The organism is Brachybacterium sp. J153 (assembly GCF_036311905.1).
Lineage (GTDB): Bacteria > Actinomycetota > Actinomycetes > Actinomycetales > Dermabacteraceae > Brachybacterium.
Genome location: NZ_JAZDCH010000015.1, coordinates 1 through 55,582, shown reverse-complemented (window position 1 = coordinate 55,582; position 55,582 = coordinate 1). Strand labels below are relative to the sequence as shown.

The window sequence follows — 55,582 nt, the reverse complement described above, 5'->3', positions numbered from 1 at the left end:
GTGTCGGCCTTGGCGACGGTGGTGTCGTTGCCGAGGCGGCGCTTGCGGGTGGAGGACTTGTGCTCGAGGAGGTGGCGCGCGTTGGCCTTCTCCCGCATGAGCTTGCCCGAGCCGGTCACGCGGATGCGCTTCTTGGTCCCCGAGTGGGTCTTGTTCTTCGGCATCTGCCTGTTCTCCTTTTACGTTCTCAGGACTGTGCGCCGGTGTCGTCCGGGGTCGCGGTCTCGGACTGCTCGTCCTTGCCGCGCGCCTCGGCCTTCTCGGCGTCGGTCTTGCGCTTGCGGGCCTCGGCCATGGCCTGGGCCTTCTTCTTGTGCGGCCCGAAGACCATCACCATGTTGCGGCCGTCCTGTCGCGGGTGCGACTCGACGAAGCCGAACTCGGCGACGTCCTCCGCCATGCGGTTCAGCAGACGCACGCCCATCTCGGGGCGGGACTGCTCGCGGCCGCGGAAGCGGATGATGACCTTGACCTTGTCGCCACCGGACAGGAACTTCTCGACGTTGCGGCGCTTGGTGTCGTAGTCGTGCGTGTCGATCTTCAGACCCATCCGGATTTCCTTCTGGACCGTGTTGGCCTGGTTCTTCCGGGCCTCACGAGCCTTCAGGTTGGCTTCGTACTTGTACTTGCCGTAATCCATGAGCCGCGCGACCGGCGGGTTCGCGCCGGGCGCGACCTCGACCAGGTCGAGCTCGGCTTCCTCCGCGAGACGCAGGGCGTCCTCGACCCGGACCTCGCCGACCTGCTCGCCGGCGGGGCCGACCAGGAGGACCTTGGGGACCCTGATCTGACCGTTGATGCGCTGTTCGCTGATGGTGGCTCCTCACCTTGATGTCGCTCGAGACGACGAAGGGCCCCCGCTGAATCATGCGGAGGCCCCGAGGTGCGCGGCGCGGACGCCGATCGGGCATTGCTGCCCGAGAGCCGGGCGCTCGGCCCGACTTGCGATACTGACCCGGTGACCGTGGGCGGGGCCGAGGCTCCTGCCGGTCGTCACGAGGTGGGATGGGACTCCACTTGGGGAACGTGGCGAGGGTTTCGTCGTGTTCCGATCGATTATCCTACCAGGGAGAGCGGCCACGTCCAGGTGATGTGCGTCGCGCCGCAGGTGCACGGCGACGAGGAGTACTGGGTGGATCCGGACCGCGAGGCAGAGGCCCCGTCGACCCCCTCGACCCCACAGCCGTCTCCGACGTCTCCGGCCCCGCCGGCTGCGACGCCCCCGGCTGCGTCGTCCGCCGGGAGCCCGTCGGCCGCGAGCCCGTCGGCCGAGCAGCCGCCCCGCATCGAGACCCCGCCCACCGGGATCCGCACCGGCACCGCACCGCGCGCCCTCCTCCGGCCCGTCCCCGAGGGGTTCCCCACCCCGCCCCCGCGCCCCGCGATCCCCAATCGCCGGCCGGCGCGGAAGGTGGAGCCCGAGGCTCCGACGCGCCGCCGCGGCCCGATCATCGCCTCGCTCGTCGTGGTCGCCGTGCTCGTGCTGGTGGTCGCGATCGGCGGCTCCGTCCTCGTGGTGCGCGCCCTGACCGAGCCGGACGCCGGGTCCGCAGCGCCCGCGCAGCCGTCCGCGGCACCGACCGACGGATCGGATGGATCCGACAGCTCGGCCGGCGCCACCGCGATCGGCGGGGTCGAGGTCGAGGTGCTCTCGACCGAGCGCGGCGTCGAGGCGGTGGGCGAGGGCAGCACCCGTCTCGCCGCCGAGGGTGAGTTCGTGATCGTCACCCTCGACGTCAGCAACGGCACCGAAGCGCCGGTGAGCCTCCGCGAGGCCGCGGACCTGGTCACCGAGGACGGCGAGGTGCATCCGCCGAGCCCCGAGGCGGGCCGGGTCCACCTCGCCGACAGCGAGCCCTGGGCGCTGCTGCCCGAGGGCGAGAGCGTCCAGGTCCACTACGTGTTCGACGTGCCGCAGGGCTCTGTCCCGGTCTCGCTCGAGCTCGACCTCCGCGACAACCCCGACGCGGGCACCGGCACGGTGCCCCTCGCGCCCTGATTCCCCGCACGCCCCACCCCGAGAAGGACCCATGACCGAGAACCAGACCCCCACCCCCGCCGAGCCCGACGAGAGCGCCGAGGCGCTGCGGGACATCTCGGAGGTCTCCGCGGTCGAGATCATCACCGCCGCCTGCGTGCACCTGATGAGCGCCTCCGCCGTGAAGGTGGGCCTCGCCGAGGACGAGGAGACCGCCCATCACCGGGACCTCTCCGAGGCCCGCAAGCTGATCACCGCCCTCGCGGGCCTGGTCACCGCGGCCGCCCCCGAGATCGGCAACGAGCACGCCCGCTCCCTGCGCGACGGGCTGCGTACCCTCCAGCTGGCCTTCGCCGAGGCGCTGCCCTTCCCCGACGAGCCGGGCGAGGCGCCCGGGGAGAAGTACACCGGCCGCGTCTCCTGACCTCGGCCGGGCCACCGACCGGTCTCAGCTGCCGAGCACGAGCTTCAGGGAGCTGATCCGCTCGGCGACGAGCTGCTCGGCGCCGAGCCGGGCCGAGAGGTCCGCCACCACGGCCCGCACCTGCTCCGCGGCGAGTCCCGGAAGCAGCCGCACGTGCAGGTCGACCTCGGCCCGCTTCCCCGCCTCGGCCCGCAGCCCCTCGACGGCGACGGTCTCGGCCGCGACCCGGTCCAGCACCGCCGCGAGCTCGGCATCGAGGTGCGGCGGCACCCAGGTGCGTCCCTGGGCGAGGGCCCAGAGGATCGACCGCGGCAGGAGCACCGGGCCGCCCTCCTCGGGCGTCGCCGCGGGATCGACGACCAGGGCTGTGCAGCCCTCCTGGACGGCGGCCTGCGCCGCCTGCGGTCCGACGACCGGGACCGGGCGGGCGTCCGTGCGCCAGGCCGACAGCGCCGCCACCGACGTGAAGAGGGGCAGCACGCGGGTGCCGTCGGGCGCGGTGATCGAGACCATCGCCATATCGGCTCCGTTGTCGCCGGTCAGGCCGTGGGCGGTGGTGCCCTCCTCGGTGGCGACGGCCATGATCGGCACCAGCACGCGGGTCCCGGCGAGCGCCGCGGCGAGGCGGGCCCGGTGCGGGTCCTCCCCCGCGGCGTGCGCGGCGAGGGCCTCCGCGACGCGGGGGTCGCGGGACCCGTCGTCGCCGGGGAAGGGGCTCACGCTGTAGTCGCGGCCCTTCCAGGGCACCCCCGCGGTGTCGGTCAGCGGGGACTTCTCCACGAAGTGCGCGGGCAGCTCGCGCTGCGGCCCGGAGCCCTCCGCGGCGCCGTTCGTCACGGCCGGCCCGCGACGTCCAGCGCCTCGGGCATGGTGAAGGCGCCCGCGTACAGGGCCTTGCCGACGATCGCCCCTTCGACGCCCTGGGACACCAGCTCGCGCAGGGCGCGCAGGTCCGCGAGCGAGGAGATGCCGCCGGAGGCGACGACCTTCGCGTCGGTGCGGGAGCAGACCTCCGCGAGCAGCTCGATGTTCGGTCCGCGCAGGGTGCCGTCCTTGGTCACGTCGGTGACGACGTAGCGCTGGCAGCCGGCGTCGTCGAGTCGCTCGAGGGTCTCCCACAGGTCGCCGCCGTCACGGGTCCAGCCGCGGGCGGCGAGGGTCGTGCCGCGCACGTCGAGGCCGACGGCGATGCGGTCGCCGTGCTCGGCGAGGATCTCCGCGGTCCACTCGGGGTTCTCCAGGGCGGCGGTGCCGAGGTTCACGCGTCGGCAGCCGGTCGCGAGGGCGGCGGCGAGCGACTCGTCGTTCCGGATCCCGCCGGAGAGCTCGACGTCCATGTCCACGGCGGCGACGACGTCCGCGAGCAGCGCGGCGTTGCTGCCGCGCCCGAAGGCGGCATCGAGATCCACGAGATGCAGCCAGCGGGCGCCGCCCTCCTGGAAGGTGAGCGCGGCCTCGAGCGGGGCGCCGTAGGCGGTCTCGGAGCCGGCCTCGCCCTGCACCAGGCGCACGGCCTGGCCGCCCTGGACGTCGACGGCGGGCAGGAGCTCGAGCACGGGAGCGGTCATGGGGGTCCTCCTGGGACGGGTGGGGGCGGCGCGGGCGCCGGGATGGTGCGGGGTGCCGCAGGGCGGCGAGGAAAGGGCGGCTCAGCCGGCCTGGATGCGCCACCACGAGATGGCGAGGCAGACGACGCCGAGGACGGCCATCGCGACGATCTGCCACCACGGCCGCTTACTGCGATAGAACGACCAGGCGCCGCCGAGGATCATGCCCCCGGCGAAGAGCATGACGAAGGCGAGGATCATGCCGCGTGCCCGTCGGTGCGGCGCGGCAGGGTCGCGAGCCAGTTGCGCAGCAGGCGCGCCCCGGCCTCCCCGGACTTCTCGGGGTGGAACTGGGTGGCGGACAGCGCCCCGTTCTCGACGGCTGCGACGAAGCGGTCGCCGCCGTGCTCCGCCCAGGTCACCTGCGGCGGAACCATCGGGCCGACGGGATCGAAGTCCCAGGTCCGGGCGGCATAGGAGTGGACGAAGTAGAAGCGCTCGGCCTCGACCCCGGCGAAGAGCCGGCTGCCCGCGGGGGGCTCGATGGTGTTCCACCCCATGTGGGGGACGATCTCGGCCTCGAGCCGGGTCACCTCGCCGGGCCACTGCGACAGACCGGTGGAGCGCTCTCCGTGCTCGGTGCCGGAGTCGAACATGATCTGCAGGCCGACGCAGATGCCGAGCACCGGCAGCCCGCCCGCGAGGCGCCGTTCGACGATCCGGTCGCCGCCGACCGCGCGGACCTGCGCGATGGTCTCGGCATAGGCGCCGACGCCGGGGACGACCAGTCCGTCGGCTCCGAGGGCGGCGGGGCGGTCGGCGGTCAGTTCTACGTCGGCGCCGGCGGCCTCGAGGGCCCGCACCACGGAGCGGACGTTGCCGGAGCCGTGGTCGAGGACGACGACGCGGGGCGCTCGGTCCGGTGCGGCGGAGGAGGTGTCGGCGCTCATCGGCGTCGCCCTCGGCCGCGGCGGCCCTCGCCGCCCTGTTCGCCGCCGGAGATGGCCTCGAGGGCCTCGGCGCGGCTCATCGCGACCGGGTCCGCGCCCTCGCCGAGGTCGGAGAGCTCGAGCGCGCCGAGCAGCAGCTGCTCGACGAGGTCGTCGACCGCGCCGAGCACGATCGCGGGCGAGACGTCCTCGCCGCGCTCCCCGTTGCGGTAGCGGGTCGCGGTCATGCGGTCACCGCGGCGCCAGAACAGGACGATGCCGTTGCGCTGCAGGGCGCTCGAGGTGATCGCCGCGAGGTCGTGCGCGGCGGTCTCCTGCAGGGGGCCGACGGCGACGGCGCCGGTGGAGGCGTCGTGGGTCCGGGTGCCGGCAGGGATGTCGATGCCGTCGGTGCGGGCCTCGCGGCCCAGGCGGATCACGCCGGCGAGCGCGCGGGCGTCGGCGACGGTGGTCGCGACGACGGCGACCGCCGGGATCTGCTCCTCCTCGGCGGCGGGCTCGGCGGCGGGAGCGGCGCCCTCCGGGGCTGCGCCGAGGAGGTCCTCGACGGTCAGCTCGCCGTCCCCGAGGTCGAGACCCTGGGTGAGCCGGGCGAACTCGGCGTCGACGTCCTCGGGATCGGGTCCGGGCCGGTCGGCGGTGCTCACAGGGCCCCCTTGGTCGAGGGCACGTCGAGCACCCGGTCGTCGTATGCGCAGGCGGCGCGCAGCGCGCGGGCGAGCGCCTTGAACTGGGCCTCGACGATGTGGTGCGGGTCCCGGCCGGCGAGCACCCGCATGTGCAGGCAGATCGCCGCATGGTGGGCGATCGACTCGAGCACGTGGCGGGTAAGAGAGCCGGTGAAGTGGCCGCCGATGAGGTGCAGGGCCTGCGCCTCGCTCTCCCCCTCGTGCACGCAGTAGGGGCGGCCGGACAGGTCCACGACCGCCTGGGCGAGCGCCTCGTCGAGCGGGACCATCGCGTCGCCGAAGCGGGCGATGCCCTTCTTGTCGCCGAGGGCCTCGCGCAGGGCCTGGCCGAGCACGATCGCGGTGTCCTCGACGGTGTGGTGGGCGTCGATGTGGGTGTCGCCGGTCGCCTTCACCGTCAGGTCGAAGCGGGCGTGGGTGCCGAGCGCCGTGAGCATGTGGTCGAAGAAGGGCACCGTGGTGGAGATGTCCACCTGGCCGGTGCCGTCGACATCCAGGGTCACCTCGACGCTGGACTCGCGGGTGGCGCGGGTGATCGTCGCGGTGCGGCGGCGGGGGGTCTCGGTCATCGGGGGTCGGCCTCCTCGAGGGCGGTGCGGAAGGCGGCGTCGTCCTCCGGGGTGCCGATCGACACCCGCAGCCAGGGCTGGGGGCCGACCTCCCGGATGAGCACGCCGCGGTCGAGCAGGGACTGCCACACGGCGCGGCGGTCCGGGGCGCCGCGCAGCAGCGGCTGGAAGTACAGGAAGTTCGCGTCCGACGGGGCGACGACGTGGCCGCGCTCGCGCAGGTGCGTCTCGAGGGCGTCGCGGGTCGCGCGCAGGGCGGCGACCTGGGCGAGCAGCTCGCCCCGGTGGGCGAGGGCGGTGCGGGCGACGGCCTGGGTGACGGCGGAGAGGTGGTAGGGCAGGCGCACGATCCGCAGGGAGTCGACGATCTCCGGGTCGGCGACCAGGTAGCCGAGGCGGCCGCCGGCGAGCGCGAAGGCCTTCGACATGGTGCGCGTGACCACGAGGTGACCGAACTCGGGCAGCAGCTCGAGGGCGCTGGGCACGCCGTCGCGGCGGAACTCGCCGTAGGCCTCGTCGACGACGAGCAGTCCCCCGGTCTCCGCGAGCGCCGTGGCGGCGGCGCGGATCACGGCGGGCTCGAGGGCCGTGCCGGTGGGGTTGTTGGGGCTCGTGAGCACCAGCACGTCGGGGCGGTGCGCGGCGATCGCGGCGGTGACGGCCTCGACGGTCAGCGCGAAGTCGGGGGCCTCGCCGCGGGGCACGGCGACCCAGCGGGTGAAGGTGTCGCGCGCGTACTCCGGGTACATGGAGTAGTGCGGGGAGAAGCCGAGCGCGGTGCGGCCCGGGCCGCCGAAGGCCAGCAGCAGCTGGTGCATGACCTCGTTGGAGCCGTTCGCGGCCCAGACCGCCTCGACCGGCGGCGCCGGGATCCCGGCCTCCTCCGCGAGATAGGCGGCGAGGTCGGCGCGCAGCGCGGTGAACTCGCGGTCCGGGTAGCGGTGCAGCGTCGAGGCGGTCTCCGCGACGGCGCGGCCGATCGCCGCGGCAAGCGCCGGGGAGGGCCCGTAGGGGTTCTCGTTGACGTTGAGCAGATGGGGCACGTCGATCTGGGGGGCGCCGTAAGGCTCCTCGTCGCGGAGGTCGTCGCGGCGGGCGGGGATCCGACGCGTCGCGGCGGGCGACGCGGAGGTCGTCTCGGAGGTCTCGGAGGTCTCGACGGGCATGGGGTCCATCGTAGAGGCCGCCCCGCGGCCGGGGCCCGGGCGTCCACCTCGTCCAGGGCGCGATGCGGTGCGGGCCACAGCGGGGCCCGCACCACGGGAACCTCACGGGGCGCGCCGTTACGCTGGAACGATGTTCCGCTCCTTCGGCGCCCTCGTCGGCGATCTCCTGGCCGTGCTGCTGTTCGTCGCGATCGGGCTGATCCAGCACGGCACCTCCCTCACGACGGAGAGCATCGCCCTCGTCGGCTGGCCCTTCGCCCTCGGCGCCCTGCTCGGACACCTGGCGATCCGCTCCTGGCGAGCCCCGTTCCGGCTCTGGCCGCACGGCGTGTTCATCTGGGCGATCACGATCGCCGCGGCGATGGCCGTGCGCACCCTCTTCCAGGCGGGCACCGAGGTGTCCTTCGTGATCGTTACGGCCGTGACCCTGGGCGTGCTCATGCTCGGCTGGCGCGGCCTCGCCCTGTTCCTCACGCGCGGTGAGCGTATCGCGGGCGCGTCGGCGGCACCGGCCGTGCGGGCGGCGCATGCCGGGCCCGCTTCCCCGGCCTCCCCCGCCCCGGCCGACGAGCCGGAGGCCGAGGCGGGTCCGTCGGCCGAGGACGGGACCGCGGACGACGACCATTCCGACGAGGCCTCGCGCGCCGGCACCGACGCGCCGGCGACCGCGGCCGAGGAGCGCTGAGGCTCCCCGGCCGCTGCCGGGTCACTCGCCGGCGGCGAAGCGCTCCTGCCCGATGACCGGGCGCAGCGACTGCTCGACCTCGCTGGTCGCGAACCAGCGGTGCAGCGCCCCGTCGAGGAGGACGTTGCCGAGGGCGCCCATGATCATCGACTGGTCGAGGGACAGGTGCCTTTCGGCGCGCACGCCCGTGCCGGTGGCGACGGCGTCGTGGAAGCCGCCAGGGCCGTAGGCGCCGAGCTCCGACTCGATGCGGGACAGGTTCTCGATCGCGGCCTCGCGCTCGTACTGCATCGCGAGGAAGGCGGCGTGCGGGGTGACGACCCCGTCGAGGCCCTGCGGGTACTCCTGCCCCGCGACCCAGTCGGTGACCGCGGCGTCGGAGAAGTACCCGGTGGGGTTCAGGCCCAGCGCGTCGACGCCGTACTCGCGGTACCCGGCGTGCGGGTCCGAGCTCGGCGAGAAGCCCCAGTACCCGTAGCCCGCCTCGTCGAGGCCGTGCTCGCGCTGGGCGCGCACGTGCAGCGGATGGTTCACACCCCAGCTGTCCGGGGCCCACTCCGCCTCGGGGACGAACAGGTCCGGCATCAGCTCCTCGAACATCGAGCCGCCCCAGCCGGGCACGACCCGGAACCCGCGGTACTCGTGGGCGCCCTCGAAGACATCCACGCCCTCGTAGGTCGCCCACTCCCCCACGGGCGCCATCTCGGGCCAGTCCCAGTCCGGCGGGAAGGTGCGGAAGGTGGTGAAGTACGCGCCGGCCGGGAACTGCCCGGTCATGATCCCGAGATAGGTGACCATGCGCGCCTCGGACACGGCGGTGTCGTAGTGGTGGGTCGCGTGGTACCAGACCTCCGGTCCGCCCACGCCGTTCCACGGCACGGCCCGGACCACGCCCTCGCGGGAGGGGTCCTCGAGCCAGAAACCGCCGACGACCTGGCCGGGCTGGGCGGCGACCTCCCGGTCCCAGAACACGTCCCAGCGCATCGCGTCGAAGAGAGCGCGGGCGATGCGGGCGTTGGAGGGGTCCGCCTGGGCGACGAGGTGGAGGGCCGCGCCGAGCCAGCCCATGTCCACGCTCGAGACGAAGGGGACGACCACGTCGCCCGAGCCGGGCCAGCTGCGCAGGATGCTGCCGTCGGCCTCGTCGTACCAGTTGACGTACATGCCGGAGGGCTCGTGGCGCTTCATGCGCTGCAGGGTCTTGAGGGTGCGGGCGATCCGCCGACGGGACTCGCCGGGCGTGATCAGGTCCAGCTCGCGGGCCACCAGCGTGGACCACAGCAATCCGCCGATGTTCGTCGGCGAGGTGTACCCGGAACGGGTCTGGAGGTCCGCGCCGATGTTGTCCGCGGCGAGGCCGGTGTCGGGGTGGGTCATCGCGTCGAGCGAGCGCCAGGTGTCCGCCGCCCAGCGGCGCAGCAGCGCCTCGGGACCCTCGGATCCGGGAGCGCCGCCGCCCCGTCCGGCCGGTGCGGGAGCGGCGGCGTCGGCGTGGGCGGTGCCGCCGACGGTGGCGGCCGCGGCGCCCGCGACCCCCGCCCCGAGCAGCGACGCCAGTCCGAGGACGCCGCGGCGGGAGTGCCGCCGCGCCGCGGTGAAGTCCTGCCGCTCGAGGGCGACGGCGCGGGGCGGCGTGCGGTGGAGGCGGGCGGGGGTGTGGGATCGAGCGTGCATGGGGACTCCTTCGTCGTGCGCGCTGGGGCTGCGGATCAGGGGGTCACTTGATGCCGGTGGTCGCGATGCCCTGGATGAAGTGTCGCTGGAAGATCACGAAGACCACGAGGATCGGCAGCACGATGAGCGAGGCTCCCGCGAGCAGCAGTCCGTAGTCGGTCTCGTTCTGGCCGGTCGAGATCAGAGCGAGGGCCACCGGGAGTGTGTAGGTGCTCTCCGAGGAGGAGACCACCAGGGGCCACAGGAAGTTGTTCCAGGACCCCAGGAACGTGAGGATGCCGAGGGTCGCGAAGGCGGGCCCCGCGAGCGGCATGTAGATGCGGAAGAAGATCGCGACCTCGCCGACGCCGTCCAGACGGCCGGCCTCGAGGAGCTCGCGGGGGATGCCCAGGAAGAACTGGCGCATGAGGAACACGCTGAAGGGCTGCACCAGGAAGGGCAGGATCAGCGCGGGGATCGTGTTGGCGAGCCCCATGTTCACCACCAGCACGTACTGGGGGATGAAGGTGACCAGCCCGGGGATCATCAGGCAGGCGAGCACCACTCCGAAGAGGATCCGCTTGCCCGGGAAGCGCAGGTGCGCCAGGGCGTAGCCGAACATCGAGCTGAGCACCAGGTTGCCGACGGTGACGACCACCGCCACCACCGCAGAGTTCGAGAAGTAGCGGCCGAAGGGCCGTTCGAACAGGCGGCGGAAGTTGTCGAGGGTGGGCTGCTCGGGCAGCCAGGTGGGCGGCACCCGGAGCAGCTCCCCCTGGGTTTTCAGGCTGCCCAGCACCATCCACAGGAAGGGGGTGATGACCAGCAGCAGGAAGACGGTGAGGACGATGTAGGTCAGGACGGGACGGCGGCGCTCGAGCATCACTTCTCCCTCATCAGACGGAACTGCACGAGGGTGACCACGCCGATGACCAGGAAGGTCAGGTAGGCCATGGCGCCGGCGACCCCGTAGTTGCCGAAGCCGAACTGCTCGTAGGTGTACATGGAGGCGGAGACCGTGGAGTTCAGCGGGCCGCCGCCGGTCATCACGAAGGGCTCCTCGAAGAACTGCAGGTAGCCGATCGAGGTGGTCACCAGGACGAAGAGCATCGTCGGCCGGATCGAGGGGAGGGTGATGTTCAGGAAGCGCTGCCAGGCGCCCGCGCCGTCCAGCGCGGCCGCCTCGTGGAGCTGGCGGTCCACCGCCTGCAGGCCCGCGAGGAAGATGACCATCGAGGTGCCGAAGTTGCGCCACACGGCCATCACCACGAGGGAGAGCAGGGCGGTGCGCTGATCGCCGAGCCAGTGCGGCCCGTCGATGCCGACCCAGCCGAGCACCGTGTTCACCAGACCCGTGTCCGGCTGGAGCAGGAAGCGCCAGACCACGGCGACCGCGACGATCGAGGTGATGACGGGGGTGTAGAAGCCGACGCGGAAGACCGCGCGCAGCTTCCCCACCCCGCGGTCCAGGGCGATCGCCGCGGCGAGGCCCGCGATGATCGTCAGCGGCACACCGAGGAGCACGAACACCGCCGTGTTCGCCGCAGCCCGTCGGAAGACGGGGTCGGCGAAGGCCGTCGCGTAGTTCTCCAGCCCCACGAACTCGACCGCGAAGGGCGAGCGGATGTCGGTGATCCGCATGTCGGTGAACGACATGATCATCGACTGCAGCACCGGCCAGGCGGTGAAGGTGGAGAAGAGGCCAGCGAAGAAAGGGGCAAGGAGGAGGCCCTCTTAGTCCCCGGCCCCGCCGCGACGGGAGCGGCGGGACCGGCGCGGGGCGTCCGTCCGGCCGACGGCGGTGCTCGTGCTCATCTCAGGCCCCTGTGCCGATGCCCTGGGCGTCGGACTGGGTGGTGGCCAGCGCCTCCGCCGGGGCGAGGTCGTTCTTGCAGACCTCCTCGACCTGCGCGTCGAACTTCGCGGCGACCTGCTCCCAGGTGGCGATGACCGGCGGGGCGAGGGCGGTGTCGAGCTGGGTGCGGAAGGCCTCGAACTTCTCGTTCGAGGAGACCGAGTCGTCCTCCCAGGCGGTCTTCTGCGCGGGCAGGTCGGTGGAGATCGAGAACCACTGCACCTGCACTTCGGGCCTGGAGAGGTACTCCACGAGCTTCCAGGCCGCGTCGCGGTTCTCCGTGCCCTGGAAGACACCGAGGTTGGCGCCGCCGAGGAAGGAGGAGCTGGTCTCCTTGGTGGGCATCACGAAGACGCCGTACTTGTCGGCGAAGCCCTCGCCGCCCACCGCCTCGACCGCGCTCATCATCCACGGGCCGGAGATGAACATCGGCACCGCGCCGGAGACGAAGTCCTGCTCGGTGACGCCGTCGGCGGGGGCGGGGTTGGCGAGCCCGTCGGTGAAGTAGGACTGGTAGTACGCCAGAGCCTCCTCGTTCGGGGCGGACTCGAAGGTGAACTCGCCGCCGGCCTCGTCGACGACGCCGCCGCCGTTGGACCACATCAGCGGCAGCACGGTCTGCCAGGACCCCTGGCCGCCGGGCTGGAGGGAGATGCCCCAGGTGGCGTCGGCCTTCTCCTGGAAGGCCGCGGCGAGGGCGACGAGCCCGTCCCAGTCGGTGGGCGGCTCGGTGATCCCGGCCTGCTCGGCGAGGTCCTTGCGGTAGTAGACGAGGCGGGTCTCGACGTACCACGGCACGCCGTAGACGGTGTCGTCGACGGTCACGGAGCCGAGGGCGCCCTCGAAGTAGTCCTCGGTGGCGATCGACTCCGGGGTGGGCTCGAGCGCCGAGAGGCCGACGAACTCGGCCATCCAGGTGGAGCCGACCTGGGCGACGTCGGGGGCGGTGCCCGCGGCGATCGCGGAGGTGAACTTGTCATGGGCGCTGTCCCAGGGGACCGGGGTCACCTCGACGGTGACGTCGGGGTTCTCCTCCTGGAAGCCGGTGAGCAGCTCGGGTAGCTTCTCGCCCTCGGCGCCCATGGCCCAGACGGTGAGGCTGCCGGTGGCGGGGCCTTCGGCGATCGGCTCGGCGGGCTCGGCCGCGGAGCCGCCGCCCTCGTCGGGGCGGCCGCAGCTCGCGGCGAGGGTCGCGGTGGCGGCGAGGCCGAGGCCGGTGAAGGCCCGGCGGGTGAGGCGGTGCATGGAGACTCCTTCGTCCGGTTCGTCCGGAGACGCGCCCGGAACAGGTCCGGGCGGTGAGGGCGCCTCGTGATGGAAGCGCTTACATCGAGCCATGACGGTAGCGCAGGCGCGCAGGGAGCACAACTCCCGGTCGGTCACCAGAGGTGTTCCCGGCGGGTCACCGGGGCGGCAACATGCCGCAGGGCGGGCCGTCGGGTCAGCGGGGGTCGGGGCGCTGCGCCGTGGTCCACTCCTGCAACCGCGGGGACTGCAGCAGGGCGACGGTCAGCGCGACCCCGGTGGCCCACAGCGCCGGACCGGTCCAGCGCACCACCTCGGGGTCCTCCCCGGCGGCCCACAGCGTCACGATCATGGCCCCGATGACGCAGCAGACCAGCAGCACGGTCAGCGCCAGGGCCTGACCCTCGCCGACCGTGTCCCCGCCCAGGATCCGCAGCAGCGACACCAGGGCCCAGAGTGTCGTGACCGTGAGGATGCCGAAGGCGATCACGAACAGGATGCTGAGCTCGCCCTCCGCCGTCGGATCGGCGAGGATCTGGATCGCGAACAGACCCAGGCGCGCGGTCATCATCCGCGTGTCGCCGTCCTCGTCGGTGCTCTCCGAGAGGAGCCAGGGCATCACCGCGCCGATCACGAGCCCGGCGAGAGCGGCCCACGCGAGGACGGTCACCACCCCGCGCTCGAGTTGGGTGACGCGCAGCTCGGTCCGCGCGACCCGCCGACGCAGCTTCATCATCTCCTCGGCGCGGGCCCGGGAGTCCGGGCTCACCTCACCGCTGCCGGACCGCTCGTCCATGAGTCCCTCCCCCGGGCGGCCGCGCCGCCCTCAGCGCTCGAAGCGGATGTCGATCGCGCGGCCGTGGGCGGGCAGGCCCTCCGCGGCGGCGAGCGTCGTGGCGGCCTGTCGAGCACTCTGCAGCGCCGCCTCGTCGTAGTGGACCACATGGATGCCGCGCAGGAAGGTCTGCACGCCGAGTCCGCCGGTGAAGCGCGCGGTGCCGCCGGTGGGCAGCACGTGGTTGGAGCCGGCCGCATAGTCGCCGAGGCTCACGGGGCTGTGCGCGCCGACGAAGACGGCCCCCGCGTTGGTGACCCGCGCGGCGACCGCAGCGGCGTCCGTCGTGTGGATCTCGAGGTGCTCGGCCCCGTAGGCGTCGACGACCGCGAGGCCCTGCTCGAGATCGGCGACCAGCACCGCCCCGCTCTGCGGTCCGGACAGCGACTCCTCGATCCGCTCGCGGTGCAGCGCCTCGGGCACCTGCCGCGCGAGCTCCCTCTCGACGGCCGCGACGAGCTCGGGCGAGTCGGTGACCAGGACGCTCGCCGCGAGCGGGTCGTGCTCCGCCTGGGAGACGAGGTCCGCTGCGACATAGCGCGGATCCGCGCTGGCATCGGCCAGGATCGCGATCTCGGTGGGGCCGGCCTCCGCATCGATCCCGACCCGGCCGCGCACGAGGCGCTTCGCGGCGGCGACGTACACGTTGCCGGGGCCGGTCACGAGGTCCACGGGCTCGAGACCCGCCCCGTCGCCGAGATCGTCCGCCCCGTGGGCGAGCAGGGCGATCGCCTGGGCGCCGCCCGCGGCGATCACCTCGGTGACCCCGAGCAGCGCGCAGGCGGCGAGGATCGTCGGGTGCGGCAGCCCACCGAATTCGTTCTGCGGCGGCGAGGAGAGGACGATCTCGCCCACCCCGGCGACCTGCGCGGGGACCACGTTCATGACCACGGAGCTGGGCAGCACGGCGCGCCCGCCGGGGACGTAGAGGCCGACGCGGCGCACGGGCACCCAGCGCTGGGTGACGGTTCCGCCGGGGACCACCTCGACACGCTCCTCGGGGCGCACCTGGGCGCCGTCCACCGCGCGCACCCGCGCGATGGACTGCTCGAGGGCGGCGCGGATCGCCGGGTCGAGCTCGGCGAGCGCCCGGGAGATCTCCTCGGCGGGCACCCGCAGGTGCTCGGGACGGATCCCGTCGAAGCGCTCCGAGGCGTCGAGCACCGCCGCGGCACCGCGGGCGGCGACGTCCTCGACGACCGGTCGCACGGCCGCGGTCGCCGCCTCGACGTCGAGCTCAGCGCGCGGCAGGGCGGCGATCAGCTCGGCCGGGCCCAGAGGATGCGCCCGCAGGTCGGTGACGGCGAGGCGGGTCTGGCGATTACGGGGGGCGCTGCTCTCGGACATGACGAGGAGTCTAGGCGGCGACGACCCACGAGGTCCGGCGGGTCCGGCGCGGCTCCTCCGTATCGCGGCACGACCCGACTACGGTCCTCTTCGTGCTCACCGCCTTCCTCCTCACCCTCGTCGCGGGCGGTGCCACCGGCATCGGCGCAGCCCTCGGCGTCCTCGGCCGCGGGACCAGCCCGAAGGCCCTGGCAGGAGGCCTGGGGCTCTCCGCGGGCGTCATGCTCTACGTCTCCTTCGTCGAGCTCCTGCCGCAGGGCGCCCAGGTGCTCTCGGGCGGAGACGCGATCACCGCGCGCGGCACCCTCATCGCGACCGTCTCCTTCTTCGTCGGCATCGCGCTGATCGCGGTCCTCGACCGCCTGGTCCCCGAGGCCGTGAGCCCCCATGAGTTCTCCGGCCGGATGGCAGGCTCCCACGGGCATACCGAGGTGCGGGCCCCGGACGAGCGCGCTGCCGACCTCGCCCTGCGCGCCCGCCTGCTGCGCACCGGGACGGTGACAGCGCTGGCCCTCGCGCTCCACAACGTGCCCGAGGGGTTCGCGACCTTCGTCGCCGCCCTGCAGGCGCCCGAGATCGCGATCCCCGTGGTCGCCGCGATCGCCCTGCACAACATCCCCGAGGGCCTCGCGGTCGCCGTGCCCGTCCGCCGGGCGACGGGATCACGCGCGAAGGCGTTCTGGCTCGCGACCCTCTCGGGGCTCGCGGAGCCCGTCGGAGCCCTCGTCGGCTTCCTGCTGCTCGCCCCGTTCCTGAGCGGCGGAGCGATGGGCGCGATCCTCGCCGGGGTGGCCGGGGTGATGGTCTTCGTGTCGCTCGACGAGCTGCTTCCCGCCGCGGAGGAGACCGGGGAGCACCACACCGTGATCTACTCGTTGATCGTCGGCATGGCCGTGATGGCGGCGACGCTGCTGGTGCTGTGAACGGGGTGGGCCCCGGACGGGACGGGTGGGTCCGGGGTGGGACCCGATCGAGGGGATGAGGGGGATCATGGACGGGATGGACAGCGAGACGATGCCGCGGCGGGCCGTTCGGGGTGCCCGGTCCCTGTGCGCCGCCCTGGGCGCGCTCGCCCTCGTCCTCGCCCTCGGGGCCTGCGATCTGCTCGGCGACTCCCGCTCGCCCGAGGAGTCGGAGACCACCGCCGCCGCGTCCCCGATGGACCCTGCCGAGGTCGCCGAGTCCGCCGGCACCGCGGCGGATCCGGCCTGGTTGTGCGATCCGGGCGGCGGCCACGACGCCCCCTCGGTCCCGGACGATGACGACTCGGACCCGGGCACCGCGAGGGTCGGGGCCCTGACCCCGCAGTCCGTCACGGCCGAGGGCTCCGAGGCGACGATCTCCGGGCCGTTCTCCCTCCCGGACGGGACGGAGTACACGGGCTTCGCGCCCGAGGCGGTCATCGTCCCCGCAGATCCGCTGCAGCGGGGAGCCCCCGCGGCCGGCTGGGCGGAGGTCCTCGCGGGACGGCCCGCGGCGGACTCCCCCGCCCCGCCGATCGTCGTGCGCGAGCGGGTCGAGGTCCCCGCCGACGGGCCCGCCCCGTCGGCGGCGACCGCCCATCTGACCCTCGGCACCTGCGACGACTCCCCGCTCCCCGACGGCGCCTATGTGCTCCGCCTGCTCGCCGCGGACGGCACCTGGGCGGCCGACGGCGACGTGCTGCTGGACGTGGTCGGGGGCACGGCCCGCGCCGTGCCGGGCGCGGTCACCGCTCCCGACGGGGAGGTCCCGGTGGACCTCTCCGGGCTCACCTGCCGCGCCGCTCCGGCCACCGTGGGCGACGGCGACGGGCTGACGCTCGCGGTCGCCGATCCCGTGACGACCCTCCCGGCCCAGCCCGGCGAGGACGGCACGGCCCGCGGAGTGAGCGCCGCCGTCACGGTCACCGCGGCGGAGCCCGGGAGCCGCACCCTGCTGCAGGGGATCGTGCTCCTCGAGCCGTCCACGGGCACGATCGTGGCCGGGGCCCGCAACGCGGACCGCCTCCCGCTGCAGTGGATCGGCCCCGAGGGCGTCACCCGCACGGAGACCGCGTGGACCACCACGGAGACCTGCACGCGCGGCACCCTCGAGGTCGGCGAGCTCCACGCCCGGGCCTTCGCGGTGACCGTCGACGCGGACGGCGCAACCCACGTGCTGCTCTCCGATCCCTGGACCGTGACGATCACCGAGGGCGACGGCTCCTGACCCGCGGCCGCACGCGGGCCCGTTCCCCGCGCGGAGGGCGTCCCGTACCGTGGAGGCGTCCGGATCGACCCGCGAGCTCCACCGCCCGGGACGATGAGTCTTGACGTCAAGATAGTCTGGACCGCACGACACATGCCGCACCGACCGAGGGAGCCCCGCGACACCATGGCGCGCATCATCTACACCCACACCGACGAGGCGCCGATGCTGGCCACCGCCTCGTTCCTGCCGATCCTCGAGGCGTTCTCCACGACCGCCGGGATCGACGTGACCACCCGGGACATCTCCCTGGCCGGCCGCATCGTCGCGGCCTTCTCCGACCTCCTGCCCGAGGATCAGCGGGAGGCGGACGCCCTCGCCGAGCTGGGCGAGCTGGCGAAGACCCCCGAGGCCAACATCATCAAGCTCCCCAACATCTCCGCCTCGGTGCCGCAGCTGCAGGCCGCGATCGCCGAGCTGCAGGGCCAGGGCATCGCGCTGCCGGACTACCCCGAGAACCCCGAGACCGACGCGGAGAAGGACGCCCGCGCCCGCTACGACTCGGTCAAGGGCTCGGCCGTGAACCCCGTCCTGCGCGAGGGCAACTCCGATCGCCGCGCCCCCGAGGCGGTCAAGAGCTTCGCCCGGAAGCACCCGCACCGCATGGGCGCCTGGAGCAGCGACTCGAAGACCTCCGTCGCGACCATGGGGGCCGATGACTTCCGCTCCAACGAACAGTCCGTCGTGATGGACGCCGCGGACACCCTCTCCATCGTGCACGTCGCCGCCGACGGCGCCGAGACCGTGCTGAAGTCCTCGATCCCCGTCCTCGGGGGCGAGGTCGTCGACTCCACCGTGATGCGCGTGGCCGCCCTCGAGACCTTCCTGCGCGCGCAGATCGCCGCCGCCAAGGAGCAGGGCGTCCTCTTCTCCCTGCACCTCAAGGCCACGATGATGAAGGTCTCCGACCCGATCCTCTTCGGCCACGCGGTCCGGGCCTTCTTCCCGACCCTCTTCACCCAGTACGGCGACGCGCTCGCCGCGGCCGGCCTGTCCCCCAACAACGGGCTCGGCGGCCTCCTCGCCGGGATCGACGAGCTCGAGGAGTCCGTGCGCGAGGGCGCCCGCGCCGCCATCGAGCAGGACCTCGCCGACGGCCCCGACCTCGCCATGGTCAACTCCGCCAAGGGCATCACGAACCTCCACGTCCCCTCCGACGTCATCATCGACGCCTCCATGCCGGCGATGATCCGCACCTCGGGCCACATGTGGAACGCGGACGACGCCGAGCAGGACACGCTCGCGGTCATCCCCGACTCCTCCTACGCCGGCGTCTACGCCGCGACCATCGAGGACTGCCAGCAGAACGGCGCCTTCGACCCCACCACCATGGGCACCGTCCCGAACGTGGGCCTGATGGCGCAAAAGGCCGAGGAGTACGGCTCGCACGACAAGACCTTCGAGATCGCAGCCGACGGCCGCGTCGAGGTGCGCGACGGCTCCGGCGCCGCACTCATGACCCACGAGGTCTCCGCCGGGGACGTCTTCCGCGCCTGCCAGGCCAAGGACGCCCCGATCCGCGACTGGGTGCAGCTGGCCGTGCGCCGCTCCCGCATCTCCGGGATGCCCGCCGTGTTCTGGCTCGACGAGTCCCGCGCCCACGACCGCAACCTCATCGCGAAGGTCGAGCAGTACCTCGCCGAGGGCGTGGACGGCGAGAGCACCGAGGGCCTGGACCTGCGGATCCTCTCCCCGATCGAGGCGACCAAGCACACCCTCGCCCGCGTCCGCGCCGGCGAGGACACCATCTCGGTGACCGGCAACGTGCTGCGCGACTACCTCACCGACCTCTTCCCGATCATGGAGCTCGGCACGAGCGCCAAGATGCTCTCCGTGGTCCCGCTGATGAACGGCGGCGGCCTCTTCGAGACCGGCGCCGGCGGCTCCGCGCCCAAGCACGTCCAGCAGCTCGTCGAGGAGGACTACCTGCGCTGGGACTCCCTCGGCGAGTTCCTCGCGCTCGCCGAGTCCCTGCGCCACCTCTCGCGCACCGCGGACAACCCCCGCGCCGCCGTGCTGGCGGACGCCCTGGACCGCGCGACCGCGACCCTGCTCGACGAGGGCAAGTCGCCGCAGCGCAAGCTCGGCTCGATCGACAACCGCGGCAGCCACTTCTACCTCGCCCTCTACTGGGCTCAGGAGCTGGCGAAGCAGACCGAGGACGCGGAGCTGGCCACCGCCTTCGGGCCGATCGCTGCCCAGCTCACCGAGGGCGAGTCGACCATCGCCGCGGAGCTGCTCGCGGTGCAGGGCAAGCCCGCGGACATCGGCGGATACTACCGCCCGGACCCGGCGAAGACGGCGGCGGTCATGCGCCCGTCGGCGACCTTCAACCGCATCCTCGAGGAGATCGCCGCGGCGCTGTGACGCCAGGTCCCTCCTCCTGAGGACCCGCGTCCGGCAGCCCCGGACGCGGGTCCTCCTGCTCCCGGGCGGAGATCCGCCCCCGACCCCTGCCGAGGTGTCCCCCATGCCCGTCATCCCCTCCCCCGTCGACGGCATCGACCTGCGCTACGACGTCTCCGGCGACGGCCCCGCGCTCGTGCTCCTGCACGGCTCGGTCCTCTCCCGCGCGATCTGGCGCGGCCTCGGCTATCTCGCGCCGCTCGCCGCCGAGCACACCGTCATCCGCGTGGACCTGCGCGGTCACGGCGGCTCGGGCACCCCGCACGAGCCCTCGGCGTACACCCAGGCGGCCTTCGTCGCCGATCTCCTCGCGGTGCTCGACGCCGAGGGCCACACCCGTGCGGCACTGCTCGGCTACTCCCTCGGAGCGCGCGTGGCGCTCAGCTGCGCCCTCGAGCATCCGGGCCGCATCACCCGCCTGGTGAGCCTCGGCGGCTCGGCCTCCGCCCAGCAGGGCGCGGTGGACGCCGTCTTCTTCCCCGGCGTCATCGACGCGGTCCGCGAGGACGGCATGGAGGCCTTCTGCGCGGGGCAGGGTCTCGGACCGGACGTCTCCTCGCGCCGGGCCCGCGCGACCCGCACCGCCTTCCTCGCGGCCGATCCCCGGGCGGTCGCAGCCCTCCTCGCCGCCACCGACGCCACCGACGGCGTGCCCGACGAGGCCCTCGCCGCCTGCACCGTGCCCGCGCTGTGGATGGCCGGGAGCGAGGATCATCCGCGGCTGGAGCAGTCCCGCCGGGCCGCCGCGCTGATGCCGGATGCGGAATTCGTGGAGCTCCCGGGCCGGGACCACGGCGGCACGCTGTTCCCGCCGGAGCCCGTGCTCGAGCAGGTGCTGCCCTTCCTGCGCTAGAGCACCTGGCGGATCAGGGCGACGAGCGCGACCACGACGATGACCCCGCGCAGCACCCCCTCGGGCAGACGCTTGGCCAGGTGCGCCCCGAAGTAGCCGCCCAGCAGCGCGCCGACGGCGATCGCGGCCGTGGCGATCCAGACGATCTCGACCCCGAGCACCACGTGCGCGACGACGTAGACGAGGGCCGCGGCGGCGTTGACCACCAGGCTCGCGAGGTTCTTGACGTGGTTGACCTGCCCCATCGGCTTGCCGGTGAGGGCGCCGAGCACGCCGAGGTAGAGGATCCCCTGGGCGGCGGTGAAGTAGCCGCCGTAGATCGAGGCGCCGCCCATCGCGGCGAGCAGCGCCGGGGAGCGGTACGGCCTCGCCGCGGAGGAGGGGGCGCCGTTCGCCGTCGGGCCGCCCGCCGCTGTGCGCCGTTCGCGCCGCGCGGAGATCGCCCGGGTTATGCGCTTCTGGAAGACCACCAGCAGCAGGGCGACGACGATCAGGATCGGCACCACCACGTCGAGCGCGTCGGACGGCGAGAGCAGCAGCAGCACCGCACCCGCCGAGGCCAGCACAGCGGTGGTGCCGATGAGGGGCAGCAGGTCGCGGCCCTCGGCGGCGATCTCCCGCCGGTAGCCGGTGACGGAGCCGATCGTGGAGAAGAGGATGCCGATCGTGTTGGTCCGCACCGCCGTGCCCGGCGGGACGCCGAGGGCGAGCAGCACCGGCAGGGTCAGCAGCGACCCCGAGCCGACGGCCGCGTTGATGGCCCCGGCGAGGGTGCCCAGGACCAGCAGGACGGCGAGGGAGAGGGGATCCACCCGGTGCACCCTAGTGCGCACGCGGCCGGGGGCGGGACGCGGTCCGCGCCTCCCGGCCGCCGCGCGGACTCAGACCAGGGAGATCTCGCGCCCCTCCTCGGCGGAGCGGTAGATCGCCTCGAGCAGGCGCACGACCTCCACGCCGTGCCAGGCGGGGGCGACGGACTCGGCGCGGCCCTGGCAGGTCTGCACGAAGTTCGCGATCTCGGCGGCGAAGCCGGGGCCCATCTCGAAGGTGCCTGAGGAGATCTGCGGGGTGATGTTGACGACCGATCCGTGCATCTCCGAGGCGATCTGGAGGCTCGGCTCGAGGTCCGCGCCGCCCTTGTCACCGTGGATCGAGACGGCGATCGAGTCGCGGGTCGCGTGCAGCGAGTAGGAGCAGTCGAGCATGAGCACGGCTCCGTTCTCGAAGCGGATCATCGCCCCGGCCATGTCCTCGACCGAGTTCTTCGCCGGGTCGTAGTCGGCGACCTGGTAGCGGGGCATAGTGGTGATGTGGGCGCGGTTGCCGAGGCGGTGGGCGGTGGTGCCGCTGACGGCCACGGCCTTCGGGCTGCCCATGAGGTACCAGGCGAGGTCCAGCACGTGCACGCCGATGTCGAGCAGCGGGCCGCCGCCGGCGATCTCCTTGTCCGCGAACCAGCCGCCGGGGTTGCCGTTGCGGCGGATGCAGCTGGCCTTGGCGTAGTAGATCTCGCCCAGCTCGCCCTCGTCGACGAAGGTCTTCAGGACCTGGCAGTTGGGGGCGTGACGGCGCACGAAGCCGACCTGGACGACGACGTCGTGGGCCTCGGCGACCCGCTGGATCTCGAGCGCCTCGGCGAGGGTGCGGGCGATCGGCTTCTCGACGAGGACGTGCTTGCCGGCCTCGATCGCGGCGATCGCCCACGTGGCGTGGCTGTCGTTCCAGGTGCAGACGCTCACCGCGTCGATGTCGGAATCGGCGAGCAGCTGCTGCGGGTCGCCGTAGGCGTCGGGGGCGCCGAACTCGTCGGCGACGGCGCGGGCGCGCTCGGCGTTCATGTCGGCGACGGCGACGAGCTGGGAGTCGGGGTCGTCGCGATAGGCGGCGAGGTGGATGCGGGCGATGCTGCCGGCGCCGATGACGCCGATGCGGACGGGCTGGGACGGGGCGGGGGTGCTCATGGGGTGGTCCTCCGGTCGGGGCTGGGGTGGTCAGGCGATCTCGAGCAGGCGCCGGCCGTTCGCGAGGCCGCGGGAGCAGCCCTGCAGGCTGTGCTCCCAGCCCTCGAACTCGAGGGAGACGTGGCCGCGGAAGTCGGACGCGCGGATCGCGCGGGCGATGCCGGGGAGGTCGAGGTCCCCGTTGCCGAGCACGGCGCCGCGCAGGTGCTTCCCGCCCCGGCTGCGGAACCAGCCCTCGCCCATCTCCCGCTCGGCGGGGCGGATGTAGAAATCCTTGAGGTGGATCACCGAGGCGTAGGGCAGGTTCTGGGTGACCGCGGCGACGGGGTCCTCGTCGACGCACACGAAGTTGCCGACGTCGAGGGTGGTGCGGAAGTTCGGCTCGTCGACGGCGTGGAGGATGCGGCGCACGCGATCGGAGGACTGCACGAAGAAGCCGTGGTTCTCGAGGCTGGTGGTGATGCCGGCCGCCGCGGCGTGCCGGGCGATCTCCCGGGAGGACTCGACGATCCGCGGCAGGACCTCCTCGAACAGCGGCGTGTCATCGCCCGCCACCGCGGCGTGGGCGACCACGTCGTGGCGCATCCGGGTGATGCCGAGGGCGGCGGCGAGGTCGACGTAGCGGCGCACGCGGTCCACCTGGGCGGCGCGCTCGGCGGGGTCGGCCGCGGAGAGATCCGCGCCGACCGCGAGGTTGGAGAGCTCTATCCCGGCCGCGTCGGCCGCGGCCCGCACCTCGCGGATCCGGGCGGGGTCGGAGTCGATCGTCGGCAGCGGACCGTCGGCGTCGTCGCCGAGGATCGCGAGCTCGAGGTGCTCGGCGCCCTGGGCGGCGACCCAGTCGATCGCCTCGAGCAGGCTCATCTCGCCCGAGGAGAGCAGGGGCCAGAGGCTGTAGGAGCTGAGGCCGAGGCGGTAGAGAGAGGTCATCGTCGTCCTTCGGGGTCGGTGCTGGTCCGGGGATCGGGGGTCAGCGGGTCGGAGGGGAGGGTGCGGCGGATCCGCTCCCAGGGGGCGGGAACGTCGGGGACGCCGACGATCCGCGCGGAGCCGTGCTCGAAGCCGCGGCCGAGGGCACCGACGAGGGAGCCGTCGGCGGGCAGGGCAGCGGGGACCAGGCGCGGCCGGCCGGGGCCCGTCAGCTGGGACCCCAGGGCCGCGCGCAGCGGACCGAGCAGGGCCTCCCCCGCCCGGGAGAGACCGCCGCCGACGACCACCATCTCCGGGTCCACGGCGAGCAGCAGCCCCGCGAGACGCGGCGCGATCTCCTCGCAGAAGGCACGGACCTCCTGCTGGGCGTCGGCGTCACCGGTCGCGGCGCGCTCGAGCAGGGGCCGGGCCTCGTCGCCCGTGGACCACACCAGCCGGCCGCGCCGGGAGCCGGCGGTCCAGCGCATGCCCCGCTGGGTGCCGAGCTCGCCCGCGAGGCGGTGCGCTCCCTGCAGGATCTGGCCGTGCACCATGATCGCGACCGAGATGCGGTGCCCGATCCGCAGAAGCACCAGGCCGTCGGCGGCGGGACCGTCGGCCTCCGCTCCGAGGCGGTGCTCGGCGAGCGCGGCGAGCTTCACGTCGTTCTCGAGGACCACCGGGGCCTCGAGCACCTCCGCGAGCTCGCGGGCGAGGTCGCGCCCGGCGAGCGCGGGGAGGGCGAGGCTGCTGCCGACGGAGCCGTCGGCCGCGAGCAGGCCGGGGACGGAGAGGCCGACGGCCCCCAGTGGGGCGGCGTCGGGGCCGGCGTCGACCTCCTCGAGAGCGTGGCGCAGCGAGCCGAGCAGGTCTTCGGGGTCGAGGCCCACGGTGCTGCGGGCGAGGACGGTCCCGGTGAGATCGGCGAGCACGGCGCGCACGGATCGCGCTCCGAGGTCGAGACCCGCGACGTGGGCGGCGTCCGGGTCGAGGCGCAGCCGGCGGGCGGGGCGGCCGGGCCCGGGTTCCTCGGCGGGGGCGGCCGGGACCACGAGGCCGCGGGCGGTGAGGTCGTCGAGAACGCTCAACACGGTGGGGCGGGAGAGGCCGGTCGCGGCGACCAGCTCGGCGATGCTCAGCGGCTGCTCGGCCTCGCGCAGGGCGAGATGGGCGCGACGGGTGGAGGCCTGGCGGATCTCGGCGGTCGAGCGGTCCTCGCCCATGTCCTCGCCCCCGCCCGGTTCCGCATCGACCCCTGCGTCGACGTCTGCGCTTCTCCGCACCGGCGATTATGAAACCACCTTGCAGAATTATCCCGAGCGTATGCCCCACGGATCCCAAGGGTCAAGCGTCGCGCTGCTCGGCGAGCGCCTCGGAGGCCCGGCTCGGTGATCGTGCTCAGCGGGCGTGCTCGGCGAGCTCCTCCTGGAGGGCGTCGCGGAGCACGAGGGCGTGGTTCTGCTCGGCATCGCGTGCGGAGTAGAGCAGGGTGATCCTCCGGGCGCCGGCCGCACGGGCCGCACCGAGCAGATCGTGGGCGGCGCCGCCGGCGGCGAGCTCGGCCCGATAGCGCTCGGCGAACTCCGCGAAGGAGAGCTCGCCGTGGTGGAAGGCCGTGCGCAGATCGCTGCTCGGGGCGACCTCCTTCCCCCAGAGGTCGTAGCTGAGTCGTTCCTTGGCGATCCCGCGCGGCCACAGCCGATCCACGAGCACGCGGAACGTGCCGGGGACGGCGCCGCCGTCGTCCAGCACGTCCCGCACGCGCTCGAGGTCGATCTCCATGGGATCAGGCGAGCGCCGCGGCGGCCGCCTCGTAGTCGGGCTCCTCGCCGATCTCGGCGACCTGCTGGGTGTAGAGCACGGTGCCGTCCGCGTCGGCGATGACCACCGCGCGGGAGAGGAGGCCGGCGAGCGGGCCGTCGGCCATGGTCACGCCCAGGTCCTCGCCGAAGGACGAGCGGAAGGCGGAACCGGTGACGACGTTCTCGAGGCCCTCGGCGCCGCAGAAGCGGGCCTGCGCGAACGGCAGGTCCTTCGACACGCACACGACGACGGTGTTCTCGAAGCTGGAGGCGAGCTCGTTGAACTTCCGGACGGACATCGCGCAGGTGTCGGTGTCGACGGACGGGAAGATGTTCAGCACGATGCGCTTACCGGTGAGGTCGGCGCTGGAGACGGCGCCGAGGTCCTGGCCGACGAGCTCGAAGCCGGGGAGGGTCGAGCCGATCGCGGGCAGCTCGCCGACGGTGGTGACGGGGTTCTGGTGCAGGGTGATGGAAGCCATGGGTCCATCCTGGCCCCGCAACCTGTGCGGCACAAACCCCCGTCCGCGCGGTGCGGCGACGTCGGTCGGCGACACCCTGGCGCGTTGGCGGATGCCGTCAGCCCTGCGTCTCGCGCAGGCGCCGGATCTCCTCGTCGACGTCGAAGTCGGCAGCGGGCCACTGCGGGTCGATCTCGCGCAGCGCATCGATGAGCAGCTGCTGGACGGCGATCCGGGCGTACCACTTGCGGTCTGCGGGGACCACGTGCCACGGGGCGCCGACGGTGGAGGTGGCCCGCAGCGCGCGCGTGTACGCCTCCATGTAGTCGTCCCAGTGCTCGCGCTCGTCGACGTCGCCGGGGTTGTACTTCCAGTGCTTGTCGGGCCGCTCGAGCCGCTCCATGAGCCGCTCCCCCTGCTCCTCGTGCGAGATATGGAGCATGACCTTCACGACCGTCGTGCCCGCCGCGATGAGCTCGCGCTCGAACGCGTTGATCGCCGTATACCGGGCGCGGATCTCCTTCGCGTCGGCCCACCCGTGCACGCGGTGAATCAGCACGTCCTCGTAGTGGGAGCGGTCGAACACGCCGATCTGCCCGGGCTCGGGGGCGTGCGGCCTGATCCGCCAGAGGAAGTCGTGCTTCTTCTCCTCGTCGGTGGGCGCCTTGAACGCGGTGATGTCCACGCCCTGCGGGTCGACGCTGCCGACCACGTGGCGCATGATCCCGCCCTTGCCGGAGGTGTCCATGCCCTGCACGACCAGCAGAACGCTGCGGCCGCCCTCCGTGCCGTGGTCCGCGGCGTAGAGCCGCTCCTGCAGCTCGTCGAGCTCGGCGTCGCGGGCCAGCAGGAACTCGCGGCCCTCCGCCTTGCGGCCGTCGAAGTCGGGCGTCGACCGCGGGTCGAGGTCGCGCACGTCGCCCGTCCAGTCGTGCGGGATGCGAACTCCGCGCGGGGCCTGACCGTCGGGGCTCTTGGGGGACTTCTTCGTCGATTTCGCCATGGGGAGGAGCGTAGCCGTCGACGGGCGCGCGAGGGCCCGGCTTGACGAGGCGGTGCGCGGGGCGGAGGGTCGGGGGATGACTCCCGAGCCCGCGCACCGCCCCGCCCCCGACTCCCCCTCCGCTCCCGCCGCGCCGACCGCCCCGACCGCCCCGGCGGGCGCGGGGACCTTCGCGATCACCGGCGCCCACGTGGTGCCGATCGAGGGCGAGCCCTTCGACGGCACGGTCCTGGTGCGCGAGGGTCACATCAACGCGCTCGGTGCGGACCTCGAGGTCCCGGAGGACCTCCCGGTGATCGACGCGGACGGCGCCTGGCTGTTGCCCGGTTTCGTGGACGCGCACGTCCATCTCGGCGTGGACGAGGAGGGCGAGGGCTGGGCCGGGGACGACACCAACGAGATGACCGACCCGGTGATGGCCGCGGCCCGCGCGATCGACGCCGTGAATCCCCTGGACATCGGCTTCGACGACGCGATCATCGGCGGCGTCACCGCGGTCAACGTGAACCCCGGCTCCGGAAACCCGATCGGCGGGCTCGCGGTCGCGCTGCGCACCCACGGCCGGGTGGTGGACGAGATGGTGCTGCGCAGCCCCTCAGGGCTGAAGGCCGCGCTCGGCGAGAACCCCAAGCGCGTCTACGGGGAGCGGAAGCAGACCCCCTCGACCCGGCTCGGGGTCGCCCTCACCATCCGTCAGGCCTTCGCGACCGCGAAGGCCTGGTCGCGCAAGCCCGCCGAGGAGCGGGATGCGGACCTGGTCTCCGAGGCGCTCACGCGGGTGCTCGAGCGGGAGATCCCCTGGCGCCAGCACGCCCACCGCGCCGACGACATCGCGACCGCGCTGCGCCTCGCCGAGGAGTTCGGCTACCGCCTGGTCCTGGACCACGGCACCGAGTCCTACCTGATCGCCGATCGTGTGGCCGCAGCCGGCGTGCCCGTGCTCTACGGGCCGCTGATCGTCTCCCGTTCCAAGGTCGAGGTGCGCCACCGCACCCCCGCCGCCCCGGGACTGCTCACCGCCGCCGGGGTCGAGGTCTCGATCATCACCGACCATCCGGTGGTGCCGATCGAGTTCCTCGTCCACCAGGCGGCGCTCGCGGTCAAGCACGGCATGGCTCCTGCCGATGCGCTGCGCGCCATCACCCTCCACCCCGCGCGGGTGCTCGGCCTGGAGGACCGGATCGGCTCGCTCACGGCTGGGAAGGAGGCCGACCTCGTGCTCTGGGAGGGCGATCCGCTCGACGTCCGCCACCGCACGCTGCGGGTCTGGCAGGGCGGGCGCGAGGTCATGCGCCGCGGGGCCGACGGCGAGGCCGTGATCGCCCCGCGCTGAGAGCCGCGCCGTTCCTGCGCGAATCGGGACGGATCTCGGACCCGAGGTCCCAGCCGCTGACCCGCCCGGTCTCGACCTCGAGCGCCGCCTCGATCGCCTGCTCGGGCGTCATCGGGGACTCGACGGACACGGCCGGGTCGTCCTCCCAGGCTAGGCCGGACCTCGCCCGCCGAGCAGCTTCCTGAGCACACTCTCATCCCCGCCGCACTCGTCTCGGGACGACGCGTCGTATCTGGTCCCGGGCCGGGGCCGGACCCTGGTCCCTTCCGCCGGCGGACTCCCCCGCCTACGGTGGAGCCGAAGACGCCGCGGCGCCCGCCGCGGTCTCCGACCCCTGGAAGGCGCCATGACCCCCACAGCAGCCTGGCCCGACTCCCCCTCCACCGCTCCCTCCTCCGAGGATCTCGCCCGCCTCGATGCGTGGTGGCGTGCCGCGAACTACCTCTCCGTCGGTCAGATCTACCTCCGGGACAACCCGTTGCTGCGTCGGCCGCTGCAGCGTGAGGACGTGAAGCCGCGCCTGCTCGGTCACTGGGGCACAACCCCGGGGCTGACCTTCCTGTACGCCCACGCCAACCGCGCCATCGCGCAGCGGGGATTGCACGCCATGTACGTCACGGGCCCGGGCCACGGCGGCCCCGGGCTCGTCGCCGCGACGTATCTCGAGGGCACCTACTCCGAGGTGTACCCCGCGGTCAGCGAGGACGAGGCCGGCATGAATCGCCTGTTCACCCAGTTCTCGTACCCGGGCGGGATCCCCTCGCACGTCGCCCCGGAGACCCCGGGGTCGATTCATGAGGGCGGCGAGCTCGGCTACGCCCTCTCGCACGCCTACGGCGCCATGTTCGACGCCCCGGACCAGATCGCGTTCACCGTGGTCGGTGACGGCGAGGCCGAGACCGGTCCGCTCGCCACCTCCTGGCACTCCAACAAGTTCGTGAACCCGCAGCAGGACGGCGTCGTCCTGCCGATCCTCCACCTCAACGGCTACAAGATCGCCAACCCCACGGTGCTCGCCCGCATCGGCGACGACGAGCTCGAGGCGCTCCTGCGCGGCTACGGGCACGAGCCGCTGTTCTTCACGGGCGGCTTCGACGACGAGGATCCGCTCGAGATCCACCGCCGCTTCGCGGAGGTGCTCGACACCGCCCTCGACCGCATCGCGGAGATCAAGGCGCAGGCCGCCGAGGACGCCGCCGCGGGCCGTGAGACCGAGCGCCCCGCCTGGCCGATGATCGTGCTGCGCACTCCGAAGGGTTGGACCGGCCCGGAGGAGATCGACGGCCAGCGGACGGAGGGCTCCTGGCGCTCCCACCAGGTGCCGCTCGCGAACGCCCGGGACACCGACGAGCACCTCGCGGATCTCGACGCCTGGCTGCGCTCCTACCGGCCGGAGGAGCTGTTCGACGAGACCGGGAAGCTGGTCGAGGACGTCGCCGCCATCGCCCCGCACGGTGAGCTGCGCATGTCCGCGAACCCGTCGACCAACGGCGGTGCGGTGCTGCAGCCCCTGCGGCTGCCGGACTTCCGCGACTACGCCGTGGACGTCCCGCGGCCCGGGGGCTCCGTGGCGGAGGCGACCCGGGTGCTCGGCACCTGGCTGCGGGACGTCATCGCGCAGAACCCGCGCACCTTCCGCATCTTCGGACCGGACGAGACCGCCTCGAACCGGCTCCAGGCCGTCTACGAGGTCACCGACAAGCAGTGGAACGCCGACTTCGAGGAGCATGATCGCTCAGAGCACCTCGCGCGCGCCGGCCGGGTCATGGAGATGCTCTCCGAGCACCAGTGCCAGGGCTGGCTCGAGGGCTACCTGCTCACCGGGCGTCATGGGCTGTTCTCCTCCTACGAGGCGTTCATCCACATCGTCGACTCGATGGTGAACCAGCACGCGAAGTGGTTGAAGGTGACCAATGAGATCGAGTGGCGCCGGCCGATCGCGTCGTTGAACTACCTGCTCAGCTCCCACGTCTGGCGCCAGGACCACAACGGCTTCAGCCATCAGGATCCGGGCTTCATCGACCACATGGTCAACAAGAAGGCCGAGATCGTGCGGGTCTATCTGCCGCCGGATGCGAACACTCTGCTGTCCACCTATGACCACTGCCTGCGCTCGCGGCAGTACGTCAACGTGGTCGTCGCGGGAAAGCAGCCGAACCCGAACTGGCTCACCATGGACGAGGCGGTGGTGCACTGCACCCGCGGCCTGGGGATCTGGGACTGGGCCGGCACCGAGCAGCCTGGGGAGGACCCGGAGGTGGTCCTCGCGGCGGCGGGGGACATCCCCACCATCGAGGTGCTCGCGGCCGCGAAGATCCTGCGGGAGGAGATCCCGGACCTGAGGGTGCGGGTGATCAACGTGGTCGACCTGATGCGCCTGCAGGACGACACGGAGCATCCGCACGGCCTGTCCGCCCGGGACTTCGACGGCTACTTCGGGGAGGACATCCCGGTGGTCTTCGCGTACCACGGCTATCCCTGGCTGATCCATCGGCTCGCCTACCGGCACGACCGCCTGGGTCGCATCCACGTGCGCGGCTACAAGGAGGAGGGCACCACGACCACCCCCTTCGACATGCTGATGCGCAATGACACCGACCGGTACCACCTGGTGATGGACGTGATCGACCGGGTCGACGGCCTCGCGACGAGCTACGCGCCGCTGCGCCAGCGGATGGTGGACACCCGCATCCAGGCACGCGCCCACGCCTACGAGCACGGGGAGGACCTGCCCGAGGTGGTCGACTGGCGCTGGAGCGACGAGGACGACGCGGCCTCCGCGGCCCTCGCCGACACCGGCGGCGACAACGTGTGAACCCTCGCGGGACATGGGCACGCGCCCGGTCACGGTCTCGCGGCCGGGACCGGGCCCGGCGCTGACGACTCCGCCGGTATCAGCCGGTCTCAGCCGGCCTCGGGGGCGGTCTCCGCGTGACGCGGGGGCCGCCCCCGGTCGGATGACCCGCGCCGGAGATAGCGCACGATCACCACGACGCCGACGGCCACCATCGCCACCGACACCAGCGTCATGCCCTCGCGGCCGACGGTCTCGAACAGCAGCCCGCCGATCCCCGCGCCGAGCGCGATGGACACGTTGAAGGCGGCGGAGTTCAGGGCGGTGCCCTCCTCGACCGCGCCCCGGGACTCGGAGCCGACGAAGGACTGGATCGTCACGGAGGAGGCGCCCGCGAACAGGCCCCACAGCGGCATCACGGCGAGCGCGGCGCCCGGGGAGCGCATCACCAGGAGCACGGCGAGCAGGGAGAGCCCGAGGCCCAAAGCGATCACCAGGACCGCGAGCGGGGCGGAGCGGCGGATCACCGGGCCGATGGCGAAGTTGCCGATCACCCCGGCGATGCCGAAGAGCAGCAGCATCGCGCTGATCCGCTGCAGCGGCACCCCGGCCGCTTCCTGCAGCACGGGGCTGACGAAGCTGTAGGTGATGAACTGGGCGGTGACCAGCACGAGAGTGAGGGTGATGGCGTGGCGCACGCCGCGGTTCCCGGTCGCACCGAGCATCATCCGCGCGGTGATCGGAGTCTCGCTGCGCACCGGTCGTGCGAGAAGGACGATGAGCACCGCCATCAGCAGCGCGCCCGCCCCGACGACGGCGAAGGCCTCGCGCCAGCCGAGATGTGTGCCGATCCAGGTTGCGAGCGGCACCCCGAGCACGAGCGCGCCGCCGGTGCCGGAGAAGGCGAGGGTCAGCGCCGCCGCCTGCTGGGAGGGCGGGACCTGACTGACGGCCACGATGGGCAGCACCGCCCAGTACAGGCCGATCGCGACGCCCGCGAGCACCCTCCCCAGGAGCAGCACCGCGAAGTTCGGAGCGAGCATCGAGACCGCGCACGACGCGACCACCGCGACGAGGGCGAGGACCAGCGCGAGGCGGCGGTCGAGCCGGCCGACGATCACCGGGGTGGCCATGGCCACGAGCGCCGCGAGCACACCGGGGACGGTGACGGCGAGCCCCGCCATGCCCTCGGAGACCCCGAGGTCGGGAGCCATCACCGAGAGCACCCCGATCGGCAGCTCCTCGATCGTGATGAGGATGAAGATCCCCATCGCGAGCACCGCGACCCCTGCCCAGCGACGCATAGACCGCTCCTCCTGCTCTCCACGGCTCCGGTCGCCGTGGCTCCGGCGCGCCGCTCCCTGCGGGCGCGGCAAACCCGTCCAGGCTACGCCGGGGTGGAGCCGAGGTCGGAGCCGCGGGCCGTTCCGGGACCGGTCCCGCGGTGTCGCGGGGTCGCCGGGGTGGCGCATCGCGCACCGCGGCGACCTGCCGGGCCACCGGGCGGACCCGTTACTGTGTGCCCGACGACCTGCGCGCCGCCCGAGGGGCGGGAGCGCCTTCCAGAGGGGGACCCAGCATGGCCGGTGGCCTGGCAGCACTGCTCGACGACGTCGCGGCGATCGCGAGGATGGCGGCCGCGAGCGCGGATGACGTCGCGCTCGCGAGCGCCAAGGCGAGCTCGAAGGCCGCCGGTGTGGTGATCGACGACGCCGCCGTCACCCCGCAGTACGTCGCGGGCCTGAAGCCGGCGCGGGAACTGCCGATCATCTGGAAGATCGCGCGGGGCTCCTTCATCAACAAGCTCGTGATCATCCTGCCGGTGATCCTGCTGCTGTCCTGGCTGGCCCCCTGGGCGCTCACACCGATCCTGATGATCGGCGGCGCCTATCTCTGCTTCGAGGGCGCCGAGAAGATCTGGGAGCTGGTCTCGGGGACGACGCACGAGAAGAAGCCCGCCGCAGCGAAGGGCGCCGACTCCGAGAAGGCAATCGTCAGCGGCGCCGTGCGCACCGACCTGATCCTCTCCGCCGAGATCATGGTGATATCGATGAACTCGATCGAGGCGGACTCCTTCTGGATGCGCGCCGCGATCCTCGTGGTCGTCGGCATCTCGATGACGGTCGTGGTCTACGGCGCGGTCGCGCTGCTGGTGAAGATGGACGACGCGGGCCTGGCGATGGCCCAGCGGGAGAGCGGCGCGAGCCAGCGCCTGGGCCACGGCCTCGTCGCGGCGATGCCCGTGGTGATGAAGGTGATCAGCTACGTCGGCATGGTCGCCATGCTGTGGGTGGGCGGCCACATCATCCTCGAGGGCCTGCACACCTTCGGCCTCGCCCAGCCCTACGGGCTGGTCCACCACCTCGAGGAGATCGCCGCCGGGGTGCCCACGGTGGGCGGCGTCCTCGGCTGGCTCGTCAACACCTTCTTCTCGATGGTGCTCGGGCTGATCGTCGGCGCGATCATCGCGGTGATCGTGCACTTCCTGCCGTTCGGCGGGGAGCACGGGGACGGCCACGGAGGCGCCGAGCACGCCGCTGCACCCGCCGCCGGCCCGTCGGCCGAGCGGGCCGACGGCGGCCCCGGGGCCACCGGCACCGTCTGACCCCGGTGGGGATCAGCCGACGGCGTCGGCGATCGGCTGATCCCCGTCATTGAACTCGATCGTGCGGCCGATGGTGTCCGCCCGACCCACCACCTCGGCGATCACCGCGGCGACGTTCCCGCGCGAGACCTGACGGCTCTGCGAGGCGGTGGTGTCGATCGTGCCGGTCGGCTCCTCGAGGGTGAGGCCCGAGGGGCCGAGCACCGTCCAGTCGAGCACCGTGCCGCGCAGGTGGGCGTCGGCCGCGGCCTTGGCCTCCGCGTAGTGGTAGAAGCCCTCTGCGGGGTCGATCCCGTGATCGGGCCCGGCCCCGAAGTAGCTGACCATGACGTACCGGCGCACGCCCTGGCGCAGCGCCGCGTCCATTGAGGCGATCGCGGCGTCCTGGTCGACGGCGCGGGTGCGCTCGGGGCTGCCGCCGCCGGCGCCGGCGGACCAGATCACCGCGTCCGATCCCGCGAGCAGCGCGTCCCAGCCGGCCGCATCGAGCGTCTCGATGTCGGTGATGACGGCGGTGGCTCCGGCGGCCTCGACCTCCGCGGCGTGCTCCGGATTGCGGATCACCGCCCGCACCGTGTGCCCCGCCTGTGCGAGCAGCGGCTCCGCGAGCAGCGCGACCTTGCCATGTCCTCCGATGAGCGTGATGTCCATGGGACCCACCCTGTCACCGGTTTCCGGCGCCGTCGACCCCTTCGGCTGTCGGCGAAGCCCCGTCGGCCCTCCACGCCTCGTCCGCGGAGTCCTCCGGGAGGGTGTTGCCGTCCTCGTCGAGGTAGGCCCCCGCCTCATAGTCGTACTCGACGGGGTTGCCGTCCTCGTCGGTCCGGGCGTACCACTCGGTGACCTCGGGCGCGGTGGAGTCGAACTCGCCACCGGTCGCGTACTCGCTGTCCGGGGCGGTCGGCTCGATCGCGAGGGCGAAGTGGTCGCCGTACTCGGCGACGCCGTGCTTGACGGCGTTCTCGATCGCGGCCTCCTGGTAGTGATCGCGGATCGCCATCGGGTCGTGCCGCAGTTCCTTGACGAGCGCCACGGCCATGAGCACGAGCACCACGGCGAAGGGCAGCGCCGTGATCACGATCAGGTTCTGCAGGCCCTGCAGGGCGTTCTGCCCGCCGAACAGCAGGATCACCACGGCGATGCCCGCCATGCACAGCGCCCAGAAGGCGGTGACGAGGCGGTTCGGCGTCGGGTTGCCCTTCTGGGAGAGCTGCGAGTTCACGAGCGAGGCGGAGTCGGCCGAGGTGATGAAGAAGATCGCGAGCATGACTATCACGATCGCGGAGATGATCCCCGCCCCGGGGAGCTGGTCGACCACCGCGAAGAAGATCTCCGCGGGGGCGGGCAGCGAGTCGACCGTGCCGTCGGGCGCGATCGCCCGGTCCGGGTCGGCGATGCCGATGGTGTTGCCGGCGGCGTCGAGCTCGCTCGCGCGGCGCTGCAGCCAGATCGCGGTGCCGCCCAGCACGGCGAAGGCCAGCACGATGATCGAGGAGGGGATCAGCAGCACGCCGAGGACGAATTGGCGGATGGTGCGGCCGCGGGAGATCTTCGCGGTGAAGACGCCGACGAAGGGCGCCCAGCTCACCCACCAGGCCCAGTAGAAGGTGGTCCAGCTCGAGAGGAACGACTGCATGTCCTCGCCCTCGGACATGTTCGCCCCGAGCATGTCCGGGAGGGTGCCGAGGTACTCGGTGATCGCACCGGGGATGATGTTGACCAGGAAGACGGTCGGCCCGACGGCGAAGATGAACACGGCCAGCACCAGCGCGAGGGCCATGTTGATGTTCGAGAGCCAGCGGATGCCGCGGGCCACACCCGAGACCGCCGAGGCGATGGTCCCGAGGGTCAGCACGCCGATGATCACCATGGCGAGCGCCGTCCCGGTGGCAGGAAGCCCGCCGACGATCTCGACGCCGCGTGCGATCTGCATCGCGCCGATGCCCAGCGAGGCGGCTGTGCCGAAGAGGGTCGCGATGATCGCGAGGGCGTCGATGACGCGACTGCCGGGCGAGGAGGAGTCCCCGCCCCAGAGGCCCGCGACGATCGCACTCATCAGCGGGACCCGTCCTCGGCGGAAGGACACGTAGGCGACGGAGAGCCCCACGATCGCGTAGATCGCCCAGGCGTTGAGACCCCAGTGCAGCGCGGACTGCGCGATCGCACCCTTCATCGCGGCGATCGATCCGGCGTCATAGGGCGCCCCGGGCCGCGGCGAGAGGTAGTAGGTCAGCGGCTCGTAGGGGCCGAAGAAGATGATGCCGATGCCGATGCCGGCACCGAAGAGCATCGCCGCCCAGGAGGCGGTGCCGTACTGGGGCTTCTCGCCGTCCAGGCCCAGCGGGATCTTCCCGTAGCGGGAGAAGGCGAGGACGAGGAGCAGCAGCACCATGCCGATCGCGAGGACGTTGAAGATCCAGCCGAGGTTGCGCATCACCCAGCCGAGCGCGGCGGTCGACAGGTCGAAGACCTGCTGCGGTGCGATGACGCCCCAGGCGACGAAGCCGAGGATCACGGCGCCGACGGCGACCAGGATGGCCCGGTCGATCCCGTAGCGCACCTTCTGGTCCTCGACCGAGACGCCGGGGACGAGCGCGGGGTGGAGGCTGTGCGGGTAGTTCACCTCGTCGAGGAAGCGTTTGGCCTGGCGACGTCGGGTGAAGTACCGGACCCTCCGCTCGGCGGCGTACTCGTCGGCGGCCTTCTCGGTCGACTCGGCGCGGGGCGCCTGCTCCGACGGGGTCATGTCTCCTCCTGGGGTGGACGGCCACCCCACCGTAGCGGCAGGCCGCACGCCGGATCGCCCCGATTCCGCACACCAACAGAGGACCACAGATTCCCACTGTTGCTTTCTATTGTTCCTCGGTCTAGCCTGGTTCCACGGCGACCACGGCACCCCCGTTTCCCCCGTGCCGCCCCCGATCCTCCAGAGCAGCAGGTGACCTATGTACGCCCGAGAACGCCAGCGCCGCATCCTCGCGCAGCTCGAGACCGCCGGCCGCGTCGCCGTGACCGGCCTCGCCGCCGAGTTCGAGGTGACCACCGAGACGGTGCGCCGCGATCTCGACCAGCTCGCCGGCGAGCGCCGCCTGGTCCGCGTCCACGGCGGGGCGGTGCCCCGCGCCACCGCCGAGACCGAGCCCGACCTCGAGGTGCGCCGGGTGACGAACGTCGAGGTCAAGCGCCGCATCGCCCGCGCCGCCGTCGCACTCCTGCCCGAGGATCCGCGCGCCGCGGTCATGCTCGACGCGGGCAGCACCGTCGGCGAGCTCGTGCCGCATCTCAGCGGGCGCCGAGGTCCCGTCATCACCCACGCCCCGGCGATCGCCCAGGCCGCCCTGGTCCACACCGACCTCGAGGTGCACCTGCTGCCGGGCCGCGTGCGCCCCACCACCCAGGCCGCCGTCGGCTCCGCGACCGTGGACGCGATCCGCGCCCTCCATCCCACTCTCGCCGTGCTCGGCGGCAACGGGATCCACGCCTCGGGCGTCACCACCCCCGACCCGGAGGAGGCCGCGGTCAAGGCCGCCATGGTCGCCGCTGCCGAGCGACGGATCCTGCTGGTCGACTCCGCCAAGGCGGGGGTGCGCCACCTGGTCACCTTCGCCACCGCCGCCGAGGTGGACACGCTCGTGACCGACGACGGACTGCCCGCGGAGCTCGCCGAGCAGCTCAAGGAGGCCGGGATGGAGGTCGTGCTCGCATGATCCTCACCCTCACTGCCAACCCCTCCCTCGACCGCACCGTGGATCTCGGCGAGGAGCTGACCCCCGGGGGCGTGCACCGGATCGTCGCAGAGGCCACCCAGCCGGGCGGCAAGGGCGTCAACGTCGCCCTCGGGATCCACCGCGCCGGCGCCGAGGTGCTCGCGGTCCTGCCCGCCGCCCCCGCCGATCCGCTCCTCGCCCTGCTCGAGCGGGAGGGCCTCCCCCACCGCGCGAGCCCGGTCGCCGCTCCGGTGCGCACCAATCTCACCGTGCTCTCCGCCCCATCGCAGACCACCAAGATCAACGAGCCGGGCACGGCCCCGACGGCGGACGAGGCCGCGGCGCTCCAGGAGCTGCTGCTCCGAGCCACCTCCCCCGGCGACCTGGTGATGCTGTCCGGGTCCCTCGCCCCGGGCCTTCCCACCGACTACTACGTCCAGCTCACGGCGCACCTGCAGGAGCGGGGCGCCCGCGTCGGGGTCGACACCTCCGACGCCCCGCTCGCCGCGGTCGCGAGCGCCCTGGGGACCACCGCCCCGGACCTGCTCAAGCCCAACGCCGAGGAGCTCGGCCAGATCGTCGGGGTCGACGGCGCGGCCCTCGAGGCCGCAGCGGCCGACGGGGACCTCTCCGCGGCGCGCGACGCGGCCCTCGCCCTGCACCGCGCGGGCGTCGGCGCCGTGCTCGTCACCCTCGGCGCCGCGGGCGGCCTGCTGGCCACCGAGGACGCCGTGTGGTTCGCCCCCTCCCCCGCGGTCCGCGCCGTCTCGACCGTCGGCGCGGGCGACTCCGCGACCGCCGGCTACCTGCTGGCCCTGACCCGCGGCGAGGACCCTGCCGGGCGGCTCGCCCTCGCGCTCGCCTACGGCAGCGCCGCCGTCGGCCTCCCCGGCACCACCATCCCGCGGCCCGAACAGGCCCTCCCGGATCCGCGCGGCGTCGTCCGCCTCTGACCCCCACCCCGCTCCGCCCCGCGGCGGAGACCGTCCCCGTTCGAAGGAGAACCCCATGTCCGCACCCCTGATCACGCCCGAGCTGGTCCGGCTCGACGTGCCGTCCCCGGGTGACAAGAACGCCGTGATCGCCCTGATGGCCGATCTGATCGCCTCGACCGGCCGCTCCGAGCGCGACGGCCTCGAGGCCGGGCTGCTCGCCCGCGAGGAGTCGTTCGCCACCGGCATGCCCGGCGGCTTCGCGATCCCCCACTGCCGTGTCGAGGCGGTCCACGAGGCGGCGCTCGGCGTGGTCCGCCTCCGCGAGCCGGTGGACTTCGGCGCGGCCGACGGGCCCGCCGACCTGATCCTCGCGATCACCGCCCCCGCCGGGACCGACGACCAGCACCTGAAGCTCCTCGCCCAGCTCTCGCGGGCGCTGATCCGCCCCGAGTTCCTCGCCGACCTGCGCGGCGCCGAGACCCCGGAGCAGGTCTCCGCGCTCATCGCCGACGTCGTCGAGCCGGCGCCCGTCCCCGACGCCGCCGGTACCTCCACGGACGGGACCCCGGACGCCGCCCCCACCGCCCGGAGCGCCCCGGCGTCGGCCGCGGGCTCGGCACCTGCCGCCGGAGCGGAGCCTGCCGTGGACGCGGATCCGGACAAGACGCCGGTGCTGCTCGCGATCACCTCCTGCCCCACCGGTATCGCCCACACGTACATGGCAGCCGAGGCCCTCGAGAACGCCGCGCGCGACAAGGGAGTCGAGCTGCACGTGGAGACCCAGGGCTCCGGCGGCATCACCCCCTTCACCGAGGAGCAGATCGCCGCGGCGGGCGCCCTGATCATCGCGGCGGACGTGAACATCTCCGGTCGCGAGCGCTTCGCCGGGCTGCCGCTCGTGGAGCATCCGGTCAAGCGCGCCATCTCCCACGGCCCACAGCTGATCGACGAGGCGCTCGCCGCGGCCGCGGACCCGCATGCCGCACGCGTCCCCGCCGCCTCCGCCGCGAGCGAGGGCGAGACGAGAGGCGCCACGCAGTCCTGGCCCCGCCGGATCCAGGGCGCCGTGATGACCGGCGTGTCCTACATGATCCCCTTCGTCGCGGCGGGCGGCCTGCTCATGGCGCTCGGCTTCCTCATCGCGGGCTTCGACGTCGCCTTCGTGGCGCAGGACGTCGCCACCACCAGCTCCCTCTCCTCCCTGCCCGGCCACGTCTCCTACGACGGGCCGACCGGCGCGGCCCAGACCGAGCGTGCGGGCCTCGCCCTCTACCTCGGCGCGGTGCTGTTCACGCTCGGGAACCTCGGCATGGGCTTCCTGGTCGCGGCCCTCTCGGGCTACATCGCCTTCGGCCTCGCCGGCCGGCCGGGCATCGCCCCCGGCTTCATCGGCGGCGCGGTCTCCGTGGCCGTCGGCGCCGGCTTCCTCGGTGGTCTGATCACGGGCCTGCTCGCGGGGCCGATCGCACTGTGGTTCACCACCCTGAAGCCGCCGCGGTGGCTCGCCGGGCTGATGCCGGTGGTGATCATCCCGCTGGTGACCACCTTCGTGGTCGGCGGGCTGATGCTGCTGTTCCTGGGTCGCCCGCTCGCCTCGCTGATGACCGCGCTGCAGGACGGACTGACCGGCATGTCCGGCTCCTCCGCGGTGCTACTCGGAGTGATCATCGGGCTGATGATGTGCGTGGACCTCGGCGGACCTGTGAACAAGGCGGCCTATCTCTTCGCGACCGCGGGGCTGTCCCAGGGCACCGAAGCGTCCTTCCAGATCATGGCCGCCGTGATGGCTGCGGGCATGGTCCCGCCGCTCGCGATGGCGCTGTCCACGCTGGTGCGCCGCCGCCTCTACTCCCCCGTGGAGCGGGAGAACGGCACCACCGCGTGGCTGCTCGGAGCGGCCTTCATCTCCGAGGGGGCGATCCCCTTCGCCGCCGCGGACCCGCTGCGGGTGATCCCGTCGATGATGACCGGCGGAGCGCTCACCGGAGCGCTGGTCATGGCGCTCGGCGTCGGCTCCCAGGCGCCTCACGGCGGCATCTTCGTCGCCTTCGCGATCAGCCCCGTGTGGGGGTTCGTGCTCGCGATCCTCGCCGGGACCCTCGTCGCGGCGACCCTGGTGACGGTGCTCAAGGAGCTCCGCGCGCGCCGCACCGCCTGAGCCTCCGCCGCTCCGTCCCCGTCCCCCGTCCTCGTGAAGCGCCCCGCCCCGGCGGGGCGCTTCCGTATGCTCGGCCCGGATCGTCACGGACCAGGAGGCGCGGATGACCGGAACGGACCCCGACCCGCACGGGGCGCTCGAGCTGCTCGCCGACGGGCCGCTGGGCCACATGCCCGCCTACGGCACGACGCACGTGACGATGCTCGCGCTCCTCGCCGTCGCCGCCGTCGCCCTGGTGGTGCTGGCGCGGCGCGCCCCGCCCGACCGAACGGACCGGGTCCTGCGGATCGCCGGCTGGCCGCTGCTCGCGAACTCGACCTTCTGGACCCTGTGGGGATTCATGCCCTGGGCCTGGAACCTGGACGAGTCCCTGCCGCTGCACTTCTCGGACGCGCTCCGCTTCCTGGTCCCCCTCGCCCTGATCACGCAGGCCCGCTGGGCGATCGTGGTGAGCTGGTACTGGGGGCTCACCCTCAACATGCAGTCGGTCCTCACGCCCGACGTGAACTACTTCGTCTGGGTGCCGCTGGAGTTCGCCCAGTACTGGATCGCGCACGGCGCGGGCCTGCTCGCCCCCGTCGTGCTGGTGTGGGGGCTCGGCTATCGGCCCACCTGGCGCGGATACGGCGCGGCCTATGTGGCGACCCTCGCCTGGGCCGCGATCGCGGTCACCGGCAACGCCCTCACCGGCGCCAACTACGGCTACCTGAACCGGGCACCGTCGGGCCCGTCGATCCTCGACCTGCTGGGCCCGTGGCCGCAGTACCTGCTCGTCGAGGCGGTGCTGATCGCGACGGTGTGGGCGGCGATGACCCTGCCCTGGGTGCTCCTGGACCGCCGAGCTGGCACGCCGCTCAGCGGCCGTGGGGGGCTGCTCAGGCGAGCAGCTCGACCTGCGCGAGGCGCAACGGACCCTGAGCGGTCGTGATCACCAGTCGGTGATGGTCCATCGCCTGCGGTGAGGCGAGGAGGAAGGGTCGCGTCTGCCGGCGCCAGCGGAAGGTCTCTCCGCCGCGGGCGTCCAGCACCTCCCAGGTGCGGCCGTCCCGCGAGCCCTCGAGCCGCCAGGCGATCGGGTCGCCGCCCTCCTCCGCGGCCGAGGTGAGGGTGAGATAGCGGGCCGTCAGCGCCTCCTCGAGCACCGGCAGGTCGATGACCGCGGTCCGCTCCTCCCAGCGCCGCTCCGTGCCGGAGTCGTCGTCGAGCAGCGGGTCGGACGGAACGCGGGGCAGCAGGTCCACGAGCGGGTGCGCGCGGCCGCCGGGCGGGGTGAGCGAGGGCGGCACCGCGTCGAAGCCGTCGGGCTCCGCCCCGAGTGCGACCTCGATCCGGCCGCGCAGCGCCGAGTGCTCGACCCAGGGGCCGGGGAGCGCGGCGCCGTCCGCGGTGACGCCCTGCAGCGCGACCTCGCCGGAGCGCGCGGCGGGGGCGTGCACGCTGAACGGCTCGCCGCCGAGCGGCCGCACCCGCGCCTCCTCGAACAGCGGCGCGACCAGGTGGTAACGCTCCGTCGCGAGCTGCAGCGGGTACAGGCCCAGCGCGGTGAACAGCCACCACGCGCTCATCTCGCCGTTGTCCTCGTCGCCCGGGTAGCCCTGGCCGATCTGCTCGCCGACGAACAGCCGACGCTGCACCTCCCGCACCACCTCGGCGGCGCGCTGCGGCGAGCCGGCATGGTGGAACAGGAAGGGGATGTGGTGGGCCGGCTGGTTGGAGACCCCGAACTGCCCCATGCGCACGGCGCGCGCCTCGGTCATCTCGTGGATCACGTGGCCGTAGGTGCCCTTCCGATCCGCTCGCTCCGGGGTCGCGAAGAACTCCTCGAGCTGGGCGTGGAGGGCATCGTGCCCGCCGTAGAGGTCCGCGAGCCCCTCGCCGTCGTGCGGGACGTGGAAGGCGAAGTTCCAGCCGTCGGTCTCCGTGAAGTCCCCGCCCCAGCTGAGCGGGTCGAACTCCTCGGGCGTCGTCGCGAAGGCGCCGTCGCGGCGTCGACCCTGGAAGAAGCGGATCGCCGGGTCGAAGAGCAGGGCATAGCCCCGCGAGCGGTCGCGCAGGTAGGCCGCCTCCTCGCGGAGGGTCTCAGCCCGCGCCGCGTCCTCGGTGCGCTCGGCCAGCAGCTCGGCGTGCACGGCGAGGCCGGCGTCGTTGATGTGGGCCTCGAGCGCCCAGGACACGGACTCCGGGGTGTCGGTGTCGACGTAGCCGGTGAACACGGCACGCTCATTGCCCTTGCGCCCGACCTCGGGGAAGGGCGGGGCGACGGTCGCATTGCGCAGTCCGGAGAGATAGGCGGCCTCCGGATCCGGCAGCTCGACGCCCTTGACCAGGAGATCGGCGAAGGCGATGTCGCTGCTGGTCCCGGTCATGCAGTCGGCGTAGCCGGGCGAGGACCAGCGGGCGATCCAGCCGCCCTCGCGGAACTGCTGCACGAAGCCGTCGGCGAGCTCGGCGGCCAGCTCCGGGTACAGCAGGGCGTAGGCGGGCCACGCGGTGCGGTAGGTGTCCCAGAAGCCGTTGTTGACGTGCATCCGCCCGGGGAGGACCTGGGCGTTGGTGCGCGTATCGGTCGCCTCGCCCTTGACCGGCAGGACGGGGCTCGCGTGCACCGGCTCGGGGCGCTGCGGGGTGCCCGCGTCCTCCCAGTGCGAGTTGGGGTAGAGGTTCAGGCGGTAGAGGTTGCCGTAGAGGGTGCGGCGCTCGGCGGGGCTCGCCCCGGGCACCTCGATCACCTCGAGCCGCTCGGTCCAGGCGGCGTGGGCGTCGCGACGCACCTGCTCGAGGGAGCGTCGCTCGACCTCCCGGGCGAAGGTACGCCGTGCCTGATCGATCCCGACGAAGCTGGTCACCAGGCGCACCGTCACCCGGGTCGTGCCGGGCGCGAAGCTCAGCACGGAAGCCCCGGGCGTGGCGCCGGAGGCTGGCCCCACGGACTCCGGCGCGGGGCTCACCTCGCCGAGCACGAACATGCGGGTCGCCCCGTCGGCCCGGGCGTAGCCCTCGGCGAGTCCCGAGTCGACCCACGCGTGGAAGCGGCCGTCGAAGACGGCACCGGCGGCGTCGATCCGGCAATGCCGGTCCACGCCCTCCAGCAGCAGGTGGCGCGGCCCCTCCTCGACGGGGAGGTCCACCTCGAGGATCGCCCCGTGGTCGGTGGGGGCGAGGCGCACGGTGAGGTCGCCGTCCAGGGGCGCCTCGTAGAGGTCGGGGCGCGCGGTCTCCGTCGCATGGTCGAAGCCCCGGGCGCGGCCCTCCGGGGAGGCGTCCGGCTCCTCCCCCAGCAGCGGCATCATCACGAACTGGTTGCGGTCGCCCATCCAGGGGCTCGGCTGGTGGCTGATCGCGAGCCCCTGCAGACGGGGGCGGTTGTCCTCCCCGCCGCGCCGGTGCCACTCGTAGAGCCAGCGACGGGTGCGCGCATCGGTCACCGGGGTGAAGAAGGCGAAACCGTTGGGGATCGCGGTGAGCGGGAGGGTGTTGCCGCGGGAGAAGTCCCCGGAGGAGTAGGTGCCGCGGCGCGTGTCGACCCAGGCGACGGGGTCCTCGAGCGGCGGATCGGCGGGGCGCGCGGCGAGGCGGGGGCCGTCGAGGAAGCCGTGCAGTTCCACCCCGGCGCCGATCGGCTCGCCCTGGTCGTCGTGCTCCGGTGCGGCGACGCTCAGCAGCACCTTGGCGACGGTGCGGCCGACGGCGTCCTCGAGCCCCACCTGCACGTCGTTCCACTGATCGGCGTACAGGATCCGCGCCGCACCCATCCCCTCGGCGGTCGCCGGGGTCCCGTACTGGTCGCGGGGGTCGAGCTGGGAGAGACGGCTGCCGTCGGTGAACTCGAGGTCGATCGCGGCGTGGGTCGCACCCCAGCTCAGCGCGGGATCCAGCACGGGGTGCAGGAACCAGCGCAGCTGCTCGCCGGCGCCGATGGTGCGGCCGACGAGGGAGGGCGCCCCCTCGTGCCCGTCCACGGCGACCTCGGCCCGCTCCCCCGGCTCGATCACGTACATGAGGGTCTCGGGCGAGAGGAACCCGGCACCGTCCCTGCTGGTGGGCGAGCCGACGGGACCGGGGTCTGCGGTGACGATCATGCCCTCCAGCGTATCGAGCGCGGCGGGCGTGGGGAGTTCTCCCCACGCCGCGGAGGTGCGCCGACGTCCCCCGTGCGGAATACTCGGGGCGAGCACTGAGATCCGAGGGGGACCGATGGCCTACGCACAGCCGCAGGGGATGATGCCGACCGCCGGCGGGGGCCGCGCCAAGCGCCCCACCTGGCACTGGATGCTGATCGGGGGCGTCGCGCTGTTCCTCGCCCTGATCGTCCTCGCCCTGGCGGTGCTGATCGGCTGGCGGATCCTGGGTCGCGGCGATCCGGCGGACACCGTCGACGACTTCTACTCCTCGCTGCAGGAGGCCGACTGCGATCTCTTCATGGAGTCGACCACCGAGGAGTTCCGCTCCGCGACGGGGCTGACCTCGTGCGCGATCTTCGACGAGAACATCGTCGGGACCGACGCGATCACCTACGAGGTCAACGACCGCATCAACCGACAGGGTTACGCGATCTTCGAGGTCACCGAGACCTACACCGTCGACGGCCAGTCCGAGTCCGCGGACCTCCGCTACTACGTGCGGCGGGTCGACGGGCAGTGGGACCTCGACGGCATCGAGCTGCTCACCGAGGACTCGGTCCCGATCACCTGATCGCCCGCGGTCTCAGGCGGGCTCACCCGCTCGAGGCCGCGCGAGGAGCAGAGCCGGCGCCGGGCGCCCCCGACGCGCCGGTCTCCCGGAGATCACGGTGCCTCCGGCAGCGCGCCTGATAGGACTCGACCCCGCCCACCTGCTCCGCGGTCGCCGACCTCGGATCCCCGGTGCTCCCCGCGAGCCGCACGTGGAAGGCCGCGTCCCGACCGCACACGGTGCACACCGCGGTGAGCTTCACGACCTCCTCGGCGAGCGCCATCAGGGTCGGCACCGGCTCGAACCCGTCCCCGTCGTAGGTGACGCAGAGCCCCGCCGCCTCGACCTGCACGCCCGCGTCGAGGAGGGCGTCGATCGCGGGCACGAGCCCGGGACCGAAGAACTGAGCCTCGTCGATCGCCACGAGATCGGGCGGCTCCCCGGCGAGCAGAGGGGAGAGCTCCCCGGGGGTGCTCATCATCCGTGCGGGCAGCGAGGCGCCCAGGTGGGTGCGCAGCCGCTCCGCCCCCGCCCGGGTGTCGAGGGCATGGCCGATCACCTCGACGCGCGCCCCGGCGAGGCGGGAGCGACGCACGCGGCGCAGCAGCTCCTCGGTCTTCCCCGCGAACATCGGTCCGGCGATCACGTGCAGGCGTCCTGCCTCGCTGCGGTGCATGCGGTCAGCCTACGGCGCGGCGCTACAGTGGCGCGGCGCTACAGTGCCGAGGTGAGCTCACGACGCCCCTCCCCGTTGCACGGCGCGCGCCCCACCCGCGCGGATCTCGCCGCCGTGGACACCACCGATCCCTGCGCGCTGGACGACGTGCTGCCCGCGGTGCCGGACACCCTGAGGCTGCTGATCGTGGGGATCAACCCGGGGCTGTGGACCGCGGCCGTGCGCGCCCCCTTCGCCCATCCGGGGAACCGCTTCTGGCCCTCGCTGCACCGCGCCGGGCTGACGTCACGCCTCGTGGACGCCTCCCGCGGTCTCGACCTCGCCGACGAGCAGGACCTGCTGGACCGCGGCCTCGGGATCACGAATCTCGTGGGCCGGGCGACCGCGCGCGCCGCCGAGCTGGACCGCGAGGAGCTGCGCACGGGCGGCGCGGCCCTGCTCGGGCGCCTGCCGCGGCTGCGACCCCGCGTCGTCGCGATCGCGGGCATCACCGCCTTCCGCAGCGCCTTCGGAGTGCCCAGGGCCCGGCTCGGCCGCCAGGATCCGGGCACGGTCGCCGGATGGCCCGAGGGTCCCGGGGCCCCTGTGCTGTGGGTCGTGCCGCAGCCCAGCGGGCTGAACGCCCACGCCACGATCGACTCGCTCGCCGCTACCTGGCGGGAGGTCGCGGCCGAGGCGGGCGTGGAGGCAGCGGCTTCCTGAACTCCCTTGCCGCGGCCGACGCCGCGTGGAAGGGTGGTGCGGATCCAGGCGGGGCGAAGAGGCCGAGCCGAGCGCACGGCCCTCCCCGCACGTCGCGCACGCAGGAGGTACCTGGTGAAGCTGCCCTGGCTCACGGCCGCCCTCGACGGGACGGGCCCCGTCGTCTCCGTCCATCTCGACACCACTCGCACGGACCCACAATCCGCCGGCGAGCTCGAGGCCCGCTGGGCGCAGATGCGCTCGGGACTGGCCGCTGACGGCGCCCCGGAAAGGGTGCTCGCGGAGATCGAGGACTCCGTGCTCAGCCCCTCCCGCCTCGGAGGGCGGCACGGGCGCTCGGTCTTCGCGACCGACGACGGGATCGTCGTGGACCGGGTGCTGCCGGCTCCGCCGCTGCAGGAGTCCGCTCACCACGGCGAGTTCCCCCAGCTGCTGCCGCTCGTGCAGGTGATCCCCTTCGCCGTCAGCCAGCTGCTGGTGGTCGTGGATCGAGCCGGAGCGGACCTGCACCTGCGCGCCCCCGAGAACCCCTCGATCACCCACGGTTCCCCCGGGCTCGGCGAGGACGCGCAGGTCGAGGGCGGCCACGACGTGCTGCACAAGGCCGGGGTGGGCGGCGGCGCCCAGCACGGCTGGCGCGCCGACAACACCGAGGCCCGGGTCGAGGACTCCTGGGAGCGCAACGCGGACGCGGTGGCGGCGGCTGTCGAGCGGACGCTGCGGGAGCACCGCGTGGACATGGTGATGCTCAGCGGCGACGTGCGGGCGATGGGTCTGCTGCGGGAGGCGCTGGGTCGCGAGGCCCGTGAGCGGATCCTCGAGGTGCCCGGCGGGAGCCGGGGCGCGGCGCTGGACCGCGGCCCCTTCCGCGAGGCGCTCACCCGCACCACGCTCGAGGTCATCGCCGCACGGCAGCAGGAGCTCGCCGACCGCTTCCGGGAGAGCCAGGCCCGCGACGGCGCCTCGGTCGCCGGTGCCGCCGAGGTCGCCCAGGCGCTCGGCCGCGGACAGGTCGAGGAGCTCGTCCTGATCACCGGTCACGAACCGGCGGGCATCGAGGAGCTGCTGCGCGGGGCCTTGGCGACCGACGCGGTGATCTCGGCGCTCCAGGAGGACACGCTCGGGATCCCCGAAGGGGTCGGGGCGCTGCTGCGCTGGAAGGACGAGGCCACCCCGTCCAACAGCATCGGCTCGATGTCCGGGGATCACGGCCGGGAGTGAGGCCGTCCGGCCGGCCCGCGGGCCCTTCGAGGCCCTGCGGCGGCCCGGCCGGCGGCCCGCGGATCGACCGTTCGGTCCGTCCCCTCGACACCGAGCGATGCCGCGGCAGGATGGAGGAGCGGCCGCCGTCCGGCGGCCCGAGTGCACCGATCAGGAGGAGACATGCCCGAGGCATGGAGCGCGAAGCGCGAGCGTCAGTACGAGCACATCAAGCAGAGCCAGCTCGACCGGGGGGTCTCCGCGGACGAGGCCGAGGAGATCGCCGCGCGCACGGTGAACAAGACCCGTGCGCAGGAAGGCGAGTCCGAGGAAGCCAGCCGCACGTCCCTCGAGGACAAGTCGCCGTCCGAGCGGGGCGGCGAGCGCTCGCACAGCGGGGCGCGAGGACGCACGAAGGAGCAACTCTACCAGGACGCCCGCCGACAGGGTGTCGAGGGCCGGTCGACGATGGACAAGGACGAGCTGGAGCAGGCGGTCGAGGACCGCTGAGGGGTGCAGCGGACGCTGCGTCGGCGGAGACCTTGATCGCAGGGTCTTCCCAGGTGCGGAGGGGCCCCGTGTAGAATCGCGGATGGCAACGGGGGAGTATCCGTCACGCTGTGCACGTCATCACGAGGGCCGACAGGGGCGCTCCGGGCGCAGCGGCCCATCGGCTCGGTCGAGGGGTGGAGAGACCCGGGTCTCCCGATTCGACCCCCGAAAGCAGAGCCATGACCGTCTCCCCGCTCGTCTGGATCCTCACCGTCGTGGCGATCCTGGGCCTTCTGGCCTTCGACTACATCTTCCACGTGCGCAAGGCGCACATCCCCACGTTGCGCGAGGCCGCCGTCTGGTCCGCGATCTACGTGGGCATCGCCCTCCTTTTCGGCGTGGGCGTGCTCGCCCTCGGCGGCGTGGACATGGGCACGGAGTACTTCGCCGGGTACGTCACCGAGAAGGCCCTCTCGGTCGACAACCTCTTCGTGTTCCTCGTGATCATGGGCACCTTCGCGGTGCCCCGCGAGGACCAGCAGAAGGTGCTGCTCTTCGGCATCACCTTCGCGATCGTGGCCCGAACCGGCATGATCCTGGCGGGCGCCGCCGCGATCGACGCCTTCTCCTGGGCCTTCTACTTCTTCGGCGCGATCCTGCTGTTCACCGCGCTCAAGATGATCCTCGAGGAGCTGCGCGAGAAGGACGAGGAGCCCGGCGAGGGCTTATTCGTCCGCCTGGTCAAGCGGTTCCTGCCCGCGACCGACGAGTACGACGGCGACAAGCTCTTCACCATCGAGAACGGCAAGCGCGTCCTCACCCCGATGCTGCTCGTGATGATCGCGATCGGCGGCACCGACCTGCTGTTCGCCCTCGACTCGATCCCCGCGATCTTCGGCCTCACCCAGAACACCTACATCGTGTTCACCGCGACGGTGTTCTCGCTGCTGGGCCTGCGCCAGCTGTACTTCCTCATCGACGGCCTGCTGGACCGGCTCGTATACCTGTCCTACGGCCTCTCGATCATCCTCGCCTTCATCGGCGTGAAGCTCGTGGTCCATGCGCTGCACGAGAACGAGCTGCCCTTCATCAACGGCGGCGAGGCGGTGCACGCGATCCCGGAGATCACCACCACCTTCTCCCTGTCCGTGATCGTCGGCGTCCTCGTCGTCACCGTGCTGGCCTCGCTGCTCTCCCCCAAGGGCCGGGCGCAGGCCGCGGTGAACGACGCCCACCGCGAGGCGCAGGCCTACGTCGAGATGACCTACGCCTCCTTCGAGGAGCGGCGCGATGCGCTGTACGCGCGGATGATCGAGCACGAGAAGGCCATCGAGGCGCTGCCCGCGAAGTACCAGGACATGGTCGTCGAGGAGCGCAACGTCCTCGAGCTGCTCGCCGATGCCCACCGCATCCACGAGCGGCGCCAGGCCCACAACGACCTCGGCGAGCGCAGCGACGAGCAGCCGGAGGGCCTGGTCGTCACCCGCCCGGACGGCACCGTCGCGACCGATCCCAGCGGCAACGTCATCACGGTCGCCGAGGAGGAGCGGGCCCTCGCCGAGAAAGAGGCCAAGCGCCTCGCCCGCGAGCAGGAGCGCGCGGCGTACAGCCGCAGCTGACGCGGCGAGGTCGTCGTCGACTGCTGGCGCCTGGCGTACTGGTACGCCTCTATGCCTCTGTAGGCGTAGAGGCACGCCAGGAGCCAGTGCTCGTCCGCGTCGGGGTGGCGTGACGGCACTCAGTCCCGCGCGCCCACCTGGTCCTGCTGCAGCACGGCGAGGACCAGCATCAGCTGGGCGGCGAGATAGGTGACCATGACCCACGCGCCGTGGGCCGGCAGCGTCAGCACGCCGAAGGCGTTCAGCGCGATCAGCGCATCGGAGAGCACAAACACCGCCGCCCCGATCCCGCCGAGCCTGCCGAGCCCCGTCGCGAGCACGGCCATCACCACGATCGCCCCGGCGTAGACCACGATCGCCGGGAGCAGGATGCCGGCCCGGGGAGCGCACAGGAGGATGATCGCGATCGCCGCCGCGAGATAGGGCAGCAGCACGACGGGCCGACGCAGCACGCTGCGCTCCCGCAGCGGCCAGAAGGCGCCCGCGTAGACGAGCTGCGCGAGCAGGAAGCAACCCACCATCGCGAGGAAGGCCGCATCCCCCGCGAGCAGTCGGGGCACCGAGTCCCCGAGCCAGGAGAAGAGCAGCCCGAGCAGGACCCACCGCACCAGGCGCGGTCGCGGCGTCGAGGTGCCCGCGAGGAGCGCGACGGCGAGGAGCGGCATCACCAGGAGCTGCGTCAGGTCCGCCGTCGGCCGATGCCCGAGCAGCTGGGCGAGGACGTGCACCGCCCCGACGACCAGATACGCCCCCAGTGCCCCTCGCATGGGGCGGAGACTACCGGGGCTCAGCGGCCGACGGGGCCGTCCCAGTCCCAGCGGTGGACGGGCCGGTCCGCGGGGACTTCCGCCGCGGAGGTCGCGAACTCGTTCATCACGGTGCGGGTCGCCCACGCCCAGTAGGCGGAGATGGCCGACGCGGCGGGCTCGGGGATCTCCGCTGCGACGATCGCTCGGTCGAACACCGCGATGCCTGCTTCGTCGAAGTCCTCGTGGACGCCGTTGCCGGCATGGATCCGGTCGACATGGGCGGCGGGGCCGTAGGACCCGGTGTATTGCGGCGGGCCGCCGAGGGCCTCGACGAGATAGGCGGCGAGCCGCTCCCCATGGTCCTCGGCAAATCCGTGGGAGAAGGCATGGGAGACGAGCGGGTCCTCGAGGGCGAGGTCGTGCCAGTGACGGGAGAGGCGGAGGAGGGCGTCCGGGCCGCCCGCCGCCTCGCAGATGCTGCGCCGCATGGCCCGGATGTTACGCCTCCCGGGGCGCAGGTCGGATCGTCTCGCCGGCATCATCCGTCGCCCCGTGTGGACCCGCTCTGGAGCCGCCGGTCAGCCGGCGTCCAGGATCGTGATCTGTTCGGCAGCCCCGAGAAGACCCGCACAGGATCCTCACGACTCCTCCCGACCCCGACGTCGGTGCAGGTCAGCGCTCCGCGTCACGTAAAGGGTGGACCATGCGCCGCTACTCGGAGGGTCACGCCGGGCCCGGGAGGGGCGTCGCGGACTTGATCCGCCCGGGGGCCGCTCCCCTACGGTGTCCGCCGTCCAGCTCCGCGGGAGCGCCGTCCCTGAGCGGTGGCCGCCGCGGGAACCGCGCGACTGTGAAAGGACACCCATGTCCCGGCACAACACCCACCGTTCCACCCCGTCCGTCGGCGTCGTCCGCCGCGGCCTCACCCGTTCGGCCGTCGCCCTGGCCGGAGGCGCCGTCGTCGCCTCCGGCATGCTCGCCCTGACCACGACCTCCGCGAGCGCCGCGAGCGGCTGGGACGAGGTCGCCGCCTGCGAGTCCGGCGGCGACTGGGCGATCAACACCGGCAACGGCTACTACGGTGGCCTGCAGTTCTCCCAGCAGACCTGGGAGGGCTTCGGCGGCACCGAGTACGCCTCGAGCGCCGACCAGGCCTCCAAGAGCGAGCAGATCGCCGTGGCCGAGCGCGTGCTCGCCGAGCAGGGCCCCGGCGCGTGGCCCACCTGCGGCGTCGCCCTCTCCGGCGGCGCCGACACCGGTGGTGCGCCCGCCGCCGACGAGTCCGACGCGGACGATTCCTCCGAGTCGGAGCAGGACGACTCCTCGCAGCAGGAGCAGCAGTCCACCGAGACCCGCGAGTCGGACGAGCAGGCGAACCGCTCCACCGAGCGCGAGAGCTCCGAGCCCCAGGGCGACTGGAGCTGCAACGGCGACGGCATCGCCGACAACTGCGACGACAACGGCTTCACGAAGGAGACCGAGCAGGAGCAGCCCGAGCAGGAGGAGGCCCCGGCCGAGGAGTCCGCTCCGGCCGAGCAGGGTTCCGCGGACGAGCCCGGCTCGAACGCGACCGGCGACCTCTCGGTGGCCGGCACCCTCGAGGTGGACGGGAAGATGGGCACCGAGACCATCACCGCCCTCCAGGACTGGCTGGGTGTCGAGCAGACCGGCGAGATGGACGAGGAGACCACCCTCGCCCTGCAGGCCTGGGCGAAGACCGACCAGGACGGCGTGATCGGCGAGGACACCGTCGCCGGGCTGCAGCACGAGGTCGGCGCCACGCAGAACGGCTCCGACGAGATCGACGAGGACACCGTCGAGGTGCTGCAGGCCTTCCTCAACCTGTACTGAACCCGCTTTCCCTGCCGCGCAGCCCGCGCGGCACTGCGATCCCGGACGGCCGGGCTGCCCTCGAGGCGGCCCGGCCGTCCCGCGTTCCGGAGGGCGGGTCTGCAGGGCCCGAGGCCTGCGCCTCTCGAAACTCGTGCCGCCGACCCCTTGCGCTTGACGCGACGTCAAGCGACACAGTGGGTCATGCACCGAACGCGACGGCCGACGAGAGGAGAGGCGATGAGCACCCGGGACTGGCCGATGCAGGAGATCGTGCGGCTCACCGGCACCACCAGCCGTACCCTGCGGCACTACCAGCAGGTGGGCCTGCTCGAGCCGTCCCGCATCGGGCACGGGGGCCAGCGGTTCTACGACCGCACCGGTCTGCTACGCCTGCAGCGGATCCTCGTGCTGCGCGAGCTCGGCCTGGGCCTGCCGGAGATCGGCCGGGTGCTCGCCGAGAGCGTCGACCTCGCGACCGCGCTGCGTGAGCATGCGGCGCAGCTCGACCTCGAGCGGGAGCGCCTCGCCCGGGTCGCCGCCTCGGTGCGCGCCACCCTCACCATGATCGAGACAGGAGGAGAGCTCGTGACCGAGACGATGTTCGACGGATTCGACCACACGCAGCACCGGGAGGAGGTGGAGCAGCGCTGGGGGCCGGAGGCCTACGCCCGCGCCGATCGCTGGTGGCGCTCGGTGTCCGAGGCCGACCGCCGCCGGTTCCAGCAGGAGCTGACCGACATCGTGGACGGCTTCGCGGAGCTCGTCGCCCGCGGGACCGACTCCGCGGACCCCGCGACGCAGGAGCTCGCCGGGCGGCTGCACACCTGGGTGTCCCACGGCTGGGGCGGGCGGGCCCCGGAGGCGGAGGCCTTCACAGGCCTCGGCGAGCTCTACGTCGCCGATCCCCGCTTCGGGAGGACCTTCTCGCGGGACGGCGTCGAGCTCGCCCCCTTCGTGCGCGACGCGATGCGCGAGTACGCCCGGACCATGCTGCGCTGACCGGCGAGGACCCCGCGTGCCGCGCGATGCGACCAGGTCGGAGCGGTCCGGCCCGGTCGCATCGCGGGGCGAGAGTCATCGCACACGGCCCCCGCGGCCGCCTCGCGGCGTCCGGGTCGGACCGGTACGGTCGCCGACGCCGTCCACCCGGAGCACCCGACCCTCAGGAGGTCCGCATGACCGGCACCCGCACCACCCGTTCCCTCCGCACCGCCGTCGCGGTGCGGACCGCCGCCGCGGCCCTCGCCGTCGGCGCCGCCCTGGGCCTCGCCGCCTGCGGGCCCGACGACCCGGCCCCGTCCGGGGCGAGCGATGCCGGAGGCACCGCACCGCCCGCCGCGAGCGACGGCGGCGGGGAGCAGGCCCTCCCCCAGCCCGACACCTCCTCGATCCCCGAGATCGTCGCCGAGGTGAACGGCGAGCAGATCACCCGCGAGGAGTTCGTGCCCGTCTACGAGGCGCAGTTCCAGCAGGCCGCGATGCAGCAGCAGACCACCGGACAGGCGGTCGACGAGGCCACTCTGCAACAGCAGGTCGCCGATCAGCTGGTCGACAACCGCCTGCTGCAGCAGGCCGCGGCCGACTCCGGCATCGAGGCCACCGAGGCGGACATCGACGCGACCCTCGACCAGATCGCCCAGCAGAACGGCCTCGGCTCCGGCGACGAGGTGGTCCAAACCCTCGCCCAGCAGGGGGTGTCCGAGGAACAGGTCCGAGAGGACGCCGCAACCCAGTACGAGCTCACCACCTATGTCACCCAGGAGGGCGGCATCACCGAGCCGACGGAGGAGGAGCTGCGCGGCCAGTACGACGACCTCGTCGCCCAGCAGGAGCAGTCCGGGGCCGACGCCTCGCAGGTCCCGCCGTTCGAGGAGGTCCGCGAGCAGCTGGCCCAGCAGGCCCTCACCCAGCAGCAGAACGAGGCCGCGACGACCCTCGCCGCCGAGCTGCGCGAGCAGGGCGACGTCACGATCCTGTTCTGAGCGGCGCGCCCGGCCGGCGCCGCCCCGCTCAGGGGAGGAGGTCGCGGATCTTGTCCTGGGTGGGCTCGGACGCCGCGAAGACCCACGGCTTGTCGGGGTCCGCCGGGTCTCGCTGCCCTCGTGCCAGCATTCCGGCGAATCCCCAGACGGACTTGAAGACGTTGCGCGTCCCCTCGTGCTCGATCCCGAGGCGGTCCGAGATCTCCAGGCCGGACTGCTCCCCCTCGCGCATCATCTCGTAATAGGAGCTGTCTTCGCTGTTCTCGAGCGCATCCGCCTCGACATGGTCGAAGAAGGACCCCTGGTTCAGCTGCTGGTCTGTCCCGGGGAACATCCAGTCGTCGGGGGCGAGGGGAAAGAGATACGCCGACGCAGCGTCGACCGTGCCCATCCATACGGTTCCCGGGCTGAGGTCCAGGAGCGCCCGGTAGATCGCAAAGGTCATCTCCTCGGTCTCGCCGTCGACCGCGTGCTGTGCAGCATCGATCAGATCCGGGACCACCGGGATGATTTTCTTGCCGCCCCGCATCCAGTAGTCGGGAGTCCTGATCTTCTTCAGGAACCGGTCCAGGGCCTTCTCTGCCTCGTCCGAGACCCGTTCCTTGACCTTGTCCTCGAACCACTTCTCGGCGACATCCTTCGCTCGTTCCGCGAAGGTGCTCGGCTTCCCGGGGACGAGCCAGGGGGCGATGTCGGACAGGTCGAATCCGTCGGGGGACCAGGCGCCCCCAGATCCGCCGCGGGCCGTGCCCGGCTCGGACGCCTGGTCCTGCTGCTCCGCCTCGTCCAGCAGGTCCCGACCGCGCGCGGTTACCTCCCCCGCCCGAGCGGTGAGATCCCCGAGGACCGCGGTGCACTCGGCACGATGGATGTCCGCATCCGGCCCCACCCAGGACACCGCGCCCACGGCCGCCAGCAGCTCCTCGGCGAGCTCGACGAGCCGCTGCGCGCGGTCGCCGAAGGTGTCCGAGACGTCGCGCAGCGCGTCAGTGTCCGCTCCCAGGAAAGTCGTCATGTGTCAGGAATCTAGCGGCCGGCTCCCCGCGGCGCGATGGGGAGGACTCCCCGCCCCCGTATCCTGCTCGGGCACCGGCACCGGATCGGCGCTTCCCGCTAGGGTGCCGGACGAGACGCCCGTCCCGACAAGACCCGACCCGTCCCGACCAGAGAGGACCCCTGATGATCCTGATCAACGTCAAGTTCCCCGTGAAGCCCGAGTTCGCCGACCGCTGGCCGGAGATCTCCCGGCCCTTCACCGAGGCGACCCGCGCCGAGCCCGGCAACAAGTGGTTCGAGTGGTCCCGCAGCGTTGAGGACCCGACCACCTACGTGCTGATCGAGGCGTTCACCGACGAGGGCGCGGAGCCCCATGTGAACTCCGAGCACTTCCGCACCATGCAGCAGGAGTTCCCGCAGTATCTCGCCGCAACCCCGCAGATCGTCTCCCAGCAGGTCGACGTCGAGGACTGGGGCCCCATGGGGGAGGTCACCGTCGACTGACCGCCCCGGCGGAGGAGGGGTGTGACGATGGCGCAGTTTGGCCCATCATGTGTCTCCTC

General features: G+C 72.8%; 53 protein-coding genes (1 of these 53 cut by a window edge). 23 read left to right on the top strand and 30 right to left on the bottom strand.

Annotation, left to right across the window (positions count from 1 at the left end; all coding sequences use genetic code 11):
- Positions 1–164, bottom strand: the 5' portion of a protein-coding gene (rpmI, locus tag V1258_RS08060; protein ID WP_329747620.1) for a 50S ribosomal protein L35. It extends 31 nt beyond the left edge of the window; 164 of the gene's 195 nt are visible here — the first part of the coding sequence; the start codon lies at positions 162–164; the stop codon falls past the left edge of the window.
- Between the two features lie 23 nt (positions 165–187).
- Positions 188–766 carry a translation initiation factor IF-3 gene (gene infC / locus V1258_RS08055; RefSeq protein ID WP_329749175.1) on the bottom strand — a complete coding sequence of 193 codons (579 nt, stop codon included), beginning with the start codon at positions 764–766 and terminating at the stop codon, positions 188–190.
- 324 nt (positions 767–1,090) lie between these two features.
- Here infC and V1258_RS08050 point away from each other — a divergent pair, with 324 nt between their 5' ends.
- Both V1258_RS08050 and V1258_RS08045 read left to right on the top strand, forming a co-directional pair.
- Positions 1,091–1,999: a DUF4352 domain-containing protein gene (locus V1258_RS08050; protein ID WP_329749151.1), complete on the top strand. Its 909-nt coding sequence runs from the start codon at positions 1,091–1,093 to the stop codon at positions 1,997–1,999.
- A 31-nt stretch (positions 2,000–2,030) separates the two neighbouring features.
- Complete coding sequence (locus V1258_RS08045) at positions 2,031–2,402, top strand: DUF1844 domain-containing protein (protein ID WP_329749150.1); 372 nt, start codon at positions 2,031–2,033, stop codon at positions 2,400–2,402.
- A 24-nt stretch (positions 2,403–2,426) separates the two neighbouring features.
- Here V1258_RS08045 and V1258_RS08040 read toward each other — a convergent pair whose 3' ends face one another.
- The 7 genes from V1258_RS08040 to V1258_RS08010 all read right to left on the bottom strand — a co-directional run bounded on the left by V1258_RS08040 (position 2,427) and on the right by V1258_RS08010 (position 7,323).
- Positions 2,427–3,239, bottom strand: a complete 813-nt coding sequence (locus V1258_RS08040) for an SseB family protein (protein ID WP_329749149.1) — start codon at positions 3,237–3,239, stop codon at positions 2,427–2,429.
- The gene (gene priA, locus V1258_RS08035; RefSeq protein ID WP_329749148.1) at positions 3,236–3,970 is read right to left on the bottom strand and encodes a bifunctional 1-(5-phosphoribosyl)-5-((5-phosphoribosylamino)methylideneamino)imidazole-4-carboxamide isomerase/phosphoribosylanthranilate isomerase PriA; all 735 of its coding nucleotides are present in this window, start codon (positions 3,968–3,970) and stop codon (positions 3,236–3,238) included. Before priA ends, V1258_RS08040 begins: the two co-directional genes overlap by 4 nt.
- Before the next feature lie 81 nt (positions 3,971–4,051).
- Positions 4,052–4,210 (bottom strand): hypothetical protein, encoded by a 159-nt coding sequence (locus V1258_RS08030; protein ID WP_329749147.1) that lies wholly within the window; start codon positions 4,208–4,210, stop codon positions 4,052–4,054.
- Positions 4,207–4,899 carry an imidazole glycerol phosphate synthase subunit HisH gene (gene hisH, locus V1258_RS08025; protein ID WP_329749146.1) on the bottom strand — a complete coding sequence of 231 codons (693 nt, stop codon included), beginning with the start codon at positions 4,897–4,899 and terminating at the stop codon, positions 4,207–4,209. The genes V1258_RS08030 and hisH overlap by 4 nt, the downstream gene beginning before the upstream one ends.
- The gene (locus V1258_RS08020) at positions 4,896–5,546 is read right to left on the bottom strand and encodes a hypothetical protein (protein WP_329749145.1); all 651 of its coding nucleotides are present in this window, start codon (positions 5,544–5,546) and stop codon (positions 4,896–4,898) included. Before V1258_RS08020 ends, hisH begins: the two co-directional genes overlap by 4 nt.
- The gene (hisB, locus tag V1258_RS08015) at positions 5,543–6,157 is read right to left on the bottom strand and encodes an imidazoleglycerol-phosphate dehydratase HisB (protein WP_329749144.1); all 615 of its coding nucleotides are present in this window, start codon (positions 6,155–6,157) and stop codon (positions 5,543–5,545) included. Before hisB ends, V1258_RS08020 begins: the two co-directional genes overlap by 4 nt.
- A complete protein-coding gene (locus tag V1258_RS08010) occupies positions 6,154–7,323 on the bottom strand; it encodes a histidinol-phosphate transaminase (RefSeq protein WP_329749143.1) in 1,170 nt (389 codons plus the stop codon). Before V1258_RS08010 ends, hisB begins: the two co-directional genes overlap by 4 nt.
- A gap of 130 nt (positions 7,324–7,453) precedes the next feature.
- Here V1258_RS08010 and V1258_RS08005 point away from each other — a divergent pair, with 130 nt between their 5' ends.
- Positions 7,454–8,008, top strand: coding sequence for a DUF3054 domain-containing protein (locus tag V1258_RS08005; protein WP_329749142.1), 555 nt, complete (start codon positions 7,454–7,456; stop codon positions 8,006–8,008).
- A 21-nt stretch (positions 8,009–8,029) separates the two neighbouring features.
- Here V1258_RS08005 and V1258_RS08000 read toward each other — a convergent pair whose 3' ends face one another.
- The 6 genes from V1258_RS08000 to hisD all read right to left on the bottom strand — a co-directional run bounded on the left by V1258_RS08000 (position 8,030) and on the right by hisD (position 14,943).
- Positions 8,030–9,682: a glucoamylase family protein gene (locus tag V1258_RS08000; RefSeq protein ID WP_329749141.1), complete on the bottom strand. Its 1,653-nt coding sequence runs from the start codon at positions 9,680–9,682 to the stop codon at positions 8,030–8,032.
- 43 nt (positions 9,683–9,725) lie between these two features.
- Positions 9,726–10,544, bottom strand: coding sequence for a carbohydrate ABC transporter permease (locus V1258_RS07995; RefSeq protein WP_329747608.1), 819 nt, complete (start codon positions 10,542–10,544; stop codon positions 9,726–9,728).
- Positions 10,544–11,317 (bottom strand): carbohydrate ABC transporter permease, encoded by a 774-nt coding sequence (locus tag V1258_RS07990; protein ID WP_329749140.1) that lies wholly within the window; start codon positions 11,315–11,317, stop codon positions 10,544–10,546. Before V1258_RS07990 ends, V1258_RS07995 begins: the two co-directional genes overlap by 1 nt.
- Positions 11,318–11,477: 160 nt before the next feature.
- Positions 11,478–12,761 carry a sugar ABC transporter substrate-binding protein gene (locus tag V1258_RS07985; protein ID WP_329749139.1) on the bottom strand — a complete coding sequence of 428 codons (1,284 nt, stop codon included), beginning with the start codon at positions 12,759–12,761 and terminating at the stop codon, positions 11,478–11,480.
- 196 nt (positions 12,762–12,957) lie between these two features.
- Positions 12,958–13,557 (bottom strand): hypothetical protein, encoded by a 600-nt coding sequence (locus V1258_RS07980; protein ID WP_329749138.1) that lies wholly within the window; start codon positions 13,555–13,557, stop codon positions 12,958–12,960.
- Positions 13,558–13,587: 30 nt separating this feature from the next.
- Positions 13,588–14,943 (bottom strand): histidinol dehydrogenase, encoded by a 1,356-nt coding sequence (gene hisD / locus V1258_RS07975; RefSeq protein ID WP_329749137.1) that lies wholly within the window; start codon positions 14,941–14,943, stop codon positions 13,588–13,590.
- Between the two features lie 92 nt (positions 14,944–15,035).
- On the opposite strand from hisD, the gene zupT reads away from it, so the two are divergent.
- The 4 genes from zupT (at position 15,036) to V1258_RS07955 (ending at position 20,431) form a co-directional block, all read left to right on the top strand.
- Positions 15,036–15,866, top strand: coding sequence for a zinc transporter ZupT (gene zupT, locus V1258_RS07970; protein ID WP_329749136.1), 831 nt, complete (start codon positions 15,036–15,038; stop codon positions 15,864–15,866).
- Positions 15,867–15,933: 67 nt separating this feature from the next.
- Positions 15,934–17,133: a hypothetical protein gene (locus V1258_RS07965; RefSeq protein ID WP_329749135.1), complete on the top strand. Its 1,200-nt coding sequence runs from the start codon at positions 15,934–15,936 to the stop codon at positions 17,131–17,133.
- A gap of 165 nt (positions 17,134–17,298) precedes the next feature.
- Complete coding sequence (locus V1258_RS07960) at positions 17,299–19,539, top strand: NADP-dependent isocitrate dehydrogenase (RefSeq protein WP_329749134.1); 2,241 nt, start codon at positions 17,299–17,301, stop codon at positions 19,537–19,539.
- A 103-nt stretch (positions 19,540–19,642) separates the two neighbouring features.
- Positions 19,643–20,431, top strand: coding sequence for an alpha/beta fold hydrolase (locus V1258_RS07955; protein WP_329749133.1), 789 nt, complete (start codon positions 19,643–19,645; stop codon positions 20,429–20,431).
- Here the strand turns inward: V1258_RS07955 and V1258_RS07950 are convergent.
- From V1258_RS07950 to V1258_RS07920, 7 genes are all read right to left on the bottom strand, one after another.
- Positions 20,428–21,243, bottom strand: a complete 816-nt coding sequence (locus V1258_RS07950; RefSeq protein WP_329749132.1) for a sulfite exporter TauE/SafE family protein — start codon at positions 21,241–21,243, stop codon at positions 20,428–20,430. The genes V1258_RS07955 and V1258_RS07950 overlap by 4 nt on opposite strands.
- A gap of 69 nt (positions 21,244–21,312) precedes the next feature.
- Positions 21,313–22,392, bottom strand: a complete 1,080-nt coding sequence (locus V1258_RS07945) for a Gfo/Idh/MocA family protein (protein WP_329749131.1) — start codon at positions 22,390–22,392, stop codon at positions 21,313–21,315.
- Between the two features lie 30 nt (positions 22,393–22,422).
- Complete coding sequence (locus V1258_RS07940; RefSeq protein ID WP_329749130.1) at positions 22,423–23,322, bottom strand: sugar phosphate isomerase/epimerase family protein; 900 nt, start codon at positions 23,320–23,322, stop codon at positions 22,423–22,425.
- Positions 23,319–24,584 carry an ROK family protein gene (locus tag V1258_RS07935; protein ID WP_329749129.1) on the bottom strand — a complete coding sequence of 422 codons (1,266 nt, stop codon included), beginning with the start codon at positions 24,582–24,584 and terminating at the stop codon, positions 23,319–23,321. The genes V1258_RS07940 and V1258_RS07935 overlap by 4 nt, the downstream gene beginning before the upstream one ends.
- A gap of 115 nt (positions 24,585–24,699) precedes the next feature.
- Positions 24,700–25,083: a DUF488 domain-containing protein gene (locus V1258_RS07930; protein WP_329749128.1), complete on the bottom strand. Its 384-nt coding sequence runs from the start codon at positions 25,081–25,083 to the stop codon at positions 24,700–24,702.
- A 4-nt stretch (positions 25,084–25,087) separates the two neighbouring features.
- The gene (gene tpx / locus V1258_RS07925) at positions 25,088–25,585 is read right to left on the bottom strand and encodes a thiol peroxidase (RefSeq protein WP_329749127.1); all 498 of its coding nucleotides are present in this window, start codon (positions 25,583–25,585) and stop codon (positions 25,088–25,090) included.
- A gap of 97 nt (positions 25,586–25,682) precedes the next feature.
- Positions 25,683–26,567 (bottom strand): PPK2 family polyphosphate kinase, encoded by an 885-nt coding sequence (locus V1258_RS07920; protein WP_329749126.1) that lies wholly within the window; start codon positions 26,565–26,567, stop codon positions 25,683–25,685.
- A gap of 76 nt (positions 26,568–26,643) precedes the next feature.
- Here V1258_RS07920 and V1258_RS07915 point away from each other — a divergent pair, with 76 nt between their 5' ends.
- Both V1258_RS07915 and V1258_RS07910 read left to right on the top strand, forming a co-directional pair.
- Positions 26,644–27,900 (top strand): amidohydrolase, encoded by a 1,257-nt coding sequence (locus tag V1258_RS07915; protein ID WP_329749125.1) that lies wholly within the window; start codon positions 26,644–26,646, stop codon positions 27,898–27,900.
- A 346-nt stretch (positions 27,901–28,246) separates the two neighbouring features.
- A complete protein-coding gene (locus V1258_RS07910; protein WP_329749124.1) occupies positions 28,247–30,715 on the top strand; it encodes a phosphoketolase family protein in 2,469 nt (822 codons plus the stop codon).
- 89 nt (positions 30,716–30,804) lie between these two features.
- Here the strand turns inward: V1258_RS07910 and V1258_RS07905 are convergent, their stop codons facing one another.
- Complete coding sequence (locus V1258_RS07905) at positions 30,805–31,998, bottom strand: MFS transporter (RefSeq protein ID WP_329749123.1); 1,194 nt, start codon at positions 31,996–31,998, stop codon at positions 30,805–30,807.
- Positions 31,999–32,273: 275 nt separating this feature from the next.
- On the opposite strand from V1258_RS07905, the gene V1258_RS07900 reads away from it, so the two are divergent.
- Positions 32,274–33,299, top strand: coding sequence for a DUF808 domain-containing protein (locus V1258_RS07900; protein WP_329749122.1), 1,026 nt, complete (start codon positions 32,274–32,276; stop codon positions 33,297–33,299).
- A 12-nt stretch (positions 33,300–33,311) separates the two neighbouring features.
- Here the strand turns inward: V1258_RS07900 and V1258_RS07895 are convergent, their stop codons facing one another.
- Entirely contained in the window at positions 33,312–33,950 is a 639-nt protein-coding gene (locus V1258_RS07895; RefSeq protein WP_329749121.1) for an SDR family oxidoreductase, read from the bottom strand.
- Positions 33,951–33,963: 13 nt separating this feature from the next.
- Positions 33,964–36,045, bottom strand: coding sequence for a BCCT family transporter (locus tag V1258_RS07890; protein WP_329749120.1), 2,082 nt, complete (start codon positions 36,043–36,045; stop codon positions 33,964–33,966).
- Positions 36,046–36,244: 199 nt separating this feature from the next.
- Here V1258_RS07890 and V1258_RS07885 point away from each other — a divergent pair, with 199 nt between their 5' ends.
- The 4 genes from V1258_RS07885 (at position 36,245) to V1258_RS07870 (ending at position 41,027) form a co-directional block, all read left to right on the top strand.
- Positions 36,245–37,006, top strand: a complete 762-nt coding sequence (locus V1258_RS07885; RefSeq protein ID WP_329749119.1) for a DeoR/GlpR family DNA-binding transcription regulator — start codon at positions 36,245–36,247, stop codon at positions 37,004–37,006.
- On the top strand, positions 37,003–37,959 hold the full coding sequence (locus tag V1258_RS07880) for a 1-phosphofructokinase family hexose kinase (RefSeq protein WP_329749118.1): 957 nt from the start codon (positions 37,003–37,005) through the stop codon (positions 37,957–37,959). The genes V1258_RS07885 and V1258_RS07880 overlap by 4 nt, the downstream gene beginning before the upstream one ends.
- Before the next feature lie 55 nt (positions 37,960–38,014).
- Positions 38,015–40,099, top strand: a complete 2,085-nt coding sequence (locus V1258_RS07875) for a PTS fructose transporter subunit IIABC (protein WP_329749117.1) — start codon at positions 38,015–38,017, stop codon at positions 40,097–40,099.
- 103 nt (positions 40,100–40,202) lie between these two features.
- A complete protein-coding gene (locus V1258_RS07870) occupies positions 40,203–41,027 on the top strand; it encodes a YwaF family protein (RefSeq protein ID WP_329749116.1) in 825 nt (274 codons plus the stop codon).
- Here the strand turns inward: V1258_RS07870 and V1258_RS07865 are convergent.
- Positions 40,975–44,178 (bottom strand): GH92 family glycosyl hydrolase, encoded by a 3,204-nt coding sequence (locus V1258_RS07865; RefSeq protein ID WP_329749115.1) that lies wholly within the window; start codon positions 44,176–44,178, stop codon positions 40,975–40,977. The two genes, V1258_RS07870 and V1258_RS07865, sit on opposite strands and share 53 nt — an antisense overlap.
- A 115-nt stretch (positions 44,179–44,293) precedes the next feature.
- Here V1258_RS07865 and V1258_RS07860 point away from each other — a divergent pair, with 115 nt between their 5' ends.
- Positions 44,294–44,791, top strand: coding sequence for a hypothetical protein (locus V1258_RS07860; RefSeq protein ID WP_329749114.1), 498 nt, complete (start codon positions 44,294–44,296; stop codon positions 44,789–44,791).
- A gap of 22 nt (positions 44,792–44,813) precedes the next feature.
- Here V1258_RS07860 and V1258_RS07855 read toward each other — a convergent pair whose 3' ends face one another.
- Complete coding sequence (locus V1258_RS07855; protein WP_329749113.1) at positions 44,814–45,446, bottom strand: thymidine kinase; 633 nt, start codon at positions 45,444–45,446, stop codon at positions 44,814–44,816.
- Positions 45,447–45,497: 51 nt separating this feature from the next.
- Between V1258_RS07855 and V1258_RS07850 the strand changes: the two genes are divergently transcribed.
- The 4 genes from V1258_RS07850 to V1258_RS07835 all read left to right on the top strand — a co-directional run bounded on the left by V1258_RS07850 (position 45,498) and on the right by V1258_RS07835 (position 49,459).
- Positions 45,498–46,148: a mismatch-specific DNA-glycosylase gene (locus V1258_RS07850; RefSeq protein ID WP_329749112.1), complete on the top strand. Its 651-nt coding sequence runs from the start codon at positions 45,498–45,500 to the stop codon at positions 46,146–46,148.
- 114 nt (positions 46,149–46,262) lie between these two features.
- The gene (locus tag V1258_RS07845; RefSeq protein WP_329749111.1) at positions 46,263–47,369 is read left to right on the top strand and encodes a baeRF2 domain-containing protein; all 1,107 of its coding nucleotides are present in this window, start codon (positions 46,263–46,265) and stop codon (positions 47,367–47,369) included.
- A gap of 162 nt (positions 47,370–47,531) precedes the next feature.
- Complete coding sequence (locus V1258_RS07840; protein ID WP_329749110.1) at positions 47,532–47,858, top strand: plasmid stabilization protein; 327 nt, start codon at positions 47,532–47,534, stop codon at positions 47,856–47,858.
- A gap of 221 nt (positions 47,859–48,079) precedes the next feature.
- A complete protein-coding gene (locus V1258_RS07835) occupies positions 48,080–49,459 on the top strand; it encodes a TerC family protein (protein WP_329749109.1) in 1,380 nt (459 codons plus the stop codon).
- 119 nt (positions 49,460–49,578) lie between these two features.
- Here the strand turns inward: V1258_RS07835 and V1258_RS07830 are convergent, their stop codons facing one another.
- Positions 49,579–50,226, bottom strand: a complete 648-nt coding sequence (locus V1258_RS07830) for a lysoplasmalogenase (RefSeq protein WP_329749108.1) — start codon at positions 50,224–50,226, stop codon at positions 49,579–49,581.
- 20 nt (positions 50,227–50,246) lie between these two features.
- Positions 50,247–50,696, bottom strand: coding sequence for a globin domain-containing protein (locus tag V1258_RS07825; RefSeq protein ID WP_329749107.1), 450 nt, complete (start codon positions 50,694–50,696; stop codon positions 50,247–50,249).
- A 376-nt stretch (positions 50,697–51,072) separates the two neighbouring features.
- On the opposite strand from V1258_RS07825, the gene V1258_RS07820 reads away from it, so the two are divergent.
- From V1258_RS07820 to V1258_RS07810, 3 genes are all read left to right on the top strand, one after another.
- Positions 51,073–52,059, top strand: coding sequence for a transglycosylase family protein (locus V1258_RS07820; RefSeq protein WP_329749106.1), 987 nt, complete (start codon positions 51,073–51,075; stop codon positions 52,057–52,059).
- Between the two features lie 219 nt (positions 52,060–52,278).
- The gene (locus tag V1258_RS07815) at positions 52,279–53,040 is read left to right on the top strand and encodes a MerR family transcriptional regulator (protein ID WP_329749105.1); all 762 of its coding nucleotides are present in this window, start codon (positions 52,279–52,281) and stop codon (positions 53,038–53,040) included.
- A 176-nt stretch (positions 53,041–53,216) separates the two neighbouring features.
- Positions 53,217–54,023: a SurA N-terminal domain-containing protein gene (locus tag V1258_RS07810; protein WP_329749104.1), complete on the top strand. Its 807-nt coding sequence runs from the start codon at positions 53,217–53,219 to the stop codon at positions 54,021–54,023.
- Between the two features lie 28 nt (positions 54,024–54,051).
- Here V1258_RS07810 and V1258_RS07805 read toward each other — a convergent pair whose 3' ends face one another.
- Positions 54,052–55,038 (bottom strand): hypothetical protein, encoded by a 987-nt coding sequence (locus tag V1258_RS07805; RefSeq protein ID WP_329749103.1) that lies wholly within the window; start codon positions 55,036–55,038, stop codon positions 54,052–54,054.
- A gap of 164 nt (positions 55,039–55,202) precedes the next feature.
- Between V1258_RS07805 and V1258_RS07800 the strand changes: the two genes are divergently transcribed.
- Positions 55,203–55,523: a putative quinol monooxygenase gene (locus V1258_RS07800; RefSeq protein WP_204410126.1), complete on the top strand. Its 321-nt coding sequence runs from the start codon at positions 55,203–55,205 to the stop codon at positions 55,521–55,523.
- Positions 55,524–55,582: the final 59 nt, after the last annotated feature.

Coding starts and splice junctions, on each gene's coding strand:
- V1258_RS08050 (WP_329749151.1), top strand. CDS start 1,091: ATGTGCGTCGCGCCGCAGGTGCACGGCGACGAGGAGTACTGGGTGGAT.
- V1258_RS08045 (WP_329749150.1), top strand. CDS start 2,031: ATGACCGAGAACCAGACCCCCACCCCCGCCGAGCCCGACGAGAGCGCC.
- priA (WP_329749148.1), bottom strand. CDS start 3,970: ATGACCGCTCCCGTGCTCGAGCTCCTGCCCGCCGTCGACGTCCAGGGC.
- V1258_RS08030 (WP_329749147.1), bottom strand. CDS start 4,210: ATGATCCTCGCCTTCGTCATGCTCTTCGCCGGGGGCATGATCCTCGGC.
- hisH (WP_329749146.1), bottom strand. CDS start 4,899: ATGAGCGCCGACACCTCCTCCGCCGCACCGGACCGAGCGCCCCGCGTC.
- hisB (WP_329749144.1), bottom strand. CDS start 6,157: ATGACCGAGACCCCCCGCCGCCGCACCGCGACGATCACCCGCGCCACC.
- V1258_RS08010 (WP_329749143.1), bottom strand. CDS start 7,323: ATGCCCGTCGAGACCTCCGAGACCTCCGAGACGACCTCCGCGTCGCCC.
- V1258_RS08005 (WP_329749142.1), top strand. CDS start 7,454: ATGTTCCGCTCCTTCGGCGCCCTCGTCGGCGATCTCCTGGCCGTGCTG.
- V1258_RS08000 (WP_329749141.1), bottom strand. CDS start 9,682: ATGCACGCTCGATCCCACACCCCCGCCCGCCTCCACCGCACGCCGCCC.
- V1258_RS07995 (WP_329747608.1), bottom strand. CDS start 10,544: ATGCTCGAGCGCCGCCGTCCCGTCCTGACCTACATCGTCCTCACCGTC.
- V1258_RS07990 (WP_329749140.1), bottom strand. CDS start 11,317: ATGTCGTTCACCGACATGCGGATCACCGACATCCGCTCGCCCTTCGCG.
- V1258_RS07985 (WP_329749139.1), bottom strand. CDS start 12,761: ATGCACCGCCTCACCCGCCGGGCCTTCACCGGCCTCGGCCTCGCCGCC.
- V1258_RS07980 (WP_329749138.1), bottom strand. CDS start 13,557: ATGGACGAGCGGTCCGGCAGCGGTGAGGTGAGCCCGGACTCCCGGGCC.
- hisD (WP_329749137.1), bottom strand. CDS start 14,943: ATGTCCGAGAGCAGCGCCCCCCGTAATCGCCAGACCCGCCTCGCCGTC.
- V1258_RS07965 (WP_329749135.1), top strand. CDS start 15,934: ATGGACGGGATGGACAGCGAGACGATGCCGCGGCGGGCCGTTCGGGGT.
- V1258_RS07960 (WP_329749134.1), top strand. CDS start 17,299: ATGGCGCGCATCATCTACACCCACACCGACGAGGCGCCGATGCTGGCC.
- V1258_RS07955 (WP_329749133.1), top strand. CDS start 19,643: ATGCCCGTCATCCCCTCCCCCGTCGACGGCATCGACCTGCGCTACGAC.
- V1258_RS07945 (WP_329749131.1), bottom strand. CDS start 22,392: ATGAGCACCCCCGCCCCGTCCCAGCCCGTCCGCATCGGCGTCATCGGC.
- V1258_RS07940 (WP_329749130.1), bottom strand. CDS start 23,322: ATGACCTCTCTCTACCGCCTCGGCCTCAGCTCCTACAGCCTCTGGCCC.
- V1258_RS07930 (WP_329749128.1), bottom strand. CDS start 25,083: ATGGAGATCGACCTCGAGCGCGTGCGGGACGTGCTGGACGACGGCGGC.
- tpx (WP_329749127.1), bottom strand. CDS start 25,585: ATGGCTTCCATCACCCTGCACCAGAACCCCGTCACCACCGTCGGCGAG.
- V1258_RS07920 (WP_329749126.1), bottom strand. CDS start 26,567: ATGGCGAAATCGACGAAGAAGTCCCCCAAGAGCCCCGACGGTCAGGCC.
- V1258_RS07915 (WP_329749125.1), top strand. CDS start 26,644: ATGACTCCCGAGCCCGCGCACCGCCCCGCCCCCGACTCCCCCTCCGCT.
- V1258_RS07910 (WP_329749124.1), top strand. CDS start 28,247: ATGACCCCCACAGCAGCCTGGCCCGACTCCCCCTCCACCGCTCCCTCC.
- V1258_RS07905 (WP_329749123.1), bottom strand. CDS start 31,998: ATGCGTCGCTGGGCAGGGGTCGCGGTGCTCGCGATGGGGATCTTCATC.
- V1258_RS07900 (WP_329749122.1), top strand. CDS start 32,274: ATGGCCGGTGGCCTGGCAGCACTGCTCGACGACGTCGCGGCGATCGCG.
- V1258_RS07895 (WP_329749121.1), bottom strand. CDS start 33,950: ATGGACATCACGCTCATCGGAGGACATGGCAAGGTCGCGCTGCTCGCG.
- V1258_RS07890 (WP_329749120.1), bottom strand. CDS start 36,045: ATGACCCCGTCGGAGCAGGCGCCCCGCGCCGAGTCGACCGAGAAGGCC.
- V1258_RS07885 (WP_329749119.1), top strand. CDS start 36,245: ATGTACGCCCGAGAACGCCAGCGCCGCATCCTCGCGCAGCTCGAGACC.
- V1258_RS07880 (WP_329749118.1), top strand. CDS start 37,003: ATGATCCTCACCCTCACTGCCAACCCCTCCCTCGACCGCACCGTGGAT.
- V1258_RS07875 (WP_329749117.1), top strand. CDS start 38,015: ATGTCCGCACCCCTGATCACGCCCGAGCTGGTCCGGCTCGACGTGCCG.
- V1258_RS07870 (WP_329749116.1), top strand. CDS start 40,203: ATGACCGGAACGGACCCCGACCCGCACGGGGCGCTCGAGCTGCTCGCC.
- V1258_RS07865 (WP_329749115.1), bottom strand. CDS start 44,178: ATGATCGTCACCGCAGACCCCGGTCCCGTCGGCTCGCCCACCAGCAGG.
- V1258_RS07860 (WP_329749114.1), top strand. CDS start 44,294: ATGGCCTACGCACAGCCGCAGGGGATGATGCCGACCGCCGGCGGGGGC.
- V1258_RS07855 (WP_329749113.1), bottom strand. CDS start 45,446: ATGCACCGCAGCGAGGCAGGACGCCTGCACGTGATCGCCGGACCGATG.
- V1258_RS07840 (WP_329749110.1), top strand. CDS start 47,532: ATGCCCGAGGCATGGAGCGCGAAGCGCGAGCGTCAGTACGAGCACATC.
- V1258_RS07835 (WP_329749109.1), top strand. CDS start 48,080: ATGACCGTCTCCCCGCTCGTCTGGATCCTCACCGTCGTGGCGATCCTG.
- V1258_RS07830 (WP_329749108.1), bottom strand. CDS start 50,226: ATGCGAGGGGCACTGGGGGCGTATCTGGTCGTCGGGGCGGTGCACGTC.
- V1258_RS07825 (WP_329749107.1), bottom strand. CDS start 50,696: ATGCGGCGCAGCATCTGCGAGGCGGCGGGCGGCCCGGACGCCCTCCTC.
- V1258_RS07820 (WP_329749106.1), top strand. CDS start 51,073: ATGTCCCGGCACAACACCCACCGTTCCACCCCGTCCGTCGGCGTCGTC.
- V1258_RS07815 (WP_329749105.1), top strand. CDS start 52,279: ATGAGCACCCGGGACTGGCCGATGCAGGAGATCGTGCGGCTCACCGGC.
- V1258_RS07810 (WP_329749104.1), top strand. CDS start 53,217: ATGACCGGCACCCGCACCACCCGTTCCCTCCGCACCGCCGTCGCGGTG.
- V1258_RS07805 (WP_329749103.1), bottom strand. CDS start 55,038: ATGACGACTTTCCTGGGAGCGGACACTGACGCGCTGCGCGACGTCTCG.
- V1258_RS07800 (WP_204410126.1), top strand. CDS start 55,203: ATGATCCTGATCAACGTCAAGTTCCCCGTGAAGCCCGAGTTCGCCGAC.